This window comes from Pontibacter beigongshangensis, assembly GCF_014332515.1.
In the GTDB taxonomy this organism is placed as follows: domain Bacteria; phylum Bacteroidota; class Bacteroidia; order Cytophagales; family Hymenobacteraceae; genus Pontibacter; species Pontibacter beigongshangensis.
In genome coordinates this window covers 1-57,671 of record NZ_VFSD01000029.1, presented here as the reverse complement: position 1 = coordinate 57,671, position 57,671 = coordinate 1, and the positions used below count along the sequence as shown (strand labels likewise).

Annotated in this window: 31 protein-coding genes (1 of these 31 running past the window's edge); 29 read left to right on the top strand and 2 right to left on the bottom strand. The window is 49.7% G+C overall.

All coding sequences use genetic code 11. The annotated features are described in order from the left end of the window. From FJM74_RS20020 to purL, 8 genes are all read left to right on the top strand, one after another. Positions 1-275 carry the end of a glycoside hydrolase family 32 protein gene (locus FJM74_RS20020; RefSeq protein ID WP_187264416.1) on the top strand. It extends 1,390 nt beyond the left edge of the window, so the window shows 275 of its 1,665 coding nt (coding positions 1,391-1,665); its start codon lies beyond the left edge, outside the window; its stop codon occupies positions 273-275. Between the two features lie 1,087 nt (positions 276-1,362). Continuing rightward, entirely contained in the window at positions 1,363-2,493 is a 1,131-nt protein-coding gene (locus FJM74_RS20015) for an enolase C-terminal domain-like protein (RefSeq protein ID WP_187264415.1), read from the top strand. Between the two features lie 99 nt (positions 2,494-2,592). Further along, positions 2,593-3,285, top strand: a complete 693-nt coding sequence (locus FJM74_RS20010; protein WP_187264414.1) for an RraA family protein — start codon at positions 2,593-2,595, stop codon at positions 3,283-3,285. A gap of 14 nt (positions 3,286-3,299) precedes the next feature. Further along, positions 3,300-4,058 carry an SDR family NAD(P)-dependent oxidoreductase gene (locus tag FJM74_RS20005; protein WP_187264413.1) on the top strand — a complete coding sequence of 253 codons (759 nt, stop codon included), beginning with the start codon at positions 3,300-3,302 and terminating at the stop codon, positions 4,056-4,058. Positions 4,059-4,068: 10 nt separating this feature from the next. After that, entirely contained in the window at positions 4,069-5,388 is a 1,320-nt protein-coding gene (locus FJM74_RS20000) for an MFS transporter (RefSeq protein WP_187264412.1), read from the top strand. Between the two features lie 86 nt (positions 5,389-5,474). Continuing rightward, positions 5,475-5,702 (top strand): UxaA family hydrolase, encoded by a 228-nt coding sequence (locus tag FJM74_RS19995; RefSeq protein ID WP_206684071.1) that lies wholly within the window; start codon positions 5,475-5,477, stop codon positions 5,700-5,702. A 66-nt stretch (positions 5,703-5,768) separates the two neighbouring features. Beyond that, complete coding sequence (locus tag FJM74_RS19990) at positions 5,769-6,956, top strand: UxaA family hydrolase (RefSeq protein ID WP_187264410.1); 1,188 nt, start codon at positions 5,769-5,771, stop codon at positions 6,954-6,956. 804 nt (positions 6,957-7,760) lie between these two features. Next, positions 7,761-11,444, top strand: a complete 3,684-nt coding sequence (gene purL / locus FJM74_RS19985; protein WP_187264409.1) for a phosphoribosylformylglycinamidine synthase — start codon at positions 7,761-7,763, stop codon at positions 11,442-11,444. Positions 11,445-11,572: 128 nt separating this feature from the next. Here the strand turns inward: purL and FJM74_RS19980 are convergent, their stop codons facing one another. Beyond that, entirely contained in the window at positions 11,573-15,685 is a 4,113-nt protein-coding gene (locus tag FJM74_RS19980) for a hybrid sensor histidine kinase/response regulator transcription factor (protein WP_187264408.1), read from the bottom strand. A 1,345-nt stretch (positions 15,686-17,030) separates the two neighbouring features. Here FJM74_RS19980 and FJM74_RS19975 point away from each other — a divergent pair. The 21 genes from FJM74_RS19975 to FJM74_RS19875 all read left to right on the top strand — a co-directional run bounded on the left by FJM74_RS19975 (position 17,031) and on the right by FJM74_RS19875 (position 55,982). Next, positions 17,031-20,264, top strand: coding sequence for a SusC/RagA family TonB-linked outer membrane protein (locus tag FJM74_RS19975; protein WP_206684070.1), 3,234 nt, complete (start codon positions 17,031-17,033; stop codon positions 20,262-20,264). Between the two features lie 11 nt (positions 20,265-20,275). Beyond that, positions 20,276-22,171, top strand: a complete 1,896-nt coding sequence (locus tag FJM74_RS19970; protein ID WP_187264407.1) for a RagB/SusD family nutrient uptake outer membrane protein — start codon at positions 20,276-20,278, stop codon at positions 22,169-22,171. A gap of 42 nt (positions 22,172-22,213) precedes the next feature. Next, a complete protein-coding gene (locus tag FJM74_RS19965) occupies positions 22,214-25,243 on the top strand; it encodes a SusC/RagA family TonB-linked outer membrane protein (protein ID WP_187264406.1) in 3,030 nt (1,009 codons plus the stop codon). A gap of 23 nt (positions 25,244-25,266) precedes the next feature. Next, positions 25,267-27,027: a RagB/SusD family nutrient uptake outer membrane protein gene (locus tag FJM74_RS19960; protein WP_187264405.1), complete on the top strand. Its 1,761-nt coding sequence runs from the start codon at positions 25,267-25,269 to the stop codon at positions 27,025-27,027. Positions 27,028-27,082: 55 nt separating this feature from the next. Next, positions 27,083-28,111 (top strand): DUF5627 domain-containing protein, encoded by a 1,029-nt coding sequence (locus FJM74_RS19955; RefSeq protein ID WP_187264404.1) that lies wholly within the window; start codon positions 27,083-27,085, stop codon positions 28,109-28,111. 26 nt (positions 28,112-28,137) lie between these two features. Next, positions 28,138-30,246 (top strand): endo-1,4-beta-xylanase, encoded by a 2,109-nt coding sequence (locus FJM74_RS19950; protein ID WP_187264403.1) that lies wholly within the window; start codon positions 28,138-28,140, stop codon positions 30,244-30,246. 726 nt (positions 30,247-30,972) lie between these two features. Further along, positions 30,973-31,806: an alpha/beta hydrolase gene (locus tag FJM74_RS19945; RefSeq protein WP_317175590.1), complete on the top strand. Its 834-nt coding sequence runs from the start codon at positions 30,973-30,975 to the stop codon at positions 31,804-31,806. Positions 31,807-32,077: 271 nt separating this feature from the next. Further along, complete coding sequence (locus FJM74_RS19940) at positions 32,078-33,556, top strand: cellulase family glycosylhydrolase (protein ID WP_206684069.1); 1,479 nt, start codon at positions 32,078-32,080, stop codon at positions 33,554-33,556. Between the two features lie 413 nt (positions 33,557-33,969). Next, positions 33,970-35,151: an endo-1,4-beta-xylanase gene (locus FJM74_RS19935; protein WP_187264401.1), complete on the top strand. Its 1,182-nt coding sequence runs from the start codon at positions 33,970-33,972 to the stop codon at positions 35,149-35,151. Beyond that, the gene (locus FJM74_RS19930) at positions 35,120-37,090 is read left to right on the top strand and encodes a glycoside hydrolase family 97 protein (RefSeq protein WP_187264400.1); all 1,971 of its coding nucleotides are present in this window, start codon (positions 35,120-35,122) and stop codon (positions 37,088-37,090) included. Before FJM74_RS19935 ends, FJM74_RS19930 begins: the two co-directional genes overlap by 32 nt. 246 nt (positions 37,091-37,336) lie before the next feature. Continuing rightward, positions 37,337-38,188 carry a sialate O-acetylesterase gene (locus FJM74_RS19925; RefSeq protein WP_187264399.1) on the top strand — a complete coding sequence of 284 codons (852 nt, stop codon included), beginning with the start codon at positions 37,337-37,339 and terminating at the stop codon, positions 38,186-38,188. A 22-nt stretch (positions 38,189-38,210) separates the two neighbouring features. Next, on the top strand, positions 38,211-39,533 hold the full coding sequence (locus FJM74_RS19920; protein WP_187264398.1) for a glycosyl hydrolase family 8: 1,323 nt from the start codon (positions 38,211-38,213) through the stop codon (positions 39,531-39,533). A gap of 8 nt (positions 39,534-39,541) precedes the next feature. Beyond that, complete coding sequence (locus FJM74_RS19915) at positions 39,542-41,119, top strand: glycoside hydrolase family 43 protein (protein WP_394353903.1); 1,578 nt, start codon at positions 39,542-39,544, stop codon at positions 41,117-41,119. Between the two features lie 72 nt (positions 41,120-41,191). Further along, entirely contained in the window at positions 41,192-42,568 is a 1,377-nt protein-coding gene (locus FJM74_RS19910; protein WP_187264397.1) for a glycoside hydrolase family 43 protein, read from the top strand. Between the two features lie 244 nt (positions 42,569-42,812). Then, positions 42,813-44,498, top strand: a complete 1,686-nt coding sequence (locus FJM74_RS19905; protein WP_241739267.1) for a glycoside hydrolase family 43 protein — start codon at positions 42,813-42,815, stop codon at positions 44,496-44,498. Positions 44,499-45,169: 671 nt separating this feature from the next. Further along, on the top strand, positions 45,170-47,773 hold the full coding sequence (locus FJM74_RS19900; protein WP_206684068.1) for a glycoside hydrolase family 3 C-terminal domain-containing protein: 2,604 nt from the start codon (positions 45,170-45,172) through the stop codon (positions 47,771-47,773). A 497-nt stretch (positions 47,774-48,270) separates the two neighbouring features. Further along, entirely contained in the window at positions 48,271-50,043 is a 1,773-nt protein-coding gene (locus tag FJM74_RS19895) for a glycoside hydrolase family 43 protein (RefSeq protein WP_187264394.1), read from the top strand. A 376-nt stretch (positions 50,044-50,419) separates the two neighbouring features. Further along, positions 50,420-52,369 carry a sialate O-acetylesterase gene (locus FJM74_RS19890; RefSeq protein ID WP_187264393.1) on the top strand — a complete coding sequence of 650 codons (1,950 nt, stop codon included), beginning with the start codon at positions 50,420-50,422 and terminating at the stop codon, positions 52,367-52,369. 540 nt (positions 52,370-52,909) lie between these two features. Further along, positions 52,910-55,045 carry a hypothetical protein gene (locus tag FJM74_RS19885; protein ID WP_187264392.1) on the top strand — a complete coding sequence of 712 codons (2,136 nt, stop codon included), beginning with the start codon at positions 52,910-52,912 and terminating at the stop codon, positions 55,043-55,045. A gap of 206 nt (positions 55,046-55,251) precedes the next feature. Further along, on the top strand, positions 55,252-55,746 hold the full coding sequence (locus FJM74_RS19880; RefSeq protein ID WP_187264391.1) for a DinB family protein: 495 nt from the start codon (positions 55,252-55,254) through the stop codon (positions 55,744-55,746). A gap of 14 nt (positions 55,747-55,760) precedes the next feature. Next, a complete protein-coding gene (locus FJM74_RS19875; protein ID WP_187264390.1) occupies positions 55,761-55,982 on the top strand; it encodes a hypothetical protein in 222 nt (73 codons plus the stop codon). Here FJM74_RS19875 and FJM74_RS19870 read toward each other — a convergent pair. Next, entirely contained in the window at positions 55,979-56,962 is a 984-nt protein-coding gene (locus FJM74_RS19870; RefSeq protein WP_187264389.1) for a helix-turn-helix transcriptional regulator, read from the bottom strand. The genes FJM74_RS19875 and FJM74_RS19870 overlap by 4 nt on opposite strands. Positions 56,963-57,671 lie beyond the last annotated feature (709 nt).

Here is a 57,671-nt window from a genome sequence, read left to right as displayed (position 1 = left end):
ATGCAGGCGATCAGGGTTTCTCCGACAAGTTTGGCGGAGTACAGTATGGTCCCCGAATAGCTGCTGATAAGTCTTTTGACTTGCGTTTAGTGGTGGATGTGGCCTCAGTGGAATTATTTGCTGATGGCGGCAAAACAGTCATGACGGCTATTTACTTTCCGGAAAGTCCTTTTACTAAAATAAAGCTGCTTTCTAAAGAAGGGCAGTATGTCCTTAAATCTGGCAAATTATCTGAGTTGACATCTATTCCGGGTGGAACCTCAACCAAGAGCTGACTAATACAAAGTGCATCGTGAAGTAAATCGCAGCGATACTCCTCCCTCATTTAGGCTGCGACTAAACTTTCCGGAACCATGAATGGCATCACCATGATAAAAACGACACACATGTCACGACATTTTGTTATTTGTACAAAAGGTGAAGCAAATTCCGATACCCGAGCGAATATATTTTAAAATAAACGATTTATGGATGAGGATAAAACTCCTCCCGTTTTATAGTTAGACACCAAAAGCCGCCAATACGTTTTGTAGAGGCGGCTTTTGGGTTAAATATCTGTTCAGAAACCCTCAGATGCCAGTTCTGATAAGGCACCCTGCAAAATAAAAGCTTGCAGTCTTTTTTGTCTTTGCCCCCATAGATCATTCCCTTTTTCTCCATTCTCAGCCGATCAATCCGGAAACAGCGCGCCTGGAGGTTGCTGCCAAACCAGATTATTTGAATAAAAGTACCCCTCCGGACCGGCTGCTCTTTAAAAAGGGCACACGGTGCAGGACATAAGACACTGGACTTTTTAAGAGTTTAGAATTATGAGTGTTTAGAGCGCGCTCTGGTCATTCATCTTCAAATTTTCTTATCTCCAAACCGAATAATTAGCACATCGGCACATTAATCCATCAGCACATTAAACAAATTATTCCAATCAAAAAGGCCCTCCAGAGGCTCTGCTGCCGTTGCTCCTTGGTGGCCACACAGGTTGCTTTAATGCTGCTGTGGCCAGTAGGCGCCGGTAGTAGTGTCGGTAGCCTGCCTTTACCTGTTGCCAAGCTAGTTGTGCTGCCAGGTGCATGAGCTTTGCCAATCCAAACCATTTTGCATCCTCTGCACGCATAAAACAAAGACGCTTGTAAAGAGTCAAGGCACGGGAACGCCAATTGTAGGCGGGCTAATGCACAGGGAAAATCAGGAAAAAGGCTGAAACCTTTTGGATTCAGCGATAAGTTTTATTTATATTGTTTAACAATTGTTAGTTAGTCTAACGGGCTTTGGGGCATGTTCTGCTGAACGGGCTGCTGTTGGCAGCCCCCCCTTGTAACCTGACTGATAGCTGATGATGCTGACCCACAACCTGATACTTATTAGATGACGGATCATATTATTGTAAAGGCAGAAACCTGGCTGGTAGAACGGAATATCCCCTTATTCGACCGCAGCAGGACAGGCCGCAGCCCCATGCCCTGGGATATTGTTGTTCTGAAAATAACCACCGATACCGGCCTGGTAAGCGAGGTAAGTGCCGTGGCGGCCCGATCGGGGAGGGTTACCGAAAGCTATCTGCACGACAATATTTTCCCGGTCATACTGGGCAGGAGCATCTATGAGCGGGAGGCGATCTGGCACGAGTTCTGGACCATCGACCGGCATATCACCTTCTTCCCGGTTTACCTGCCTGGCCCCATCGATGTAGCCCTGTGGGAACTGGCCGCTAAAGCCGCCAACCTGCCCCTGTATAAATATCTGGGCGCTTACCGCACTTCTTTGCCCGTGTATGCCAGTGGCCTGTTTCATAACGAGGTAGCAGATTATATTTCAGAAGCAAAGGCCTATGCAAATCGTGGCATCAACGCTTATAAAGCGCACCCGCCCGGCCCCTGGAGAACGGATATGGAAGTACACCAGGCCCTGCGGGATGAACTGGGCAAAGATGCCATCCTGCTGACTGATCCGGTGGGGGAGTATTCCCTGGAAGAAGCCATTAGGGTGGGGCGCCACCTGGAGAAGCTGGATTATCTGTGGTTCGAAGAGCCTTTCCGCGACTTCGAGCTCCACAAATATGCCCAGCTTACGGCCGCACTCGACATTCCCATCGCCGGCACCGAAACTACCCGGGGCTGCCATTGGGGCGTAGCCCAGGCCATTCAGCAAAAGGCCGTCGATATTGTGCGTGCCGATGTGTCGTGGAAGCACGGCATCACGGGCACCCTGAAAATCGCGCACCTGGCGGAAGCGTTTGGAATGCGCTGCGAGATCCATACCACCACCACCGGCCCCCTGGAAATGGCGAATTTACATGTGAGCTGTGCCATTAAAAACTGTGAGTATTTTGAATACTTTATTCCCGAAACCGTCTTTCAGTTTCCTATGAAAGACCCGCTGCCAGTCGATAGCCTCGGCTATATTCATGTGCCGGATAAGCCCGGGCTTGGCGTTGAATTGGATTGGGATGAAATAGACAGGAACTGCACCGCTTACCAGCAGAAAGAAGCAAAATAGCCAACCAAAAGTGCTAAGATCCCGGATTTTGAAAACGGAAGGATCTGGCTGAACACTACAGAATTAAACACACTATCTATCTTTTAACACGCTCTTATTATGTCTCTTTGGAAAAATGATGAGGAACTATTCGCTATAGCCCGAAAAGAATTGTTTACGGCGCTGGTGGGCGATATTTTAGATAAACTCGGATACCTGCATCAATTTGTTGCACCGGCAATAAAACCTTTGCACAGCAGCATGGTGGTCATAGGCCGGGCTATGCCGGTGCTGGAGGCAGATGTTTTTGAGGAAGTTGCCTCCGGATCTAACAACCCCCTGATGAAAAAGCCTTTCGGGCTCATGTTCGAGGCCCTCGATAGCCTGCAGCCGCAGGAGGTGTACATCTGCTCCGGGTCTTCGCCGCGCTATGCCCTGTGGGGCGGCCTGATGAGTACCCGCGCCCTTAAACTAGGCGCTGCCGGAGCCGTGGTAGACGGTTATTCGCGCGATACTTCGGAAATACTGCGCTTAAATTTCCCTTGCTTTTCGCTTGGCAGTTATGCCCAGGACCAGGGGCCACGCGGCAAGGTACTGGACTACAGAATCCCGATTGAGTTTAATGGCGTCCGGGTGAGCCCCGGCGATGTTGTTTTTGGCGACATAGATGGCGTGCTGATTGTGCCGCAGGAGGTAGTGGAGGAGGTCTTCAGCGGGGCAATCGAAAAAGCACGTGGCGAAAAGCTGGTGCAGCAGGCGCTGGAGGAGGGGATGAGTACGGTAGATGCCTTCAGAAAATTCGGGATCATGTAAAACAAATCGTTACCATGAACAATCTTTTATCATTGAAAAACGAACTGGCGCTGATAACTGGTGGTGGAACAGGTATAGGTTTCGGGATTGCCGCTGCTTTTGTGCAGGCAGGAGCCCGGGTGGTTATCTCCGGCAGAAAAGAAGAGGTGCTCCAAAAAGCCGTGGCTGAACTAGGAGAAAATGCCACGTATCTGGTGAATGATATCTCAGAGCAGAAAGGTATCCCCGACTTTGTACAGCAGGTAGAAACGCAATGGGGGCCTGTTAGCATCCTGGTAAACAATGCCGGGCGCCACCTCAAAAAGCCAATGAGCGAAACCACCGATGAGGAGTACCTGGCGGTGTTGCAGACCAACCTGCTGAGCGTTTTTTCCTTGTCGAGGGAGGTGGCCAACCGGATGAGCCAACGGAACAAAGGCTCCATTCTCCTGATAAGCTCCATGTCGGCCTTTATGGCCATGGATCGGGTAGTGGCTTATACAACAGCCAAAACAGCCCTCACCGGTTTAATGCGGGGCATGGTAGCCGACTATAGTAAATACGGCATCCGGATAAATGCTATAGCTCCCGGCTGGATAGAGTCGGATATGCTGCACAAGGCCATTGAGGCCGACCCGGAGCGGAAAGCAAAGATTATGGGCCGTATTCCTTTTAAACAATTCGGAAAACCAGCTGATATCGGGCATGCCGCCCTTTTCCTTTCTTCCGGTGCTGCCAGCTACATAAATGGCGTGCTGATGCCTGTAGACGGCGGCGCGGCTTACGCCTTCTAACCCGGCAGGTATGAAAGAAAAAGCAGGAGAAACAGAGGAAAAAGAGGTAGCAGGTTTTAAGTCAGCAACCTCTGCCATAAAAGAAAAGGTGGGCAGGCACAGGTGGTGGGTGGTGGCGTTGCTGTTCGCGGCTACCACTATCAATTACATCGACCGGCAGGTGATGGGCATTCTGGCTCCTGAACTGCAGGCCACTTTTAACTGGTCGGAGGCAGACTATGGTTTTATCATCATGTCGTTTCAGGCTGCTTATGCTATCGGGCTTATTTCGATGGGTGGTTTATTAGACAAAATAGGCACGAAACTGGGGTACATAGTGGCCGTTATTGTCTGGAGTATTGCCTGTATGTTTCATGCGGCTGCCAGCAGTGTTTCTACTTTTTCGCTGGCCCGCTTTGCTCTCGGAATAGGAGAGTCTGCCAATTTTCCGGCGGCTGTGAAAACCGTGGCGGAGTGGTTCCCCAAACGCGAGAGAGCCCTGGCGACGGGTGTCTTTAACTCGGGTGCTAACATTGGGGCTATTGTGGCACCGCTCATCGTGCCCTTTATTGCGCTGAAGTGGGGGTGGCAATGGGCCTTTATCATTACAGGGACTTTTGGCTTTGTATGGCTGCTCTTCTGGATTCCCTTTTACCAGCGCCCTGAGAAGAGCACCAGGTTAAAGCACGCCGAGAGAAGCTATATTTTGCAGGACAAGGAGGAGACTACGCAGCATCTGCCCTGGCGAAAAATGCTGGCGCACCGCCAGACGCTGGGCATTTGCCTGGCCCGTTTCGTAACCGACCCGATCTGGTGGTTTTTTCTGTACTGGCTTCCTAAGTTCCTGTATTCAAACCACGGCATCGATTTAACCAACATAGGTTTGCCTATCGTGATCATCTATCTTGTGTCCGATGGCGGTTCTATTATAGGCGGATGGGTATCGTCTTATTACGTCAGAAAAGGAAAGGACCCTGTTGCTGCCCGTAAGCTGACCATATTTATGATGGCGCTGCTGGTGGTGCCTGTCTTTTTTACCTCCTTTACCTCAAACCTCTGGGTAGCTGTCGCCTTAATTGCCATGGCCACCTTTGCGCACCAGGGCTATGCCGCCAACATCTATACCATCGTATCGGATATATACCCTAAAAATGCGGTTGGCTCTATGGTGGGGCTTGCCGGTTTTGCAGGGGCTTTAGGCGGTGTGGTTTTCTCTGCAGCAGTCGGCCTGATTCTGGAGGCAACGGGTAGCTATTACATCATATTTGGTATTGCCAGCGGATCTTACCTGGTATGCTGGCTGTCCTTAAAATTGTTTGTGCCAGATAATAAATCCATTCAGATAACCTGATTCGTGGCTGGTATCGTATTTTTGTCTTTTCCAGTGAGACCTGTTTAATGAAGGCTACAATTTTACAAATCAATAGAAACGATAATGTGGCAGTAGCTTTGCAGCCGCTTGTAAGAGGCGCTGCCTGCCAGTTGGCGGAAGGGCATCCTCCCGTGGTGGTGTTAAACGATATTCCCTTTACCCACAAAGTGGCCCTTACAGCCATAGGCCGGGGTGAGCCAATCATTAAATATGGCAGCCCAATCGGTTCAGCCCTGGTAGATATTCAGGCAGGAGAACATGTACATGTGCATAATATCGGGAGCAATTATTAGCAACAAGTGGCAATAGGCTCTCAGGCAAAGCAACAGAAAGTTCAGTACAGGTAAGATTTGAGAAACATGTTGGGATACTTACGAAATAACGGTGAAAAGGGCATCCGGAATGTGCTGCTGGTGGTTTACACAGTAGAATGTTCCCACCATGTCGCCCGCGAAATTGCTTCTGAATTTAAGGACAAGGAGGTACATGTGATCGGCTTTGGAGGCTGTGCTCCTAACGAATACGCTAACAATATGCTCAAAACTTTATGTACGCATGCTAATGTAGGAGCCGTGCTGTTTGTTTCGCTGGGGTGCGAGAACCTGGATATCAGCGGCATTTCAGCAGCCGTAAAAAGCTCTGGCCGGCCGGTAACCACGCTCACCATCCAAAGCACGGGCGGCACCCTGAAAACAATAGATAAAGGAGTGGCGTGGGTAAAAGAGGCCTACGCCGCCATGCAGGCAGTGCCCCGGGTAGAGCTGCAGCTGCAGGAGCTGATCGTTGGCACCATCTGTGGCGGTTCAGATGCGACCAGTGGCATAAGTGCCAACCCGGCTATTGGTAAGGCCTTCGACAAACTTATTGCAGATGGGGCAACGGCTATTTTCGAGGAAACCGGGGAGCTCATCGGGTGCGAATACATTATGGCAGGCAGGGCTGCCAGTAAGGCCCTGGCCGAGCAACTTATTCAGGTGGTTGATAAAGCAGATATATACTATAAAAAAATGGGGCACGACAGCTTTTCTGCCGGCAATGCCACAGGCGGGCTATCCACTATCGAAGAAAAATCTATGGGGGCGTATTCAAAAAGCGGAGATGCGGTTATTTCGGGCATCATTAAACCCACAGAGCGGCCACCACAGCCAGGCCTCTTCCTTTTGGATGTCGTACCTGACGGGGAGCCCCTTTTCGGCTTTCCGAATATCAACGACAATGCCGAGATAGCGGAGCTTATTTCCTGCGGAGCGCATATTATTCTCTTTTCTACCGGCAGAGGCTCGGTAGTAGGGTCGGCTATTTCTCCGGTCATTAAAATCTGTGGGAACCCGAAAACCTTCCGGATGCTGCAGGAGGACATGGATGTGGATGCGGGCAAAATAATTTCCGGCGAAGCAACTTTAGACGAGGTAGGAGAAGAGATCCTGGACTGTATCAGAAATACAGCCAATGGCGAGCCTACCCGTTCAGAAGCCTTGAGGCACCGTGAGTTTGTGCTCACCTACAAGCAGTTCGACAAGCAGCAACCGGGGTGCTTTCCGGGGTAAAGGCAAGCAAGCTAACGCGTTGTTTATTGGGTTACATGAATTATTCTAATGAAAATGCCCCTCCGGAGCCTGCTGCTGCTTAAAAGGACAGAAGATGCAGGACACAAGACTCTCCTTTACATAATAAGACCTGCGCGTGAGGACTTGTGCTCGGCCTGCACTGATAATCTATCTCCTCATCCTCAAATCAACCCCTTGATAAATCAATCATTTAACAACCAGCCATCAAAAAATCAGCACATCAGCACATTAACCAAATTATGCTAATGAATTTGCCCCTCCGGAGCACATCTTGCAGGGATAAACAAGGCTTCTGTTTCCTGAATTTTGCGCTGGTGCGCGCTTGCCGCTCGTACTTTCCTATCCCTGCCTTTCCAGAAGGGGCCAAAGCAGCTTGTTATTGATCCATTCTTTTATGCTGTAGCCGTAAGGAACATTTGGTACGAGCGGCAAGCTCGCACCAGCGACTTGCTTTTCCCTACATGATGAGCTCCGGAGACTTTTTTAAGCCACAAGACGTAGGACATAAGACATAAGACTTCCTTTGCCCGGATCTTTTTATCGGTCCCCAATCCCAACTATAGAGCCCCTGCCCCAGAGATTTACCAGATTTCAGGATGCTCGCAGCATTAGAGGTGCAGCCTTCTTTAATTTCTGATTTTGGATTCGCCTCAACCCCCAGGCTCACAGCAGATCTGGGTCCGGCCGGGTCTGCTGAGCCTGCAGCAGGTCCTAAAGATATTCCCTTCCGGAGTAAGCCTGTTTTTAAATTAAACGTTAACTTTGTAGCTTAAATACTTAAGCATGCTTCATTTCTTTTTTAGTCAGCCTGAAACAGTTTTCGCAGTCCAAACTGAGCTGGAACTAAGCCCGATAGATATTACTAAACTTGAATGGCTTTTTGGCGATGCCAGATTATTGCAGGAAACCACGCTAAGCGGTTCTTTTGTTGGCCCCCGTGCTGCCATGATTACCCCCTGGAGTACCAACGCGGTGGAAATTACGCAGAATATGGCCATTGAGGGAATTATCCGGATAGAGGAATTTAAGACAGTAACAGAAGATTTTACCGATTTCGACCCCATGCTTTCTCAGAAGTATCAGGGGCTCGATCAGGATATTTACACCATTCATATTCAGCCGGAGCCTGTGCTGCCCGTTACAGATATTGCAGCCTACAACAAGCAGGAAGGACTTTCGCTGAGCGATGAAGAAGTGGATTATTTGAATAACCTGGCCGAAAGATTGGGCAGGCCGCTTACCGACTCTGAAGTGTTCGGGTTTTCGCAGGTTAACTCGGAGCACTGCCGCCACAAAATCTTTAACGGCAAATTTGTGATAGATGGCGAAGAGAAACCAAGTTCGCTGTTCAAGCTAATCCGCAAAACATCAGAAACAAACCCGAACGATATCGTATCGGCCTACAAAGACAACGTGGCCTTTATTAAGGGGCCGGTGGTGCAGCAGTTCGCTCCAAAGCGTGCCGATGAACCAGATTTCTATCAGGTAAGCGATTTTGAATCGGTTATTTCCATCAAAGCCGAGACCCATAACTTCCCGACTACGGTGGAGCCCTTTAATGGGGCCGCCACCGGATCGGGAGGCGAGATCAGAGACCGGTTGGCAGGAGGCCAGGGCGCGCTTCCGCTTGCCGGCACAGCTGTTTACATGACGGCTCTATCTCGCCTGGCAAAAGACCGCCCTTGGGAAAAGGCTACCCAGGAGAGAGAGTGGCTGTACCAAACACCCATGGATATCCTGATAAAGGCTTCTAACGGCGCCACTGATTTTGGCAACAAGTTCGGGCAACCACTTATTACCGGATCGGTTTTGACATTTGAGCACGACGAAAAATCTGATAACCTGGAAGCCCCCCGGAAACTGGGCTACGACAAGGTAATTATGCTGGCCGGCGGGGTAGGCTACGGCAAAGCCAGCCAGGCCAAAAAGCATCAACCAAAAAAAGGCGATAAAATTGTAATACTGGGCGGCGAAAACTACCGCATAGGCATGGGTGGTGCGGCGGTATCTTCTGCCGACACAGGCCAGCATGGCACAGGCATAGAACTGAATGCCATTCAGCGCTCCAACCCCGAAATGCAGAAACGCGCCGCCAACGCTATTCGGGGTATGGTGGAGAGCGAGCATAATGCCATTGTTTCTATCCACGACCATGGCGCCGGCGGTCACCTGAACTGCCTCTCAGAACTGGTGGAAGAAACCGGCGGGAAAATAGACCTCGATAAACTGCCTGTTGGCGATCCTACACTTTCTGCCAAAGAAATTATAGGCAACGAATCGCAGGAGCGGATGGGATTAGTAATAGGCGAGGCGGATATTGCTACGCTGCAAAAAATAGCTGACCGCGAGCGTTCCCCGATGTATACCGTTGGAGACGTTACCGGCGATCACCGCTTTACGTTTGAATCAGCCTCATCAGGGGAGAAGCCTATGGATCTTGAGCTGTCCGATATGTTTGGCAGCTCTCCTAAAGTGGTCATGGCCGACAAGTCTGTGGCAAGGACTTACCAGGCGGTAACGTATGATAAAGATCAGCTTCATGCCTACCTGGAGCAGGTGCTACAGTTAGAGGCCGTAGCCTGCAAAGACTGGCTCACCAATAAAGTAGACCGTTGTGTGGGTGGCCGGGTGGCTAAGCAGCAATGCGCCGGGCCGCTGCAATTGCCGCTTAACAATTGCGGTGTAATGGCGCTGGATTTTCAGGGGAAAGAGGGCGTTGCCACTTCGGTAGGTCATGCACCTGTTTCGGCCTTAATTGATCCGGCAGCAGGTAGTCGCAACGCCATCGGCGAGTCTTTGTCCAACATCGTTTGGGCTCCTCTGAAAGATGGCCTTAAAAGCGTGTCGCTTTCTGCCAACTGGATGTGGGCCTGTAAGAACGAAGGAGAAGACGCCCGTTTATACGAAGCCGTTCAGGCCTGCTCTGATTTTGCCATCGACCTCGGGATAAACATCCCGACCGGCAAGGACTCACTTTCTATGAAGCAAAAATATAAAGGCGAGGACGTGATCGCACCCGGTACGGTAATAATCTCGGCAGGAGGAAACTGCAGCGACATACGCAAAGTAGTGGAGCCCGTGTTGCAGAAAGAGGGAGGCAATATTTATTATATCAACCTATCAAACGATAAATTTAAGCTGGGCGGCTCGTCTTTTGCGCAGGTGGTAAATAAGATCGGCAACGAAACGCCTGATATTACTGACGCTTCCCTGTTTAAGAACGCCTTTAACACGCTGCAGGGATTAATTAAAGAGGGCAGGATTGCCGCAGGCCACGATATTGGCAGCGGTGGTCTGATCACGACCCTACTGGAGATGTGCTTTGCTGACAACAACCTGGGCGCTTCGATCGACCTGACTTCTCTGGGCGAGGAAGACAGCGTTAAAGTGCTATTTGCTGAAAACATTGGCGTGGTGTTCCAGGCACCGGCAGACGTGGAAGCAACATTAGAAGCCAGCAAGGTACCATTCCACAAAATAGGCAGCAGCACCGGCACAGCCACCCTCGAACTTAAAAATGGATCAGAGGCTTACAGCTTCGACATTGCCCGACTACGCGATACCTGGTTTAAAACTTCGTACCTGCTGGATATAAAACAAAGTGGTCCGGTAAGTGCAAAAGAACGCTTCGACAATTACAAGAAGCACGAACTGATCTACAAATTCCCTGAAGGATTTGATGGCAGGAAGCCGGTAATCGATACCTCCAAACCAAAAATAAAGGCGGCCATTATTCGCGAGAAAGGAAGTAACTCTGAACGTGAAATGGCCAACGCAATGTACCTGGCAGGCTTCGACGTGAAAGACGTGCACATGACAGATTTGATCTCCGGAAGAGAAACCCTGGAAGATATTCAGTTCATTGGCGCAGTAGGTGGCTTCTCTAATTCAGATGTACTGGGTTCAGCCAAAGGATGGGCCGGCGCTTTTATGTACAACGAAAAAGCAAAAACTGCCATTGAGAACTTCTTCAAGCGCGAAGATACTTTGTCGGTAGGTATCTGCAATGGTTGCCAGCTGTTTGTGGAGCTAGGCCTGATCAACATGGATCACGATAAAAAGCCGAAAATGCTTCATAACGCGAGCCACAAACACGAAAGCATCTTCACCTCTTTAACCATCCAGGAAAACAAATCGGTTATGCTTTCCAGCTTAGCCGGATGCACGCTGGGTGTTTGGGTGTCGCATGGGGAAGGTCGCTTCAGCATGCCACAGTTGGAGGATAAATACCAGATCGTTTCGAAGTACGCGTACGACACGTATCCTGCCTGCCCCAACGGCTCAGACTACAATACGGCCATGATATGCGATGAGACAGGCCGACATTTGGTAATGATGCCACACATAGAACGCTCGCTTTTGCAATGGCAGTGGGCCAATTATCCGAAGGGCCGACAGGATGAAGTGTCGCCCTGGATGGAAGCCTTTGTGAATGCCAGAAAATGGCTTGAAACGAAAGTGAAATAACAGCAGCAAAATCAGGCACAAAAAGGCGGATTATAACTTAATCCGCCTTTTTTGTGCCTGATTTTTAAGTTTTGTTAAGGTGCCGCTGTTGGTCCTGACAGCTTATGAAATCTGGTATCTAAGGAACGCTAACCAGCGATAGTCGTCTTTTCAACCTGATTCAACTGCGATTCCATATAGGCTGTCGGGGGCACACCGTAAAGCTCCTTGAAGGCGGTTGAGAAAGAGGCGAGGTTTGTAAACCCTACCGCAAAGGCTACCTCCGAAATATTGAGATGTTTGCTAGAAAGCAGGTTTGCCGCCTGCTGCAGTCTGATATTCCGGATAAAATCCCGGGTAGACTGGTTTGTCAGTTCTTTCATTTTCCGATGTAAGTGTACCCTGCTTATACCGATCTCATTGGCAATCATTTCAACACTTAAAGCAGGATTGCCGATGTTCTGATTGATAATATCAAGAAGCTTGAGCAACAGTTTTTCATCAGCCGACTTGAGGGCAACTTTCTGAACCTTATCCTGCTGCTGCTGATTGCCGCTAAAGTTGTTTTTTAGCATTTCACGGTTCTTAATAATGTTCTGGACCGTCTTTCTCAGAATCTCAATGTTGAAAGGCTTCACTATGTAGGCATCCGCTCCAATACCCAGGCCTTCCAGGTTGTCTTCCTCCTCCGACCGGGCGGTCAGCAGCACGATGGGGATATGGTTGATATTGACATTCTGTTTAATTTTCCGGCAAAGGGTAATGCCATCCATCTCAGGCATCATCACATCACTGATAATCAAATCAGGGGTTTTATTCAATAAAATGGCCAGGGCCTCTTTCCCATTGGCACACTCCGTCATGTGATAGTCAGTTGCAAATTCCTGGCAGATATACTTTCGTATTTCATCATCGTCATCTACCACCAGCACATGGTTCCTGGTTCTCGATTTCACCTTAGTTTTTTCTGAATCTATTGCCGGTGCTGGCAGAGCATGCACGGCAGGTTCTGCTTTTGGCACAGGAGGCTGCGTTTCTACCAGCTCTTCGGCTTTCAGGTGGTTCTTTCCTAAGGGCAACCGCATCACAAAGCGGCATCCCGGCCCTTCGGTATTGCTTTCGGCCCTGATGCTGCCATAGTGGAGATCTACTATGGATCGGGTCAGGTGAAGGCCAATGCCCGTGCCTCCTACAAAATGATTTTGGGTTGACCGGACCTGGTAGAAGCATTCGAAAACTTTTTCCTGCTCTGTTTCTTCTATGCCAATGCCACTATCCGCGATTATTATCTCAAAATACCGGCATAGCCCACTTGCAGTGGTTTTGTTTTCGCCAGTGTACAGGTATACATCAATTTTGCCGTTTTCAGGAGTGAATTTGATGGCATTGGACAGCACATTCAGGATCACCTTATCGAAATGATCAGGATCTACCCACACGGGCAGCTGCTCCATGTTGTGGTGGAAAAGGAGTTTGATATTCTTGACCTGGGTTTGTTCGGCAAATATGGCACAGAGCTCTTGTACGAACCCTACCATCTCGGTTTCCTGGAATTTCAGCTGCATTTGCCCCTTGTCTATCTTCCGGATGTCCATCAGCTGGTTAATCAGGTGCAGGATCCGTTCAGAATTGCGCTGCATGGTGGTGTAAGTCCTCTGGCGGCCTGGGTCTTTGTCTATTGCCATCAACTTTTTTAAGGGGCTGATGATCAGGGTCATGGGTGTTCTGATCTCGTGGGAGATATTGATAAAGAACTGCAACTTGGCATCATTGATCTGTTTTGCCTGCATATGCTCCTGTATCTTCCGGCGTGTGCGCTGCCGGTGGCGTATCTGCTGCACCACCAGCAAAACGACGGTGGCCAGCAGGAGCCCGTAAACTAATTTCGCCCAGTCAGAAAAATACCAGGCCGGCGATATGATAATAGAGACCTCTTTTGCATCGGCGTAATGGCTGTAATCTTTGGCTCTGAATCGGAAGCGATAAGTGCCGGGAGCCAGATCGGTAAAGTTAACGGTGTTAGTGCCCGGCCGAAGGCTAACCCAGTCTCCATTCTGCAGCGAGTACTGGTAGGTTATCCGCTCCGGATTGGCAAAATCCATGGTAGCTAGCTCTATACTAAAGGAGTTGTCGTTGTGGGAGAGGTGAAAGCTTTCAGCATCCATCACAGCGGCGTCCACAATGTTGTACCTGCCGGATTTCGTGCCTTTCTTCACGGCCTGGTTGTGCACATAAAAGCCTGTGATGCGGGCTGCCAGTTTCTTGCCGGGAGCGGAAATTACGGCAGGGATTTCGGCAGGGTGGAAGTAACTGATGCCGTTGATTCCTCCAAAGAAAATCTGCCCTTTGCCGTTTACGAACGCCGCCCCTCTGCTGAACTCGTTCCCTTGCAGGCCGTCGCTGGCAAAATAATTAATAAAGCTGCCGCCCTCGGGGTTCAGCTTGGTGATGCCAAAGTTGGTGCTGATCCAGATATGGCCGGCCGTGTCTCCTTTCACTGCCGTTACAACATTGCTGGGCAGCCCGTCGTCCATGGTGTAGGCCTTTATTTCTTTGGTCCTGCCATCCAGATACATCAGACCCTCGGAGGTGCCAATCCAGATATTCCCTTTTTTGTCTTCATATAAGGAATAAACAATAAGGCCATGCAGCAAACGGTTGGTGCCGTGTGTAGAAGCAAAGTTCCTGGTTTTCAAGTCCAGGCAGCCCAGGCCATCGTAGGTGCCGATGTATAGTTTATCATTGCTTGTCAGCAGCAGGCAGTTAATCCAGCGGTTGTGCACAAACTTGTCGATGCTCGCCCCGGCCGAACCTGGTTCGGCAACATATTGGGTAATTTGCTCTGATTGCAGGTCCATAGAAAACAGGCCGGCTCCCATCGTGGCGATCCAAAGTGTCTTCTGCCTGTCTTCCACCATGCTGAAGATACGCTCCACCTGGTGGGAGTTCCTGTCGCGGATGGTCGTGATGTAGTCGCACTTTCCTGTTTTGCGGTTCAGCTTGGCCAGGCCGTGCAGGTATGAGCCCAGCCAAAGGGTCTGGTTCGAGTCTTCGTAAATGCTCATGATGGAGGAGGAGACGGAGGCGGGGTCTGATGTGCGGCTGAAATGTGCTTTTTGTTCTCCATCCGGGTCTATTGCATAAAGGCCGTCGCTATCGGTACCGACCCAGAGCGTGCCCTCATGGTCTTCTAGGATAGAAAGGACAGCATTGGAGCCGATAACATTGTTGTGGCTTGATTTATACCCGATGTACTTGAAATTGCTGACGCTGGCCGGGAGCAGCATAACGCCTTTCTGGTAAATGCCTAGCCAGAGGTTGCCGGCCTTGTCTTCCAGAATAGAATGTACCTTCGATTTTTCGAAATTGAAGGTCGCCACATTGAAATTTCCTTCCGCAATAATTTTTTTCTTCAGGTCATAGATTTTTATGCCTTCGCCATCGGTGCCCAGGTACATTTCGTCCTTGTTGCCCAGGTGCATTGTAGTAATAGGTAAGTTGGGAGAGGGTGAAAAGGGAACCTGTTTAAATTCGTCGGTGGCTTTGGTATGGATAAAAAGTCCGTGGCTCAGGCTGCTGACATAGATGGTGCCCTTCTTATCCTGGCAAATACCGGTAATGGAGTTCTTCGGTAAGTCTTTGGAGTTGAGGAAGTCTTTGATGCTGCCATCCTTACCCACCCTGAAAAGTCCTTTGTCCTGAGACGATACCCAAAGGTTCTGATCCCTGTCTTCAAACAGGTAGTTGACAAGGTTAGCCGGGATCTGTTGCGGAATCTGCTGTACGATAGGTTCATCGCCCTCAAACCGTAGCGAAAAGGCGCCGAATCCTGCCGTCCCGATGAGGATTTCCCCGTTTTTGCGCTGGGTCATGTGCAGGATGTGGGCATCGTGCTCGTCGGCGCCTTCTTTTAACAGGCGGATTTGCTTAAATGTATCTGTCGCATGATCGTATACCTGCAGGCCGCTAAAGTATCCTGCCAGCAGGTGCCCTTTTCTGTCTTCGAACAGGAGGCGCACATAATTGTTAAGGATCGATTGCGGGTTCTGCCGGTCATGTTTGTAGATGGTAAATTTGGAGCCATCGTACCGGTTCAGCCCATCTTCCGTGGCAATCCAGATAATGCCTTTGCTATCCTGAAAAACCTGGTAGATGAGGCTGTTGGACAGTTCCACATCCACGGAGAACATTTTCCCGGACTGCGCATATGCCAAATGAGAGGTCCAGCATAACAGCAGTAAAAGCTTGTATATTTTTTTCAATGTAAAAAAGGTATGGGGTGTACAGCAGGCTTAACCGGCCATGAAATTCTGCTCAGGATAAGTTAATCCTGCCAACATGCTGTTAGCAGGATTAGTTTATTGACAGTGCTACAAAGTATATTTCGTTGCTCCTTTAATTAAGTAAATTGTTGAGATAGTATAAGGTGTAGCCAGGCCTTTATTAAAATTAGTTTTCGCCTAACAAATAACCAAGATAAAATAAGCTGGCAATATTTTCAATATACATAACTAATGTTAGTTAAAATATTCTTTGGGTGCCTCCCATCAAATTATTCCAATGAAAATGCCTCTCCGGAGGTGCTGCTGCTGATAATAGCACACAAGGCTATTTGTAAAACTTTATGTGGCATATGCAGCCTTTTAAACTGATCTTCTGATAACCTGAGCCTTTTTGCTCAACCAAACCTGCACTCTTCCTCAGGCCATTTTACAGAGGTTCGGCCGCGTCTTTATTCGGCAGACATAGGTACGGCACAGATTCCTGCACCAGCGCCAGCATACTTCATCGGCTCCGTAACACCAGGTAGCATCAAGGCAGCGGCGCCTCCGGAGGGGCATTTTCATTCGAATAATTCGGAATGAATGCTTAAACCGACCTTTGTGTCCGGCACCAGAGGCGGCTATCAATTCAGAACTCCCACCTTGCTTCTGACCTACTTTGTAACAGCCGGCGAAAAACGGCCTCCCATGTAAATTTGGCCATAATGTTACAGCGGCACAAGTACGTGTAACACCAAATTCTGCAAATGTAACATGGCGAATAATCTGTGTAACATGATCGTGTTCGCTATCAGCTCCAATGAAATATATTTGCTCATGGCTATAGAAACTAATGTTTGTTAAGTGGCGGCCTGTTAAGTCTTTTGTTGTAAGACCGATGCAGGGGCTGCTGTCTGATAATGGCGGTGATCAGGAGTAATTAGAATGGTTTGGGAAGATGAACAAAACTAAGGTTTCGGGGTGGGCGTGAGCAGCCTGTTGCTGATACTCAGAAAGAAGGCAAAAGGCCTTTGGCAGGCAAGGTTTCCTACAGACGTGTAGTTGGGGCAGCGCCTTACGGACACCTCTCTTTTCAAATTTTCCTGAGACGCCTGCATAACAGTACTGCCAGAGCTACAGCCTGCACGACAGCCGGGAAGTGAGGTGCAGAAAAATCAATAAAACTTAATACCTGTCAATATGGGAATAGACACCAGTTAGAAATTAGCGGGAAGGCTGTTTTTGCGCTGCTTTAGATGATTGTGTTGGTTAACCAGCTGATTATCAGTTGGTGGTATTGGTTGATTATAAGAGCCATTCAAATAGTTTAAATTAAAATGATTATATGAAAAAAATGCTACGACAAAACCTGCATATGGTCAAATATGCATTTATAGGGGTTTCTGTTCAATGTTTTTTGGTTGGCGTATCATGGGCATCTGAAAACAGTTTCCATCCAAAAAACCATGACGAAATTTTTATCCTGGCTGAACGGGCTGCCTCATCAGCCAGTGTACCGGCCACCCCGCCGCAAACCAGAACAATTACCGGCAAGGTTATATTAAACGACGAGAAACAAGGTGCGCCGGGTGTAAGCGTATATGTGAAAGGTGCAAGTATCGGTACGGCTACGGATATTGACGGCAGCTTTACGTTAAATGTACCTTCCTCCGAATCGATCCTGGTTTTTAGTTATATAGGCTACCTAACACAGGAAGTAGCCGTTGGCGCTCAGCGCGTGATCAACATTACCTTAATGCCAGATTCCAGGACGTTGAGTGAGGTTGTAGTGGTGGGATACGGGGAACAGAAGAAAGAAAGCGTTATTGCCGCCATTACGCAAACCAAAGGGGAGGTGCTGGAACGGTCTGGCGGTGTGCAAAGTATTGGGGCAGCCCTAACAGGTAACGTGCCCGGTGTGGTAACGATGGCTAGCAGCGGCATGCCTGGTGAGGAAGACCCACAGATACTGATTCGTGGAAGCAGTACCTGGAACAGAGCAGATCCATTGGTTTTAGTAGATGGCATTGAACGGCCCATGAACAGTGTGGACATCAGCTCGGTTGAGTCTGTGTCTGTACTTAAAGATGCCTCGGCTACTGCGGTGTATGGCGTAAGGGGAGCCAATGGCGTTATCCTGATCACTACCAAGAGAGGAAAAGAAGGAAAAGCCCTGATCAGGGCCAGGGTGCAGAGCACTTTAAAATCACCTTCCAGAATGCCAGGCAAAGCCGATGCCTATGACACGTACCAGGTTCGGAACCGTGTAATCGAAAACGAGCTATCGCTGGAGCCCGAAGCCTGGGCAAATTATGTTCCGCAGGCAGTTATTGAAAGGTACCGGAATCCGGCCAACGCTGAGGAACTGGAGCGCTATCCTAACATCGACTGGCAGAAAGAGCTGTTTAAGGATTACGCCATGTCTTATAACGCCAGTCTCAACGTAAGTGGCGGAACCGAACTTGTAAAATACTTTACCAGTGTAGACTTTCTGCAGGAAAACGACCTTTTTAAGGTGAACGACAATAACAGAGGCTATCAGGGCGGTTACGGCTTTAACCGCATGAACGTACGGAGCAACCTGGATTTCAGGCTAACACCTACCACCGTTTTAAAAAGTAACCTTTCCGGTTCTTACGGCGTGCAGCAAAGGCCCCGGATAGATGTAAATGAATACAACTCCTGGATTGCTGCCTACAACAATGCCCCCGATGTATTTTATCCGCGGTATGCTGATGGCTCATGGGGCTATTATGCACCAATCGCCAGCAGGGCAGAAAACTCTATGCGGCTAATGGCTACCACTGGTACCAGAATTACCACAACCGCGCGCCTGAACACAGATTTTACGCTGGAGCAGAACCTGGATATCATCACCAAAGGCCTCAGGTTTGCCGGTACCCTCGCCTTCGATAACACCTTTGTAGAAGCCCAAAGAGGCATTAACGACTCGAACAACCCTACCCAGCAGAAGTGGATCGACCCGGCCACCGGCCAGGTGTACTACCGGGAGGCTTTCGACACCAACAACAGGTTTGATTTTCAGGAGCCGGTAGCCTGGACTACCACTGCCGGGGCCGTGAATAACGACGTCTCGCAACGCCGCCTGTTCTACCAGGCACAGCTTAACTATGCCACCACCATTGGGCAGAAGCACAACATTACTTCTATGGGCCTGGTGAACCGCAACGAGTATGCTACCGGAAGTGAAGTGCCGCGCGTTCGGGAGGACTGGGTGTACCGTGCCACCTACAACTACGACGGCAGGTACATGTTTGAGTACAACGGGGCCTACACCGGTTCAGAAAAATTCAGCAAAGAAAACCGTTTCGCCTTCTTCCAGTCTGGCGGCATCGGCTGGATGATCTCCAATGAGAATTTCATGAAAAACATCACCTTCCTGGATTACCTCAAGATCAGGGCCAACTACGGGCAGATCGGGGATGATCATGTGCAAGGGCGATGGCTCTTTATGACGAACTGGGCCTATGCAGGACGCGCTCAGCTGGGTGTGCTGGGAGAGGGCGGTGAGCAAAGCCCCTATACCTGGTACAGAGAAACCGATGTAGGAAACCCGGACGTGCATTGGGAAACGGTGACAAAAGGAAACGTAGGTTTAGAATTTGAGTTTTTGAAAGGCTTTGTAAAAGGTAGCATTGATTATTTCAACGACAGGCGCAAGGAGATTCTGTTACCAGGTGGCAGCCGTGCCATTCCTTCCTATTACGGTACACAGGCTCCCACAGCCAACCTGGGCGAAGTGCAGAACCAGGGTTTCGAATATGAACTGAACCTGAATTACCAGTTTGGCAATGGCTTACGCCTGTGGTCTAACATGAACATGACGCATGCCAGAAACAAAGTGATTTACGCCGACGACCCGCAATTGCTTCCTGATTATTTAAAGAGAGCAGAAAAAAGGATAGGCCAGGCTTTTTCGCATGTAAGCCATAGTTATTATAACACCTGGGATGAACTGTACGGCAGCACTATCCACAACCAAAACGACGGCGAAAAGATACCAGGGAATTACCACATCATAGACTTTGATGGCAATGGTGTGATCGATGCCCAGGACAACATTCCTTACGGGTATTCCGGCAATCCGGAAAACACCTACAACACTACCCTAGGGTTTGAGTGGAAAGGCTTTAGCGGCTTTGTGCAGTTTTACGGCGTGAATAACGTAACGCGGCAGGTGGTGTTCAATAGCTTCGGTTCCCAGAACAATGTGGTGTACGACGAAGGCAGCTACTGGTCTAAAGACAACATGAACGCCGATACCCCACTGCCGCGCTGGATCTCTACGCCAGCCGGTTACTACAGAGGCAATCAATACATGTTTGATGGTTCCTACATCCGTCTGAAAAACCTGGAAATCGCTTACAACCTGGAGGCTAAATTTATAAAGAGCCTGGGGATAAACAACATGAGGATTTTCATAAATGGTAACAACCTGCTTTTATGGACGAAGATGCCTGACGACAGAGAATCGAATTTTGCAGGTACCGGATGGGCTTCTCAGGGAGCTTACCCTACTGTAAAAAGATATAACCTGGGCGCAAACATCACTTTCTAATTTAAACTATCATGAAAAAGTTGTTGAAATATATTGTAAGAGGAAGTTTTGCTCTGAGTTTAATCTTGTTTGCCTCTTGCGAAGAATACCTGGAAAGAACACCTGATTCTGTTGTGTCTCAGGATGATGCCTTTCGAAACTTTGTTAATTTTCAGGGCTTTACGGAAGAGCTTTACCACTGCGTGCCAGACTTTACCAATGCCTACTGGACCAACTCCTGGAACTGGGGAGACGACGAAATTCAGTCTACCTCCCAGACTTTCCACTTTATAGTTAAAATAGAGAACGGAGATTTTTGGGGATGGCAGCGGCAGCATGACGGCTGGGGCGCCGGCTGGATGGATGGCGGCGGCAATCCAAGCACCATCTCTAACGACCGGATGCAGAAAAGGCTATGGCCACTGGGCTGGTATGGCATACGCAAAGCCAACATCGGACTTGAGAACCTGGATAAAATGACAGATGCCACCGAAGAAGAGAAAAAACTCATAAAAGGGCAACTCCTTTTCTTCAGAGCCTGGTTTCATTTCCAGTTTATGCAATACTTCGGAGGCCTCCCCTACATCGATTATGTGCTTCCTTCTGATCAGCCCTTACGGCTGCCCCGGCTTAGTTACCAGGAATGCGCAGAACGTGCGGCGCAGGATTTCAGGGCAGCGGCGGACTTACTCCCCATAAACTGGGACAACACCACTGCAGGCAGAAGAACACTTGGCAAGAATGACCTGCGCATCAACAAGATCATGGCGCTGGGTTATTTAGGGAAAAATCAGCTTTGGGCCGCAAGCCCCCTGATGAACCAGGTGTCCAAAGGAACCAAGACATATGACCAGGAATTGAGCAAAAAAGCCGCTGAAACGTTTGGTGAGTTATTGAACCTGGTAGAGAGCGGGCAAACCCAATATGCCCTGCTTCCTTTTGCCCAGTATTCAAGTAACTTTTATACCACAGGGCAGAACTGGCGGATGCCGGGAGGCACGGAGGCCATTTTCCGTTCGCCCACATGGGGAGCAAACGGATCGAACTGGAATACAAGCAAGCAGTACCAGCCATCCCCACTGCTGACAGATGAGACGATCAGCTTTCTGCCAACATCCAATTATGTAAACTACTATGGTATGGCAAACGGGCTGCCTATCACAGATATAACAAAGGCTGATCCGGAGTCTGGTTACGATCCTGAGTACCCCTGGCGTGGCCGCGACCCACGGTTTTACCATGACATTGTGTATGATGGTGTGAAAACAGTGCAGGGAAGCCTTCCTGCAGGCACGGATCCTACTATCCGGTATGCGAACCTATACACCGGCGGTAATTACAGAAACGTGGCTACTGGCAGCCGCACGGGGTACCTGCTGTACAAATTCATTCCAAGAACGGCTAACAGGTACGACGGTGGCTTCGATTATGGTAACAGCCTGCACATAAAAATCCCCTACATGCGATTAGCCGACATCTATCTGATGTATGCTGAGGCAGCTGCACAGGCCTACGGCTCTCCTACCGGCAAAGCTCCTGGCTACAGTAAGAATGCAGTGGAGGCTATCAATGTTCTTCGCGACAGAGCCGGAGTAGGGCAGGTGGCTGGCAAGTTTCAGGGCTCCATGGATGCGTTTATGGCTGAGCTAAGACGCGAGCGCGCAGTGGAGCTTGCCTTTGAGGGACACCGCTTTAATGATCTTCGCCGCTGGTTACAGTTAATAGAAAGCCCTTATACACTCAAGAAATCGATTGAATTTGACCGGGTAGGGGAGTTTAACACCCAGGATCCTAAACAAAACAAGGTAGCGAATATAAGAGAGGCGGTCATTTTGGAACGCAAGTTCAGTGAAAAGCACTACTGGTTACCACTTAAGAACAGCGAGGTGAACATGTATCCGGAATTTGGTCAGAATCCAGGTTGGTAATACCAGTCATTATATGAAGTTATGAAGTTTAAAACTGAACATATGAAATACTTATATAAAAAAGTGGTGCTTGGTGCTCTGATCACGGTATTGCCCGTAATGCTGCATGCCCAGACCTCTGATAGAATTAATGTGAAGGCGATCGTTCGGGATGCAAAAGGAAAGCCGCTTAGTGGTGTCCTGGTTAAAAATGGACAGGACAATACCAGTAATGCCGTTACAGACTCCTTAGGCGCGTTTACCATCAGCACCTCCCCCAATGCTATCCTGACGGTAGATGCCGCCGGGTACAAATCAGCGTCTGTTGTGGCGACTTCGGACTTAACCGACATTACCATAGACCTGGACCGGAATTCCAGACCAGTACAGGTAGCACATCGGCAGGTAGCCAGAAACGACCTGCACGGAGACGTATCCGTTATCAACGTGGCCGACATGCTGGAAAAAAACTATACCATCTCCAGCATGGAGAATATGGAGGGTCTGGTAAATGGCTTCCATGGCAACATCTGGGGCATGGATAGTTACCTGGTATTGGTAGACGGAGTACCCCGTGATGCGGGAAGCGTGATGCCCACCGAAATCGAACAGATTACTTTTCTGAAGGGTGTGTCAGCGGTTGCACTTTATGGTAGCCGTGGCGCCAAGGGGGTTGTATACATCACTACAAAAAGAGGCGAGGCTAAACCTCTCCGGATTAGGGCCAGGGTAAACAGCGGGGTACATGTGCCCAAAAGCTACCCAAATTACCTCGGTTCAGCAGAATACATGACGCTCTTTAATGAGGCGCTACGGAATGATGGGTTGACAGAAAGGTATAGTGAAGATGAAATCTACAATCATGCTTCCGGAACAAACCCTTACCGATACCACGATGTGAATTATTTCTCATCGGAATACCTGAAGAAGTCCTATAACCGGCACGACGGTACGGTAGAAATAACCGGAGGTAATAATAAAGCCCGCTACTATACAAACATCGGGTTTAATACGGAGGGGTCCTTACTGAACTTCGGCGAAGCTGTTGACAACAATAATTCCGATCGCTTCAATGTGCGCGGAAATGTTGATGTGGATATAACCGATTATATTTATGCGAAAGTAGATGCTTCTGCTATCTACTATAACGGGCGGGGAGTGAATACAGACTACTGGCAGAGCGCTGCCACGCTTCGTCCCAACAGATTCGCTCCACTAGTTCCACTCAGCATGATCGAAGAAAACGATGAGGCTTCGTGGCAGATGGTGAACAATACCAGGAATATCATAGATGGCAAATACGTACTGGGCGGTACGCAGTTAGACCAGACAAACCCGTTTGCAGCCATCTATGCCGGAGGAAGCAATCAGTATACCAGCCGTCAGTTTCAGTTTAATACGGCAGTTGGTGCAAATCTAAGCAGAGTGCTAAAGGGGTTAAGCTTTGAATCTACTTTTGGTGTTGATTATGCCACTTCATATAACCAATCCTTTAATAACCAATACACAGTATTCGAAGCCAAGTGGAATAGGTATGCAGGATACGACCAAATAAGTAAACTAGAAAGTTGGGGCCCTGCTGATGCCAGGCCGGGTGTCCAGAATATTACTGGTAGCGCCTACCGGCAGACATTAGCTTTAACGGGGCAGCTAAACTACCTGAACACAGTAAACGACCACCACAACATTTCGGCCATGCTGGTGGCCAACGGTTTCCAGCGGTCAAACTCCGGAGAGTATCATAAAACGAGCAATGCCAACCTGGGGCTTCACCTGGGTTACAATTTCAGGAACAGGTACTATGCCGATTTCAACGGAGCGGTTATTCATTCTGCCAGGCTGCCGGAGGCTAATCGTCAGGCTTTTTCACCTACTGTTTCTTTTGGCTGGCGCATCAGTGAAGAGGATTTTCTGCAAGGTTCCTCTGTTGTGGATAACCTGAAACTGTCGGTGTCGGCGGGCAGGTTGCATACCGACCTGAATATCCCGGACTATTACCTGTATACAGCGGCCTATACCCAGACAGACGGGGCATGGTACAGCTGGCGGGACGGCTCCCTTAACAGGACCACCGACTCAAGACGCGGATCGAACCCGGATCTGACTTTTGCCAGGAGGGATGAAGTGAATGTAGGGGCCGAAGTGTCTTTGTTCAAAGGTTTTCTGACCATGGAAGGGGCATTCTTTGCCAACGAAATCACCGGAAATGTGGTGCAGGCATCTGCCTTATATCCGAGTTACTTCACAACAGGCTGGCCCAACTCGTCCTTTATCCCCTATGTGAACTATAACAACGACCGTAGGGTAGGTTACGATTTTAACATGAACCTGAACAAACAGCTCGGGAACGTAGGCTGGACGTTAGGGTTTGTAGGAAGTTACTATAAGACCAAAGCCACCAGACGGGCAGAGCTGTACGAAGATGAATTCCAGAACAGACAAGGCAGACCGCTGGATGCCATCTGGGGCTTACAAAGCGAAGGCTTTTTTATGGATGATGAAGACATAGCCAACTCCCCAATACAGACTTTCGGTCAGGTAAGACCAGGCGACCTGAAATACAAGGATCAGAACGGCGACGGGCAGATTAATGCGCAGGATGAAATTTTTCTGGGAAGGGGTGGATGGTATGGAGCGCCGCTCACATTGGGCCTCAACCTGACAGCTAAGTGGAAAAACTTTACCTTTTTTGCCTTAGGACTTGGCCGCTTTGGTGCGCATGCCATGAAGAACAGCTCCTATTTCTGGATGGCTGGCGAAGACAAGTATTCTGAGATAGCACGTGAGCGCTGGACCGAAGATACCAAGGCCACGGCCACCTATCCGCGCCTGACCACCTTAGGCAGAAACAACAATTTCCGAAATTCGGACTTCTGGCTATATAAGAGTAACAGATTTGACTTGCCTAAGGTGCAGATTTCATATGATCTGCCTCAGAGCGTTTTAGGAAACTCCTTTATCCGAGAATTGGGTGTATACGCCAGTGGCTTCAACCTACTCACGCTCTCTAAAGAACGTGAATTAATGGAGATGAATGTGGGTAGTGCTCCTCAAACCCGCTTCTATAATGTAGGTGTGAAAGCATTATTCTAACAAGAATTTAAAATTTAGAAAATATGAAAAGGAAGTTAATATTCTTTTTAGCAGTGGCCTTTACCTTTAGTAGCTGTGAGGATATGTTCGAACCTGCCAACCAGAACATACGGGAGATTGATGCCATGCATGGAGAGCCCATATTTGCGCAGGGAATTCTGCTGAACGGATACGCACGTATCCCCACCAACGGATACTCCTTTAACGATGTGGCAACGGATGATGCGGTAAGTAATGACGTTAACAACAACTACCTGAGAGCCGCTACCGGGCAATGGGCAGCTAACATGGACCCGTTTAACCAGTGGACAAACGCGAAAGCAGCCATTCAGTACCTGAACATTATGCTGCGGGAGGTTGACAAAGTGCAGTGGGCCAACGATCCGAATGTGAGTATGCTGTTCAGAGACCGGATGAAAGGGGAAGCCTACGGGCTCCGGGCACTGTTCATGTATCATTTGCTGCAGAACCATGCCGGCTGGAGCGGAGGTACCCTGCTGGGGGTTCCGATTGTACTGGAGCCCGAGGATAAGGATTCTGACTTTAACAAACCGCGCGATACGTTTGAGGCTTGTATGCAACAAATCTACAGCGATCTGAAGCAGGCAGAGGAACTCCTTCCGCTAGACTACACTAAAATAGCCAGCATCTCTCAGGTTCCTGAAAAATACCGCAATGGTCCGGAGGTAGATGTGGTAGACAGGTACGATCGTGTGTTTGGAGAATATGCCCGGCAGCGCATGACAGCCCGTATTGCAAAAGCCATTAAAGCGCAGGCGGCTCTGTTGGCTGCAAGCCCTGCCTATAGTGCCGGCAACACCACCACCTGGGAGGATGCGGCCCGATATGCCGGCGAAGTGCTGCAGCTGAATGGAGGTATAAACGGGCTGGACCCTAAAGGTGGGACCTGGTATGCCGAAACAGCAGAGATCGCCGCGTTGGCATCGGGTGCTAATCCTCGGGAGATTCTTTGGAGGACGGACCTTGGCCAGAGCAATGACCTTGAACGACTGCATTTCCCCCCTACACTTTTTGGCAGTGGCCGGATTAATCCTACACAGAACCTGGTAGACGCCTTCCCGATGAGCAACGGGTTTCCGATCTCGCATGCCTCCAGCAATTTTAACCCTGCTGCTCCTTATGCCGACCGCGACCCGCGTTTAACACGCTACATCCTGGTAAACGGAGGCACAGCCGGCGTTAACAATTCTACAGTGGTAACGGCAGCAGATGGTACAACCAACGATGCCCTGAGAAAGGTAGAAACTTCTACACGCACTGGTTACTATTTAAAGAAACTGCTCCGTCAGGATGTGAACCTCAACCCGCAGTCTACCAACACGCAGCCACGTTATCAGCCCCGTATCCGGTATACAGAACTTTACCTGGCTTATGCCGAAGCTGCTAACGAAGCCTGGGGCCCTTCAGGAACCGGCGCTTACGGGTTCTCTGCTTATGATGTAATCTCTAATATCAGAAGACGTGCCGGCATTACCCAGCCAGACAATTACCTGGAGTCGATCCGATCTGATCAGAATGCCATGCGTGAGTTAATTAAGAATGAGCGTCGTTTGGAGCTGAGTTTTGAAGGCTTCCGTTTCTGGGATTTACGCCGGTGGAAGTCCAATATTAACGAGCCGGCCCGTGGTGTTGAGATTGTAGGAGGAAACCATCAGACTATACTGGTGGAGGATAGAATCTTTAATGAGCATATGATGCATGGCCCTGTTCCTTACAGCGAAATATTAAAGTTTAATGCTTTAACACAAAACAATGGCTGGTAAGAGCAGACAAAATCTGTCGCTTTCACCGAAAATTCACCTAACAAAATGTAAGAAAATGAAAAATATATGTTTTAAGCTGGTAGCCTTACTTGCCATCCTGACTTCATGCGAGAATCAGGAATGGGTGTATCCGGATTACGAATACCAGACCACCTATTTTGCCTATCAGTACCCTGTCAGGACCATTACCCTGGGAGAAGATATCTTTGATACCTCCCTTGATAACCAGCGCAAGTTTCAGATAATGGCTACTACGGGAGGCGTTTATGATAATAAAAAGGAGGTTACAATCGGGGTAACAATAGATAACACCCTTAGCAACAACCTGCTGTTTAACCCGAATGGCGCCGACATAAAGACTATGCCCGCCAGTTACTATAAACTAACATCAGACAAGATTGTGATTCCGAGTGGCAAGTTAATTGGTGGGTTAGAAATAGAGCTGACGCCGGAGTTCTTTGCAGACCCGCAGGCCTTAAAAAATACCTATGTTATCCCGATGCGCATGACCAGCGTGGAGAATGCCGACTCTATTTTATCCGGTACGCCATTGGTTGCCCATCCAAACAGGGTAGTAGCCGGAGACTGGAGTGTGGCTCCCAAAGATTTCGTGCTGTACGCTGTAAAGTACATTAACCCATGGCACGGATTTTACCTGCGCCGGGGCAAGGATGTGATAGTAGGCAAAAACGGCAATACGTCGCTTAACCAGACCATTGTACGGGAAAAGCAATATGTGGAGAACGACGAAGTAGTTAAACTAACCACCCAGTCGCTGACCCAGCTAGAGTACCCGGTTATTTACAAAGACCCCGAAGGCAGCAATATCAATGTTAAGTTAACGCTGACTTTTGATGAGCAGGGCAACTGCGTGGTTTCTTCCACTTCTACTGATTACAGCGTTACCGGTAGCGGGAAGTTCGTGAAAAAGGGAGAAAAGAACAGCTGGGGCAATACAGACCGCGATGCGCTCTACTTAGATTATAAAGTGGACTTTAATCATATGCAGATTACCTCTACCGATATCCTGGTTATGAGGAACCGAGGGGTTACCATGGAAACATTTTCTCCGGTGCTCAAATAATATTTATAACTGTTATTTAGAAGGATATGAAACATTTATATAGAACATGGCTTTGCGTTACGGGTCTGGTAATGGCAACTGCCTGTGAGCACGAGCCTCTCGAGTACCATGTGGAGAAACCGTTGAGTTTTGAGGCACAGGAGGCGATAGATGCCTATGGTGACCTGAAAACTTACGTCAACAGGGAAGCCAATCCTGAGTTTAAGCTAGGAGCGGGTATTGCCTCCGCCGACTACCTGGCGAAAGGAGTCATGTACAGGCTGGTTAACAGAAATTTTGATGAAGTTACGCCACGGACCGAGCTGAACCATGGTGCCATCGTGCAATCAAACGGAAGTCTTAGCCTGGGCAATGCCGAACTGTTGGTTTCTACAGTAAAAACGGCCGGTGCCAGTGTTTACGGGCAGTCGCTTACCTGGCACCTGAACCAGAATGCCGCTTACCTGAAGGGCTTGCTGACACCTCTGATCGTAGAGTCGCCTGCCTTCATAAATTCTCTGAACCTTACCGGGCTAACGTCCGGAACGCTGCAGGGGTGGAGCACAACCACCGGTGTTTCTGTAGTGGAGAATGAAGGAATGGGCAGAGGAAAAGCAGTGAAACTGGTTTCCGGCAACGGCGCTTCGCAACCGCAGGACCTGCAACTGGTGAGCCCGGAAATTACCGTAGCGCCCGGAAAAGAATATGAAGTGATCCTGTACATAAAGTCCGACAAGCCTGGAGAAGGACGGGTAGCGTTTGAAGGACTGAACAACAATACACCTGAAGTAGACTGGATGAAAACCGGCAAGGCCACGGCAACATTTGCCACCACCCCCGGCTGGAAGGAAATAAAGTTCAGAATCCGCGATTTTCAGGGCGATAAAATCAGACTTCATTTCGATTTAGGGTATCAGCCTGGTGTGACCTATTTGCTGGATGCCAAAAACTTTTATGTGTACGATACCCAGGGCGAGCGCATTGTGAACAACCTGGTGCCCGCCGGTGATTTTGAGACAGGATCAGGATTTGGAGGATGGGGTAACGGCTCCACCAGAGGAGTTACTGAAGCAGGTATGGGAGTACAGGGTGGAAAGGCCTTCTGGGTAACAAACCCATCCAAAACAGGTGGCTTCTGGGAGGTGCAAACGCTTTATGAATTACCCGGCGGGCCGTTGCAGAATGGCAAGGTCTATAACCTGAGTTTTTGGGTAAAAGGCACGGCAGAAGGTGTTATCAGGCCGGAAATGCAAAGCTCCGATTTTAGCTCGAACGGATTTGGGCAGGTGAGTGTCACGACCGAGTGGAAGCATGTGCAGCTTGCCACCACTATTAACGCAGAAACCAGAAACCGCTTTGTGATCAGCTATGGCGAATTTGCCGGAACCGTGTACATCGATAAAGTGGTACTGACCATGGAAGGTGCCACCTCCGGTGGCGAAACTACCGTGGTCGAGAAAACGCCTGAAGAGAAAAAGGCCATTCTTTTGGACCACATGGAGCACTGGATTTCTGGCATGGTGAAAACTTTGTCGCCCTACGTGAATGCCTGGAATGTGGTGAAAGAGCCGTTAGACGATGCTAACCCTGCTGAACTCAAAACCGGAGCGGGTAAAGCAAATCTGGCCGGCGACGAATTTTACTGGCAGGACTACATGGGCCGCGACTATGCCGCGCAAGCATTTAAGCTGGCCAGGGAACAAGGCAAAGCCAGCGATCTGCTCTTTATAAGCGACAACAACCTGCATAGCAACCTGAATAAATGCAGAGAACTTATAAAATACGTGGAGTACCTGGAAAGCCAGGGCGCCACCGTAGACGGTATAGACACACAAATGCGCATCGGCATCGACACGAACAAAGACGGCATCAGAGAGATGTTGGAATTGCTTGCCGCTACCGGCAAACAAATAAGAATATCCGAATTTGAAGTCACCTTGGGTGTTGCCAACGGAGCCACCGAAGCTCACTATGCCGCTCAGAAAGAAATGTATCAGTATGTGGTGGAAACATACATGCAGATAATTCCTGCCGGCAAACGCTACGGCATTACCACCTGGAGCCCAACCGCAGACCCAACCGGCCTCTGGACATCAGGCCTGAACCGGAAGCCCGCTTACTCAGGCTTCGCAGATGGATTGAAGGGAGCCAGATAACCTGTTATGAATGGATATGTTAGCAATAAGATGATGTTGCTGTAAAGCAGCAGATTCTTATTGCTAACACTTAGCAGGGTAGGAGTTAGGCGGAAAAAGTAAGTATTAACGATGTTACACAAGAAGTTTTTGTCCCCCTTGGGGTAGGGGGATGACTTACACCTGAGATCAAAATTTCTGAATTATTATCTTTAGTGGCAGTGTAAATTGGGTTTTCTGTTGCCCGTGAAACATCCCCCTTACCCCCTTCAAAGGGGGACTTTCCCTCACATAGTAATTTAGGCGTAACATCAGTCTGTAAGCGTAAAGGATGCGGGGAACTTACTGGGGCGAAAGATTGAGTAGCAGCCATAGAGCAAGTCTTGCCAGAGGCATCAGGAGCAGATAAGATGCCTGGCTCTAAATTATTCTAATGAAAAAGGTCCTCCGGAATGTTCTACTGCTGCTGCTGCTCCAGGCCTGCCTTGGCTTCGCAATATAACATAAGATGCGTTGATGTGACTGAAATTGTTTATAGCAGCAGCAGCAGAAAAGCAGGCTGCGGAGGGTCGTTTTTATTTAAATAATTGCGCATGACTATGACGACAGAAGTCATGCAATTGAAGAATGGTTTAAAGACTGAATTTAAATGAGAAGTTAACAACTGAGACTATGAAAAAACCTGCACTTACAGTTCTCTATGTATTTTTATGTACATGTTTGACATGGGCACAATCCATAGAAAAAATGGCCCCACAGGGGTTCGATCAGCTACAGGCAAATATTCCGCAAGGGAAAATTGATACGGTAACCTATGATTCAAAATCAGTAGGCGTAAAACGCACATCACTGGTTTATACCCCGCCCGGTTATTCCACAAAAAAGAAATATCCCGTCTTATACCTGTTGCACGGGATTGGCGGTGATCAGTATGAGTGGCTACGGAATGGCCAGCCACAAATTATCCTGGATAACCTGTATGCCCAGGGCAAACTTGAGCCCATGATCGTGGTGCTGCCCAATGGCCGGGCCATGGCAGATGATCGGCCGGTGGGAAATATCTTCGACAGCACCAAAGTACAGGCCTTTGCCAATTTTGAGAAGGATCTGCTCCACGACCTGATCCCTTTCATCGAAAAGAATTATCCTGTCCATAAAGATCAGAAGCGTCGTGCTATTGCGGGCTTGTCGATGGGGGGCGGCCAGTCGTTGAACTTCGGCTTAGGCAACCTGGATAAGTTCGCCTGGGTAGGCGGGTTTTCGTCAGCACCCAATACCAAAGCCCCTCAGGAATTGCTTCCTGATCTGGCAGAAGCCAAAAAGAAGCTGCAGCTGCTCTGGATTTCGTGTGGGACAGACGATAATCTGATGCGAATCAGCACACGCACGCACGAGTATCTTACGGGTAACCAGGTACCACACATCTTTTACGTAGAGCCAGGCGGCCACGATTTTAAGGTCTGGAAAAACGACCTGTATGTGTTTTCACAGCTGCTGTTCAAGCCAGTAGATGCCTCCCGATTCTCTGAATACACCATCTCGGAAATTCCCGCTTCCACTCAGGGCGGGTCTGCTGAATAATTACTGAAGTTGTGTTAGGTACATGCAGGCGAAACCTGTCGCTCTCCGGAGCTGCCGCCGCAGCAGCTCCGGAGGTCAGTTTTGATTGGAATAATTTGGAAATGAATTACGGCGCACCTCTTAACATAATCATCCTTTCGCACATAAGCCTTGCTGTTAAAAAAGTCTGGTATCCTGGCATTTATGCCCTGTTTCCCGGGGCGCTAAAATTTAGACTTCCGGGAAGCTATAAGGGCATCCATCTCTGGGAATTACCTTAAAACCCGAATCCTTGAAAAAGCTTCACTTTTTACTTCTGGTAGCAGCATGGGGGCTGCTCCCTTTTCAGGTGATGGCCTGGCCGGGCATGCCCTTGCCTCCGCTGCATGTGGAAGGCCGGAACCTGAAAGATAATTGCGGCAATAATGTAGTGCTGCATGGTGTGGCCATAACGGCAAGCCCCTGGTTTAATGGCTGTCAGTATGGGTTTAGCTCCAGGTACTGCACCTGGGATAATTACAATGTGCCAGGTGCGCTGGCCTATAATAAGGCTATTATGGACAGGCTCACCAATACAGAAGACGGCTGGCACCTCAATTACATCAGGCTTCACATAGACCCTTACTGGACCAACACGCCCGGGCCTCCCATTCCGGAGAACAATATCTCCAGGTTCAGTTACGACAGGCTGGTGACCTATACCGACCAGGTCATCATCCCGTTGATTAACCATGCCAGGGAAAGAGGCATGTATGTCATCCTTCGCCCACCGGGCGTATGTCCGGAGCGAATTGCCGTAAATGATGCGTATCACAGTTATCTGAAAACAATCTGGACGTTTTTGTCTCAGCACCCGGGGCTCAGGAATGCAGACCATGTCATGTTTGAGTTAGCAAACGAGCCTGTAGAGATTCTGGGTACAAACGGTGTTTGGGGAAAGACTTCACAAGCTCATTTCGACGCTCTGAAAAACTATTTCCAACCACTCGTGGATATCATCCGGAATAATGGTGCCAGTAACATTTGCTGGATACCAGGTACGGGCTGGCAATCGCATTATGCAGGCTATGCAAACAACAGAATTACCGGAGGTAACATAGGCTACGCTGTGCATATTTACCCCGGCTACTGGGGAGGCATTCGGAACTACCAGGCTTTTCAGAAAGGGTGGGACGAGCATGTAAAGCCTGTGGCCGATTTTGCCCCGATCGCTGTTACCGAAACAGACTGGGCACCCGAAGGATATGGCGCCTGGGGCAAGGCCACCACCGGTATAGCTCAAGGCGATGGATTTGGTGCGAACCTGAACTATATTCTGAACCAATCCGGCAATGTAAGCTGGAACGTGCTTGCCCCCGACAACCTGCTGGATCGGGGTGACCCGAATGGGGAAGTGGCCTATTACAATAATTGGGAAGCCTGTGCAGCACCGGTTAAACGCTGGTTTGCGCAATACGCCGGCACCAATGTTCCGGTAGCCAGCTGCAATGCGTTGGCCTCAGTTCCTGAATTAGAGAATAAAGACCTGGGCGATGTATTGGAGACTTACCCCAATCCCGTGAACAAGGGTACTTTTACGGTTCTCCTGAATTCTCCTTTTATTAATAATTACCAGATTGCAATTTATACCCTAAGCGGAAAACAGGTGTTTAGGCAGCAGAACCTTCGCTATGGAGAAAGTCTGATCAGGACGGGCCTCGGCCAGGGCATGTATGTATTGGAGATAAGTGGTGAGAATTTTCGTACGACAAGAAAGCTCCTAATAAAGTAGCTAAGTACATTCCAGTAAAGGCTGTCTTTTGGAATTATTCTAATCAAAACGGCCCTTCGGAGACCTCTTCTGCTCCTGATGCTGCTGGTCCGGATTACATATGACATATTTTACTTGAATGTACTAAGTGTATTGAGATTTGGCCATAATGTTACATCAGGTTAAATGTATGTTACAGCCAGATGCGTGTATGTAACATAGCGGAAAAGACCTGTAATGTAAAGTTGCTCCCGTTACGGTTGAGTTAAATAGATTTGTATATCGGTAACTGAACGAATGTTCGTATTGATGAATGCATGGGAGTTCCAGTGGAAAACAAACATCAGGTAGAAGAACCGTACGTCAGATCACAGATATTCTCTCCTGCTTCCGAAAGCATTTGCCTGTAATATTGAGTTGAAAAAAATATAAAAATGGAAAATAAAAGATATTGGTTAGGTACAGTAGTAACGATGCTTTTATTAAGCATTTTGAGCGTTGCCTGTAAGGTAGTAACACCAGAAACCAGCGAACTGACGCTGAAGGATGCCTATAAAGACAAGTTTTACATCGGTACCGCTCTTAATGAGCGGCAGATAATGGGGAACGATGCTGCTGCTGTGCAAGTAGTGAAAGAGAATTTCAATGCCGTGGTAGCCGAAAATTGTATGAAAAGCGGCATGCTTCAACCCGTAGAGGGTGAATTTCGCTTTGAACTGGCTGACCAGTTTGTGGCGTTTGGCGAACAAAACAACATGCATATCAATGGCCACACCCTGATCTGGCACTCGCAGGCACCACGCTGGTTTTTTACAGATAGCCAGGGCAACGATGTGTCCCGGGAGGTGCTGGTGCAGCGCATGAAGGACCACATCTACACAGTGGTTGGCCGGTACAAGGGCCGCATCCATACCTGGGATGTCGTAAATGAAGCGATTCTGGATGATGGCTCCTGGAGGAAGAGTAAATTTTACGAGATCATTGGCGAAGACTTTGTAAGACTGGCATTTCAGTTTGCCCATGATGCCGACCCTGATGCCAAGCTGATGTACAACGACTACTCTATGGCCCTGCCGGGAAAAAGAAGTGGGGTGGTAGCTATGGTAAAGAAGCTTCAGGAGCAGGGGGTGCAGATAGACGGCATCGGGATGCAGGGACACATTGGCCTGAAACATCCGGCCATCGATGAGTTTGAAAAAAGCATACTGGCATACTCAGACCTGGGGGTGAAAGTAATGATCACAGAACTGGACCTCTCGGTGCTCCCATCTCCCTGGGAAAACGCAGGCGCTGAAGTGTCTGCTACCTACGAATATCAGCAGAAAATGAACCCCTATGCCAACGGCCTGCCCGATTCAGTGAGCCAGGCTTTTACAGAGCGCTACCTGGGCTTCTTTAATCTGTTTATAAAGCACCAGGACAAGATCGACAGAGTAACGCTCTGGGGAGTAAATGACGGACAGTCCTGGAAAAATAACTGGCCGGTCAGGGGGCGGACAGATTACACCTTGCTTTTCGACAGAGAAAACCAGGCGAAACCAGTTGTAAAATCACTTATCCAAGCAGCACAACCACCACATGCTAATGAAAAGAAAAAGCGGAAACAGAGCATTTAACTACATCCTTTATTTAGTGGTACTCCTTCCTGTGCTGGCTCAGGCCCAACAGGCAAAAGTTAGCAGTCCTGACAATAAGTTACAGGTAGAAGTATTTACGCAAAATGGCAGGCCGCAATATCGGGTAACATTTTCAGGCGAAACGATTCTGGAGGATTCACCTTTAGGGTTGGAGACTAACTTGATTGATTATTCCAATGAAATGACCCTTCTGGGCAGTAAGCAGAATGCGATTGACCACAAGTATAGCCAGGATAAAATAAAGCAGTCTGAAATCCACTACCTCGCCAATGAGTTGGTATGTTCGTTTGCCAACAAAGACAAGAAGGTGTTGAATGTGGTTTTCAGGGTGAGTAATAATGACATTGCCTTTAGATACCATATTCCGGAATCAGGAGACCCGCGAGCGCTTGTAGTAGAAAAAGAGGCTACCGGATTTAACTTTCCTCAGCATGCCAAAGGGTTTTTAACCCCGCAGTCCAAATCCATGGTGGGTTTTGCCAGAACGAAGCCAAGTTATGAAGAAGGCTACCAGGTGGAGAAAGACATTGCTGCCCGGTCGGCAAATGGGCTAGGCTATACGTTCCCGTGTCTTTTTCGGCTAGGGGAAAAATGGGCGCTTGTTTCAGAAACCGGCGTTAGAGGCCTTTACTGTGGCTCTCACTTAAGTGACCCGACGCCTGACGGAACGTACACGATAGCTTTTCCGGACCAGACGGAGAATAACGGCTTCGGAAGCACCGGAGCAGCCATAGGCTTATCGGCAACCACCCCCTGGCGAACCATCACAGTGGGCCAGGGCCTGAAGCCAATCGTAGAGACCACCATTGCGTACGATGTGGTGGAGCCACTCTACGAGCCATCTGCAAAATATGAATACGGCAAAGGAACCTGGAGCTGGATCATGTGGCAGGACAATAGCATGACCTATGACGACCAGGTAAAGTACATAGACCTGGCGCACCAGCTAGGCTACCAGTTTATTTTAATAGATGCTTTGTGGGACCAGCGCATCGGCTACAAGCGCATGGAGGAATTGATTAAATATGCCGCTTCGAAAGGCGTTGGCGTATTCCTGTGGTACAATTCCAACGGTTCTTTTAATGATGCCCCTCAAACGCCCATCAACAAAATGAACACGGCCATTGCCCGAAAAAAGGAAATGCAGTGGATGAAGCAGCATGGGGTTAAAGGAATTAAAGTGGATTTTTTTGGAGGAGACAAGCAGGAAACCATGCGCCTGTATGAAGACCTTTTATCGGATGCCAATGATTACGGGTTGATGGTTGTGTTCCATGGTGCAACGCTGCCAAGAGGCTGGGAGCGGATGTTCCCGAATTTTGTAGGCAGTGAGGCCGTGCTGGCATCCGAGAATCTGATGTTCAGCCAGCACGCCAATGATATGGAGGCCTTTCATGCAGCCTTGCATCCTTTTATCAGAAATGCTGTGGCCAGCATGGAGTTTGGTGGTGTGGTATTGAACAAGCGGTACAACCGGAACAATGATGGCGGGAACCACAGGAAAACAACGGATGTATTTCAGTTGGCTACGGCGGTGCTGTTTCAGAACCCGGTGCAGTTTTTTGCCCTCACCCCTAATAACCTAACCGATGCACCTGCTTTTACAATTGATTTTATGAAGGAGGTCCCCACCACCTGGAATGAGACAAAGTTCCTGGAGGGGTATCCCGGAAAGTACTGCGTACTGGCGCGGCAGCATCAGGGGGAGTGGTACGTGGCCGGCATTAACGCACAGGCTGAGGCGGTAAATCTAAAAATTAAGGCGCCGATGTTATCCGGGCAAGAGGTGAAATTCTACGGAGACAATAAAGACGGGACCAGCTACATGAAAACTGTAAAAGTGAATAAAAAAGGCGAATTGAATATTACCATACAGCCAAACAGCGGAGTGGTTTTAGTGCAGCAATCATACCTCTAAGAGCCGCATTTGAGATAGGGAATTACCGCTCAGAGGACCAGTTTTCAATACTAAGCAAACCTGCCTGTTTAGAAATTAGGTTGATCATGTACTCAGTACATCCAACTAAAATCTATCGCATAAAAGCAGGGTCAGCAACAGAAATATGCTCAGGAGGGGCATTTTGATTAGAATAATTGCCTCCGATAGCCATAAACTCTCTTTTATCAGCTACGATTAGATTTGCTTTATTTAAATGGTAGAAATATGAAACGCATCATGTGGTCTTTTTTAGTTGCTGTACTGGTTTTGCAATGTACAGCTGCGTTTTCGCAGGACCCGAACTTCCACGTTTATCTGTGCTTCGGGCAATCCAATATGGAGGGGCATACTAAATTTGAGCCGCAGGATACAACCGTGGATAAGCGGTTTAAAGTGCTGGAAGCGGTCGATTGCCCTAACCTGGGCCGGAAGAAAGGGGAGTGGTATACGGCAGTTCCACCGTTAAGCAGATGTGCCACCGGCCTCACACCCGCCGACTACTTTGGCAGAACCTTAACAGCCAACCTTCCGGACAGCATTACCGTGGGGATAATAAATGTGGCTGTAGGAGGCTGTAAAATAGAGCTGTTCGATAAAAATAATGTCCAGTCATATGTTGCCACAGCCCCTGGCTGGATGATGAGCGCCCTCCATGCTTATGATATGGATCCGTACGGTCGCCTGGTGGAGATGGCGAAGCTGGCCCAGAAGGACGGAGTCATCAAGGGAATTCTGCTGCACCAGGGCGAATCAAACACTGGTGATGCGGAGTGGCCCTTAAAAGTAAAAGGTATTTACGATAACCTGCTCCATGACTTAAATCTCAAACCTGATTCCGTTCCCCTGTTAGCCGGGGAAGTAGTAGGTGAAAAGGAGAATGGAGCCTGCGCCAGCATGAATGCCATCATCGCGAAACTTCCTGCCGTTATTCCGAATGCACATGTAGTCTCTTCGGATGGCTGTGCCGGCCTGCCGGACCGCCTGCATTTTACGGCAGAAGGTTACAGGGAATTGGGCAGAAGGTACGGCACCAAAATGCTGTCCTTAGCCACTTATAAAAAGGCGCAGGCAAAATAACTTATCGTTTGAAAAAGGAGAAATGAAAAAAGAGATTAATTCATCCGTTCTGGTAGTTGCACTCCTGGTGGTGTTGCTCACAGCATGCACTACTTCTAAGCAGGAGGGAGAGCAAGTGAGCGACCCGCGCGGGAAAATGAAGCCGTGGGAAGCGGGAGCCTGGGAAACCGGCAAGTACCGAAACGTATTCCTGGAGGCAGGCTACCCGCAGGCTGAGATCGATGCAAAACTGGCAAAAGCCTACCACGACCTCTTCGAGGGACCTGACAGAGTCTATTTTGAAGTAGGAGACTCAATGGCCTATGTGTCGGACATAAAGAACAAGGACGCGCGCACTGAGGGCCTTTCTTATGGCCTGATGGTGGCCGTGCAGCTAGACAAAAAAGAGGTGTTCGACCGGCTCTGGCGCTGGACCAAAAAATACATGCAACACCAGGGCGGCCCCCGCGATGCGTACTTTGCCTGGAGCGTGGATCCGAAAACAGGCAAACGCAATTCGGATGGCTCGGCCTCAGATGGGGAGTTGTATTTTGTGACCTCCCTGATATTTGCTTCAAACAGGTGGGGCAACGATACAGGTATAGATTACTATGCTGAAGGAAGAAGAATTCTGGATGCCATGTGGAGCAAAGACGGCACCATGGGAATCAAGAATGTAATCAATGTACAACACAAGCAAATCAACTTTGTGCCTGAAGGCGATATGTATGACTGGACCGACCCATCTTATCATGTACCCGCCTTTTTCGAGGTATGGGCCGAATATGCCAAAGATGGCAAAGAACAGTTCTACAGAGATTGCGCTGACACGGCACGTGTGTTTCTGCACCGGGCCACACATCCGGAAACAGGCCTGACACCGGATTACTCCGAGTTCAGCGGTGCCCCACACAGCAGAGGCAAAGACCAAATAGGCGAGGCATTCCGCTACGACTCCTGGCGCGTGCCTATGAACATAGCAATGGATTACAGCTGGTATGCCAAAGACAAAAAGTGGCAACAAGAGTACGCAAACCGTATTCAAAACTTCCTGTATAGCCAGGGACTCGAAACCTACAACGACCAGTTCAACATCGATGGATCGCGGCCGGAATGGATTCTTCAGGCAGGAGGATTTCAGAAACTACGCCATTCGTTAGGACTTGTGTCTACTGCCGGGGCGGCTTCGATCATGGGTACCCAGGCCAAAAGCTGGAAATTTGTGGACGAGGTTTGGAAGGCTAAACTGGAGCCTTACGAAGACGGATATTTTGACCCTTACTACGACGGTTTGCTGTACCTGTTCAGCCTGATGCACCTGAGTGGAAATTACCGTATTATTACTCCTGACCTGAACAAATCATGATGAAATACATGTATCGGCGCAGTTTCATTCTTCTGCTATATCTTCTTATAACCCTGCCTTCCGTTGGTCAGGGCGCAAAAAATCCCATCATTCATGCTGATGTGCCTGATATCGCTATTATCCGGGTAGGGGACACTTACTATATGAGCAGCACCACCATGCACATGAGTCCGGGCCTGCCGATTATGAAGTCGAAGGACCTGGTGAACTGGGAGATGGTGGGCTATGCCTACGATGTGCTCGAGGAGGTGGACGAGCTGAATCTGAACAACGGGAAAAGCACCTACGGCAGAGGCTCCTGGGCCAGTAGCCTGCGCTTTCATAAGGGCACCTATTATGTTACCACCTTTGCCCAGACAACCGGAAAAACGCATGTGTACACCACAAAGGACATTGAGAAAGGTCCCTGGAAAGCTTCTTCCTTTAAGCCCTCGCTCCACGACCACACCCTGTTTTTCGACGATGACGGCCGTGTGTACATGATCTGGGGTGCTGGCAAACTGAGCATGGTTGAGCTGAAGGAAGATTTGTCGGGCATAAAGCCAGGTACGGAACATGTGCTCATCGAAAATGCAACCCAACCTGCCGGTCCTAATGTGGGGCTCCCGGCCGAAGGCTCGCAACTATTTAAAGTAAACGGGAAATATTACCTGTTCAATATTGCCTGGCCCAAAGGCGGCATGCGCACCGTTATCGTGCATCGCGCCGACAACATATCAGGTCCCTACGAAGGCCGTGTGGTTTTGCAGGACAAAGGCGTAGCGCAGGGCGGACTCATCGACACACCTAATGGCGATTGGTACGCCTACCTGTTCCGTGATTTCGGAGCAGTCGGCCGCATTCCGTATCTGGTGCCGGTAAAATGGGAGGCGGGCTGGCCGGTATTGGGTGTGGATGGCAAGGTGCCGGAGGAGTTAAACCTTCCGGCCAGCAAAGGCCTGATCCCGAATATTGTTGCCTCCGACGAATTTACCAGAAAGAAAGAGGACCCTGCGCTGCCGCTGGTATGGCAGTGGAACCACAATCCTGTAAATGAGCTTTGGTCGCTTTCGCAGCGGAATGGCCACTTGCGCCTAACCACTGGCCGCGTAGACAACGACTTCTTACTCGCCAGAAATACCCTGACACAACGCACCATAGGCCCGGAATGCACCGGATCCACCGCCATCGATATTTCTAAAATGAAAGAAGGCGATTTTGCCGGTCTTGCCCTGTTGCAGCAAAAGTACGGGCTGGTGGGGGTCAAATTCGAGAATGGCGCCAAATCCATTGTCATGGTAGATGCCCAATCAGGCACGGCGGTTGAAGAGGAGCGGGTGCCGCTAAATCAGAAAAAAGTGTATCTCAAAGCGGAGGCTGATTTCAACGATCGCAGGGATGTGGCTTCGTTCTATTACAGCCTCGATGGCAGGCGCTGGACTAAAATAGGCTCACAACTCAAAATGGCCTACACCATCCCGCACTTCATGGGCTACCGCTTCGGGCTGTTTAACTATGCCACCAAAACACCGGGCGGCTACGTGGATTTCGACTTTTTCCATATAGAAGACCGCCTTACCGGCAACGGCGCAGCCGGGATAAAATAAAGAACGATTCAAGGAAACAGCCAGGGCTGCTTGCCATAGGTGCTGTTCCTTTATTTGCCAAAAAAGACTGAAATGAAATACCTGTTCAAAAACTTAATTGGATGCTGGATATGCTGCCTGATTTCCTTTTTTGCCAATGCCCAAAACCCGATTATTCAAACCATTTACACCGCCGACCCGGCACCCATGGTCCATAACGACACGATGTTTCTCTACACCACCCACGACGAGGATAACGCGACCTGGTTTGCGATGAAAGAATGGCGCGTGTATTCCTCGGCCGACATGGTAAACTGGACCGATCATCCTGTTCCGCTTTCGCTGGAGTCGTTTAGCTGGGCCGATAAGGATGCCTGGGCCGCACAGTGTATCTACCGCAACGGGAAGTTCTACTTCTATATCTGCGCCCACCACAAGGAGCTCAACAAAATGGCCGTGGGCGTGGCCGTTTCGGATAAGCCGACCGGCCCTTTTAAAGATGCGTTGGGCAAGCCATTAGTCTCGGCCAACTGGGGCGATATAGACCCAACTGTTTTTATAGACGATGACGGACAGGCCTACCTGTACTGGGGAAATCCTAATCTCTATTACGTGAAGCTGAACGACGATATGATTTCTTACAACCAGGAGGTGGGGGTGGTGCAGGTGCCGCTGACCAAGGAAGGGTTTCATGTGCGGGAAAAAGACACCGACAAAAGACCCTCCGCCTACGAAGAGGGCCCCTGGTTGTACAAGCGGAATAGCCTGTACTACCTCTTATATCCTGCAGGAGGCGTGCCCGAGCATCTGGCTTACTCTACCAGCACCAGCCCAACCGGTCCCTGGACTTACCAGGACACCATTATGCATGTAATTGAGAAAGGTGGTGCTTTTACCAATCATCCCGCCCTGATCGATTTCAAAGGCAAGACTTACCTCTTTTACCACAACGGGGCGCTTCCGGGTGGGGGAGGGTTTAACCGTTCTGTAGCCGTTGAGGAAATTCAGTTCAACCCGGACGGGACCATCCCGCTCATTACACCAACCAAAGCGGGAGTGGTAAACAGTATTAGCAACCTGAACCCTTACGTACGGCAGCAAGCAGAGACCATTGCCTGGACCGAGGGAGTAGAAACAGCAGCAGATGCCAAAACAGGAGTCTATGTAACCGATATCCAGGATGGCGACTACATCAAAGTAAGAGCGGTGGACTTTGCAAAAGGTGCCCGAAACTTCCAGGCTAGTGTGGCCTCCGGCGGCAAGGGCGGCAGGATTGAGTTGCGTTTAGGTAGTCTGTCGGGGCAATTGATAGGAACCTGCCAGGTAAAAAATACTGGCGGCGCAACGAAGTGGAAAACGGTAAAAAGCAAAGTAAACGGAGCGCAGGGGGTGCACGATCTATTCTTAGTGTTCAGAGGAGAGGAGGATGTCCTCTTCCATTTTGACTGGTGGAAATTTACCGGCAAGTGATACGCCTGCTTGTAATGCCTCAACCCGTACGGAACTCTAGGATGGTTTTCGGGTTAAGGCTTTCAAATTATTCCAATAAAAAGTGCCCTCCTGAGGCTTTTGCTGCTCCTGCTGCTGTTGCACAAACGAAACTAAAAAATTTAACAGTTAATTTTTATACATGATGCGAATGAAATCTGGATTTACGTCACTGGAAAACAAGCGAGTAGCTTTACTATGTGTTTTCGTGGCCTTGTTTTCCTTAATGGGACTAAGCGGAAACAGCCAGCATGTAAAAGTGGCCAAAAATGCCCCCGTGTTCTCTAACTCGGTGTATGTAGGCAGCGACAAGATCTACAACGACCATCCGCTACAGGAAGGCGAGTTTTATACCCCTATTTTGCAAGGTGCCTACCCGGATCCGGCTATCACCCGCAAAGGCGAAGATTACTATATGGTGCACTCCTCCTTTGCCATTTTCCCGGGTGTTCCCATTTTCCATTCGAAAGACCTGGTAAACTGGACGCAGATAGGCCATGTGCTGGACAGAACTTCGCAGTTGAAAGTGCATGATACCGGCATAAGTGCCGGCGTTTATGCACCGGCTATAAAATACAATGCCAACAACGATACATTTTACATGATAACCACCCAGTTTGCAGGAGGCTTCGGCAATATGGTGGTGAAGACAAAGGACCCCTTAAAAGGCTGGAGCGATCCGCATAAGCTAAAATTCGACGGAATTGATCCCTCCCTCTTCTTCGACGACAACGGGAAAGCCTATGTGGTACACAACGACGCTCCCGACAAAGGACAGGAACTTTACCAGGGACACCGGGTGATCAAGATTTGGGACTATGATCTTGAAAAAGACCAGGTAGTTGCCGGAACCGATAAAATTATTGTGAACGGCGGCGTTGACCTTTCTAAAAAGCCAATCTGGATTGAGGCTCCCCATATCTACAAAAAGAACGGGCGGTATTATTTAATGTGCGCCGAGGGCGGTACAGGAGGCTGGCATAGCGAGGTGATCTTTGTGAGCGATAATCCCAGAGGCCCGTATACTCCTGCGCCCAACAACCCTATCCTGTCGCAAAGATACCTGAGCCCGAACAGGGCCAACAAGGTAGATTGGGCCGGTCATGCCGATTTAGTGGAAGGACCCGATGGCAAATACTACGGCGTGTTCCTGGGTATCCGTCCAAATGAAATGGGCCGGGTCAACATCGGCCGCGAAACCTTTATCCTGCCTGTCGATTGGTCTGGTGAGTTCCCTGTTTTCACGAACGGGCTTGTGCCCATGGAACCGAAGCTGAAAATGCCTGCGGGCGTAAAAAACAAAACCGGCCAGGAAGGTTTCTTCCCCAACGGCAATTTTACGTTCACCGATAACTTCACGTCTGATAAACTGGATTACCGCTGGGTAGGTTTAAGAGGACCCCGCGAAGCGTTTGTTGCCACCACGAAAAAAGGCTTGCAGATAAATCCTTTACCGGTCAATATTAAGGAGGTGAAGCCTACTTCAACGCTCTTTCACCGGCAACAGCACAATAGCTTCACCTACACCATCACACTCGATTTTAAACCTGCCTCCGAAAAAGAACTGGCCGGTATCACCTTGCTGCAAAGCGAGAAATTCAACTATGTGTACGGCCTTACCAGAAAAGACAAAGACTTGTATTTAGTTCTGGAAAGAACAGAGAAAGGCGTATCCAGGATTATAGCCAGCACCAAAATTGAGGTGAAGAAGCCGATACAACTTCGGGTAAAAGCAGACGGAGACAACTACCAGTTTAGTTACGCCACCAACGGCACCGACTTTGTGAAGGTAGGTGAAACCGTTTCGGGCGATATTCTCTCCACCAACGTAGCAGGAGGCTTCACGGGTGCCATGATTGGCTTGTACGCCACCTCTGCCAACGATGCGCATCCCCAGAAACTGATCCAGTAAAATCTGTGCCCTGCATTCGCCACACCTTATAAAGGGGGCAGGTTGTCTGCGGAAGCCGTCATAATAAATCAGTCAGGCTACTTCATGAAGCGGCTGAACTCTACTTTCTTGATTTTTCTGGAAGCAGAGTTCAGCCGCTTCATGAAGTAGAATTTTTTACTTGCCACGAATCCTGAACTGAACAAGCCAGCATTAAAAAATTGTAAGCCTGAGTTTTACGAAATGTGAACAAATGCTTGTAAATAAAGGCAGAAATAAGTAATTATGCCAACGTTGGCATTGTAAGTAAAACCGTATGATTTGCGCTACTTCCTGTGTCGCCTCCGGCAAATTAGAAAACCTGTTATTTTTCTTTTTTTAGGATAGCCTGCTAAATTAAAGTAAGTAAAGCAGCTTAACAGTTAGTATGCTGCCGTGTTGTATGTTACGAATTTTTACAGCAAGGTAATTATGTCCGCTTATTTATCAGAATAGACGCCAGCATCTCATGAATTGTACCTGGTTAAGAAATGACCTGCTAACCGTTTGCAGAGCAGATTTACCATAGTTGCTACTATTGAATTTCTAAATTTTAATTTTTAATGAGGCGAGGTCTCTAAAGCAGCAATCTCCCCCTATCTGAGAAACAAATTTTTGAATCAACCATGAGAGCTATCCTGTTATTTTTAGTAATGGCTGTACTGCTGGGAACGGTATCGTTCACCCTCAGGCAGGAAGAAGAGTACGACTATCCTTTCCAGAACCCCTCGCTCTCGTTCGAGGCCCGGGTCAATGACCTGGTGTCGCGCCTGACGCTGGAAGAAAAAGTGGCGCAGATGCTGAACGCGGCTCCAGCCATTGAGCGGTTGGGCATTCCGTCTTACGACTGGTGGAACGAGGTGCTGCACGGGGTTGCCCGTACGCCCTATAAGGTAACGGTGTATCCGCAGGCCATTGGTATGGCCGCCACTTTCGATACCACTTCGCTTCACCAGATGGCAGATTTCTCGGCCCTGGAAGGCAGGGCGATCTATAACAAAGCCATTGAAGAAGGAAAATCAGGGCAGCGCTACGTGGGCCTTACCTACTGGACTCCGAATATCAACATCTTCCGGGACCCGCGCTGGGGACGCGGGCAGGAAACCTATGGCGAAGACCCCTTCCTGACGGCCATGCTGGGCAAAGCCTTTGTGCGCGGGTTGCAGGGCGAAGATCCGAAGTATATGAAAGCGGCTGCCTGTGCCAAGCATTACGCCGTGCACAGTGGCCCCGAGCCTGAGCGACATGTCTTTAACGCCACCGCCTCCAATTACGACCTCTGGGATACTTACCTGCCTGCTTTCGAAGAGCTGGTGGTGAACGCCAAGGTTGCCGGCGTGATGTGTGCCTACAACGCGTTCCGGGGGCAGCCCTGCTGCGGTTCCGATATCCTGATGAACGACATTCTGCGCAACCAGTGGCAGTTTACCGGCTATGTGACCTCCGACTGCTGGGCCATCGACGACTTCTTCAAAAACCACAAAACCCACCCCGATGCTGCCAGCGCCTCTGCCGATGCCGTGATGCATGGCACCGACATCGACTGCGGCACCGACGCCTACAAATCGCTGGTGCAGGCTGTAAAAGAGGGTAAGATAACAGAGCGGCAAATAGACCTGTCGGTGAAGCGTCTCTTTACCATCCGCTTCAAGCTCGGCATGTTCGATCCGGTGGCCATGGTGAAATATGCCCAGACACCAGCCAGCGTGCTGGAAAGCGCCCCACACAAAGCGCACTCCCTGAAGATGGCACAACAATCGATGGTGCTCCTGAAAAATGAAAAAAACACGCTGCCGCTACGTAAAAACCTGAAAAAGATTGCCGTGGTTGGTCCTAACGCCGATAACCCGATCGCTGTGCTGGGCAACTACAACGGCACACCCTCCGAGATCGTGACGGCGCTGCAGGGCATCCGGAACAAAGTAGGCACTAACACCGAGGTAGTGTATGAACGGGCCTCCACCTTCACCAAAGACACGCTGCTGGCGTATACTGATATCAGCAAGCAACTCAGCTTTGAGGGTAAGCCAGGCGTAAAGGCAGAGTATTTCAACAACATAGAGTTGAAAGGCCAACCTGTGGCGGTGCGGCAGGAACCTGGCATATCGCACAACTGGCAGGAAGGCGAGACAGTGGTTGGCAGCATGAAAGCCTACAACTTTTCGGCCCGCTATACCACCGACTTCACCGCTACCAGCAACGGCTCCATTACCTTAGAGGTGGAAGGCGACGATGGGTACCGCCTGCTCGTAGATGGAAAGGAGCAACTCAACGCCTGGACCCGCAACCGGTGGGGAGCCAGGAGCTATAAACTGCCTACTCAGCAAAATAAAACCTACCGGCTGGTGCTGGAATATTACCAGGCCGAGGGCAAGGCATCGGTGCACCTGCGGGCCGGCAACTTTGCCAGAACCGACTTCAAAGCGCTGGCAAACCGTGTGAAAGACGCGGACGCCATCATTTATGTAGGCGGCATATCTCCGCAGCTCGAAGGCGAAGAAATGAAAGTGGACGAACCAGGCTTTGCCGGCGGCGACCGCACCACCATCCTGCTGCCAAAGGTGCAAACCGACCTGATGAAGGCCCTGAAAGCAACTGGCAAACCAGTAGTGTTTGTGATGATGACCGGTAGCGCCATCGCCATTCCGTGGGAAGCGGAGAACGTGCCTGCTATCGTGAATGCCTGGTATGCCGGCCAGTCGGCAGGTACGGCCATAGCCGATGTGCTGTTCGGAGATTATAACCCGGCGGGCCGCCTGCCGGTTACCTTTTATAAAAGCGATCAGGACTTGCCGCCTTTTGGAGATTATACCATGGAGGGGCGTACCTACAAGTACTTTAAAGGCCAGCCTTTGTACGGTTTTGGACACGGCCTGAGCTACACCACCTTCACCTACGACCAGCTGAAAGTGCCGGCCACCGCTAAAGTGAACAGCCCGGTAACAGTAAGCGTGCGGGTAACGAACTCTGGTAAGATGGATGGCGAAGAAGTCGTACAACTCTATACCAGCCGCCAGGCAGCAGGTTACAGAACACCGATCAGAGCCCTCAAAGGTTTCCAGCGCATCGCACTCAAAAAGGGTGAAAGCAAAGTGGTTACTTTTACGCTGCGGCCGCAGGACCTGACGGTTATTGATGAAAACGGCAATGCCAGGCACGTGCCAGGTACACTCCAGGTTAGTGTAGGCGGCAGCCAGCCCGATGCCATCACCAAAAAGAATAAAAAGACAATAGAAGGTACCTTGGCATTGCAATAAGGAGATTGTCTCAACGCTGATATAAAGTGCCGCTGCCGCGAGCTTTCAGCGCGTGGTTTTAATTGGCGCGAGTTTTCAACTCGCATAGAGCAAACTTTTAAATTGAAAAATCAGGATCAGGATTTCCGTCAGGCAGGTATCCGAATGGTTTAGCAGGAATAATTTTTTTAAAGGCATAGGAATGGGAAAATAGCACCGTTATACTCGATTCCGCGAGTTGAAAACTCGCTATCATGAATAACCACGCGCTGAAAGCTCGCGGCAGGGGTGCTTTTTATCTGTCTGAATTGAGAGAAGCCTTCAATTGTGCTGCGCTCAAATTATTCTAATAAAAACAGGCCCCTGGCCCTAAACGCTACTGCTGCTGCTGATCCGGTTTGGCGGCAACGCCCACTGGCAATTATTTAAATAAAAATGCCCCTGCAGAGCTTGTAACACCTGCTGCTGCTGCCCGATAAAACGATATGGCAAGATTCACTGGTTTAGTTAAATGTACTATGAAGCGTAAAAAAAACTTTCTGAAAAAGGCCTTGCTGCTACTAGCCTGTAGTTATTGCCTGTTCCGTGCAGAAATTTTTGCCCAGGATAATCAAAAGTTCCTGAACCCAATTATGGCCGGCTTCTACCCGGACCCCTCCATTTGCCGCGTAGGCGATGACTATTATGTTATCCTCTCTTCCTTTGCCTACTTCCCTGGGGTGCCTGTTTTTCATAGCAAGGACCTCGTGAACTGGAACCAGATAGGTAACATACTGGACAGGCCGGAGCAACTGAATCTGGACAGGCATGGCGTGTCGAGAGGTATTTTTGCACCGACGCTTTCCTACCATGAGGGCGTTTTTTATATGGTAACCACGCTTATCGACAGAGGCGGAAACTTTGTGGTAACGGCCACCAATCCTGCCGGGCCATGGTCAGAGCCTGTATGGCTGCGGGATGTGCATGGCATTGATCCATCACTGTTTTTTGATGAAGACGGGAAAGCTTATATCATTTACAACAGCGACCCGCCCGATAACAAGCCGCTCTACGACGGGCACCGCACCATCAAAATGCAGGAATTCGACCATAAAAACCTGAAAACCACAACCGCCCCGGTTATTCTGGTGAACGGAGGGGTAGACATTTCTAAAAAGCCCGTCTGGATTGAAGGGCCGCACATCTACAAAAAAGACGGGTACTACTACCTGATGGCGGCAGAAGGCGGCACCAGCGTGAACCACTCGGAAGTGATCCTTCGCAGCAAAAAGGTGAACGGAGACTATGTGCCCTATCCCGGCAACCCCATCCTGACGCAGCGCCACCTGCCTGCCAACCGGCCGAACCCGGTTTCTGCCACCGGCCATGCCGACCTGGTTGAGACGCAGAACGGGGAGTGGTGGGCCGTGTTCCTGGCCACCCGCCCTTATACGCAGCAGGACCACTATAACATTGGCCGCGAAACGTTTCTGGCCCCGGTCACCTGGAAAGATGGCTGGCCCATCATCAATCCTGACTTTGAGGAGGTGCAGTACGCATACAAACGCCCAAACCTGCCGGCAGGGGAGACACCAAAACTTCCGCTGAACGGCAACTTTACCTACCGCGAAGATTTTAAGGAAAGTAAACTCCCTATGCATTGGCTCATGCTCCGCACGCCGCGCACGGAGTGGTATAGCCTCAGTAAACCAGCCGGAAGCCTGACCCTGGACGTACGGCCGGAGACCATCTCCGGTAATGCCAACCCTTCGTTTCTGGCCCGACGCCAGCAGCATATCCACGGAAATGCAAGCGCTAAAATGGATTTCAAACCAGCCTCTTCAGACGAGTTTGCCGGTATAGTTGCCTTCCAGAACGAAACACATTATTATGCACTGGGTAAAACACTCGTAAACGGCAAAGAAGTAGTGCAGCTGCGAAGATCAGAAAAAGCAACCGAGGCCGGTCCGGAGACCACGGTACTGGCAGAAGCGCCTTTAAAAAAGAAGGCCAGCAAAAAGCCGCTCTTCCTGAAAATAGACTTCAAAGCCGGCAAGTATGCCTTCTATTATGGGGCTAAAGAAGGAGACTGGACACTGCTGCAGGACAACGTAGACGGCACCTTCCTGAGCACGCGAACGGCAGGTGGTTTTGTAGGCGTAACGCTGGGTGTGTATGCTACCTCACAAGGCAAGCCCTCCACCGGAAAAGCTTCCTTCGATTGGTTCGACTACCAGGGGAATGACCCTGTGTATGAGACAAAGGCAGTAAAAGGCCCCATAGGAGCACGCAGCACAGAAAAAAAGCAGTAATCCTGCACCCCTGGCAGGCGCGAACACAGCGCCGGTGGCCAGCGACGAGGCCATGCTTCAGTAGAGCCCCCTGCCCAGCCATGAGCGCTAAAATTTTTGCTTATGGAACACTATGGCGTCAGGGCACTGGATAAAACTGCTGCTATAGGTGTTGGAGCCTCCTTTTAGGAAGTATTATAATAGGAATGCCCCTTTATGTGGTATGCACGCAAATTATTCGAATAAAAAAAGCCCTCCGGATGTATTTTCTGCTGCTGCTGCGCCTTTGCTACAGGCAGGAGCAAGCGGCAGTCTGCATGGTCATTTATTGAAGCCAGCTTTTAATGCTAATCAGGATGGAGTTAGAAGTAAACAAATTACCATAATTTAAATGTAGATGAATCGGATAAAAGTGTTTCCTGGGATTTTGCTGCTGCTGATGCTGTTGCTGCAGATTCCTGCTTTGGCTCAGATTACACTGCCCAGCCTGATCCAGGACGGCATGGTGCTGCAGCGCGATGCCAGACTGAAAATTTGGGGCTGGGCATCGCCCGGTGAAAAAATCAACATTACCTTTAATGGCAAACGTGCCAGCGCCACCACGGCTGCTGATGGGAAATGGCAGGCGACCCTGCCCGCTATGAAGGCTGGCGGCCCCTACACCATGGTACTCAAAGGCAGGAACACCCTTACCCTAAAAGATGTACTCGTAGGGGATGTGTGGTTCTGCTCAGGGCAGTCGAACATGGTGCATCAGCTATCGCGCCACCATATAGCATACGCCGAAGATATTGCCGCTGCGAACTACCCCCAGATAAGGCACTTCTGGATTCCGACTACCACCAACCTGCAGGGCCCGGCCAAAGATTTGTCCGCCGGCACCTGGAAAACAGCCAATCCGGAAGATGTAAATGAATTTTCGGCTGTAGCCTATTTTTTTGCCCGCAAACTGCACAAGCAATACCGGATCCCGATCGGGTTGATTAATGCCAGTGTGGGAGGAACGCCCATAGAAGCCTGGATGAGTGAAGATGGGCTGCAGGATTTTCCTGATGCCATTACCGCCATCGGCAGGAACCGAGATACAAGCTACGTGAACGGCCTGAACCGAAAAGCTGCTGCCGCTGCCGCCAGCAATAGGCAAAAACCGGAGCAGGACAAAGGCCTTACAGGCGCCGTAACGTGGTTCGATACGGCCTATGTACCGAAGGGCTGGCAAAACATCAATGTACCCGGCTATTGGGAAGACCAGGGTATCAGGGACCTGAACGGCTCTGTGTGGTACCGCCGTGAAATAGAGGTGCCTGCCGCCATGGCGGGCGTACCGGCCATGGTGCATCTGGGCAGAATCGTAGATGCTGATTTTTTGTACATCAATGGGAAACAAGTCGGCCATACGTCTTATCAGTACCCGCAGCGGCGGTACAGCCTGCCTGCCAGTGTGCTGAAGCCTGGAAAAAATGTGCTGGTGGTACGGGTGCTGAACACAGCAGGAAAAGGGGGCTTTATTCCGGATAAACCCTATTATATAGAAGCCAATGGGCAAACACTCGACCTGAAAGGAACCTGGCAATATAAGGTAGGAGAGGTGTGCCCGCCTGCTGCCGGTGGAGGAGGTGGCGGCCTGAATGCCCAGAACCAGCCAACCGCCTTGTACAATGCCATGGTGGCACCTGCGGTCAATTATGCGATTAAAGGAGTGCTCTGGTACCAGGGCGAGAGCAATGCCGGAAATCCTGGGGCCTACAAAAAACTGCTTCCGGCCCTCATAAGCGATTGGCGCGGCAAGTGGCAGCAAGAGAACCTACCCTTCCTGTACGTGCAGCTGCCCAATTTTATGGACGTGAACTACCTGCCCTCCGAAAGTAACTGGGCCCTGATGCGGGAAGCTGCCTTAGAGACGTTAAAAGTACCTAACACTGCCATGGCCGTCACCATCGACCTGGGCGAGTGGAATGATATCCATCCGGGCAATAAAAAGGACGTTGGCCTGCGATTGGCGCTGGCTGCCCAAAAGCTGGTGTATGGCGAAAAGAAACTGGTGTCCTCCGGGCCTCTTTACCAATCTGCTCAGGTAGAGGGAGATAAAATCAGGATCAGCTTTACAGATACAGGCAGCGGACTGATAGCCATAGATGACGAAGAGCTTGCCTGGTTCGCCATAGCAGGGGAGGATAAGAAATTTGTCTGGGCCAAAGCCAGAATTGAGGGCGATACCGTGGTAGTGTGGAGCGAGGAGGTGCCGCAGCCGAAGTATGTGCGCTACGCCTGGACCGACAATCCGTTTGGTGCCAACCTCTATAACAAAGAGCAGCTGCCTGCCTCTCCTTTCAGAACCGACAGGTAAGCGATAATGCTGGAGGTGGAACAGGGCTTACTAATCAGGCTAGCCTAAGCCGGGGGCCACCGCAGGTTGCACTTACTGCTGCCACTTGCCCACAAAATTTCTATCGGAAGACAGCATAAAAAAAGGATGGCAAAACGATGGATGAGCCTGAGTATGTGGCGGTTCTAAAAAAACTAAATTTACCGACCTGCTGGATTACTGACGAACAATGTTATATTTGATAGTCCTTTAAAAGTAATGATAAGATTAAACTTGACGGAAAGAGAACTGTGTCGAAAATGGAATTGCGCTTCTGTAAAGCACTTTTAGGCTTATAAAGCAAGTGCCATTTCACCTCCCATCCTTACTTTTACAGGACTATGTACATGCAAGTAAATCCAGTCGGGTCAGTTTGAGGAGAGAAAGAGATCTGTCTCTCGAAATTATGCTAATAAAAACAGCCCTTCGGAGACCTCTGCTGCTCCTGCTGCTGATCCGGTTCGCATACGACAGGTTTTACTTGGATGTACTTAGCAGGTATGTCAACATAAATCAGGAACGATGAGGTACTCTTCTCTTTGTGTTTTAATGGCGGCTATATTAGCAGGCTTGGCAGGGGCTTGTTATGGCCAGGACCCGATAGACCGGTTTAAACTGGTGAACAGGCATCATGTCATTCTACAGGAAATTGACGCACTGTCTCCCATGTCTGTCGGCAATGGCGATTTCGCTTACACGGCCGATGTAACCGGCCTGCAGACATTCGAGAAGCATTATCATGAAAAAGGAATACCGCTGGAGACGCGCACCACCTGGGCCTGGCACTCCTTCCCGAACACGGAGAACCTGAAGCTGGAAGAGGCCATGCAGGAGAGCGATTTCCATGGCCGCAAAATCTCTTACGCCAGCCTCCAGCACAGCCCTGCCGGCGATTATTTCAGGAAAAATCCGCACCCGATCCCCATGGGCCAGATCGGCCTGGTGAGGCAGGACGGCAGCCCGCTCGGCCTTAACGCCATCAGCAATATCCATCAGAAGCTGGATGTGTGGCAGGGGATCATCACCAGCCGGTACGAAATTGATGGCCAGCCGGTAACGGTCGAAACAGTTAGCCATCCGGAACTGGCCCTGGTTGCTTTCAGAATTAAATCGCCTCTTTTAAAATCCGGGAAGCTGAAGCCGGCCTTCCGTTTCCCGTACGCCTACGACCTTGCCATCAAGAACAAACCTCCTTTCGACTGGGCGCAGCCGGCGCGGCATCAGACAGCCATCGTTCGCCGCGCCCGCCAGCAGGTGCTCCTGAAGCGGACGCTGGACGACAGCATGTACCATATCGGTATACAATGGCAGGGGGCAGCGAAGCTGGTACAGAAAGGGGCGCACCAGTTCCTGCTGGAAAGCGGCAGCACTGACAGCCTGGTTTTTGTCTGCAGTTTTTCCCCTGATCAGCAAAAGCAAGCCTTGCCATCTTTTAAAGGCACGAAAACGGCCAGCGCCTCCTCCTGGGAGCAGTTCTGGACCAGGGGCGGAGCCATAGACCTCTCCGGAAGCAAAGACCCTCGTGCGGCAGAGTTGGAGCGGAGAATCATTCTCTCTCAATATTTAATGAAGGTGAACTATAGCGGTGCCTTCCCTCCACAGGAAACAGGATTGGCTCATATCAGCTGGTACGGCAAACATAATTCGGAGGTATACTGGCTGCATGCGGCCCAGTTTTACCAATGGAACCGCACCGAACTGCTCGAGAAGGGGCTGCAATGGTATAAGCGAATCCTGCCTTTAGCAAAGGCCGATGCCGAAAGCAGTGGCTTTCAGGGCGCCAGGTGGCCTAAAATGGCTGGCCCGGATGGCCGCCCGACGCCGGGCACCATCAATCCGTTCATCATCTGGAACCATCCGAACCCTATCTACCTCTCCGAGCTAGTATACAGGGCACATCCCAATAAGGCCACCCTCCACCAATACAAAGACCTGGTTTTTGAGTCGGCTGCTTTCCTGGCTTCTTATGCGTTTTATGATGCCGCCACCGACCGGTACATCCTAGGGCCACCCATAAAAAGTGTGAATGAAAGCACCGAGGAGAACAACACCCAGAACCCGAGCTTTGAGCTGGCCCAATGGTACCATGGCCTGCAGGTGGCGCAGCAGTGGCGGGAGCGCCTGGGCATGGCACGGGAGCCGCTCTGGGATGATATTATGAGCAAACTGGCACGGCTGACTGTACGCGACGGGAAATATGTGGAGATCGAAACGGACCCGGACATGTACAAACGTAGTGGCAGCTTCTCGTCTGCCATGCTCATGGCGCTGGGTTACCTGCCGGAGACTCCCATGGTAGACAAGGAAGTAATGAAGCGGACCTTTGAGGCGATCCTGCAAAGAAATGGCCTCAACAGCTTTGTGAGCTGGAGTATGGGCAAGGGAGCCTTAACGGCCGCCAGGCTTGGCAATCAGCAAACGGCCGTTGACATTCTGTGCAATGATTCCAGGCAGGCCCATTTCCACAGGAGCGGCTATGTGCAGCGGCCAAAAGAGCCGATGGCCTGCCCGGCGTACCTTCCGGTGAACAGTTCCTTTCTGGCTGCCGTTGCCCTGATGGCAGCTGGCTGGGATGGTGCGCCGGCACAGCACGCTCCGGGCTTTCCGCAGGACGGCAGCTGGCAGGTGCGCACAGAAGGCCTGAACAGGCTTCCTTAAGGGGCGGTGTTAGGCTGCTATTGATTTATTTGCTCGCCTTTTCTCCCCGGGGCTGTCACCTGACAGCCCCTTTTTCAAAGCATAGCAAATACTGACTTTCCCAAAAATAATTTCTGAAAACTTTTCTGAATACTGCTGACAGACTGTTGTCATAAGGAAATCTTACCTTTGTTTTATACAATATACTTCACACAAAACGTAAGATCATGAACACAACAATCACAGACAAGCAAGCCGCTTCCGTTATCACTTCAAAAGAGCTGCTGGAGCACTGGAAGGGGCACAGAGGGCTCACACGCAGGGTAATCGAGGCCTTTCCGGAGAAAGAGCTTTTTGAGTATTCTGTTGGTGGCATGCGTCCTTTTGCTGCCATGGCAAAGGAGTTGCTGGCTATTGCGGCGCCAGGCATCCGGCAGATCGTAAATGGAAATGAGGAGGAGCTTAACGAGAACCTTGACCAGGCGACGACGAAGGCCGATATCCTGAAGTTATGGGATGAAACGACAGCTGAAATTGACCGCTATTGGCCGCAGATTCCGGTAGAACGGTTCAGCGAGAACATTCTGGCTTTCGGGCAGTATGAAGGCACCGTGTGGTCTACCATCTTCTACTTTATCGATAATGAAATTCATCACCGGGCGCAGGGGTATGTGTATTTGCGTTCGCTTGGCATAGAGCCTCCTTTTTTCTGGGAAAGATAAGAAAGACGCCTGCCATGAAAACAGTGCTGGTATTCAAAACATCGGTCACAACTAACCGCGAGGCAAGAAAGGTGGAGCCGATACTGAATAAGCTGATGGATGCCTGTGAGAAATGGAACTTCGACCTGGAGGATTGCGACCACATCCTCCGGGTTGAGGCTGTTTCTGTGGAGGCCTCTGTTGTGATTGAGAAACTGAACAGAGCCGGTTTTGCCTGCGAGGAGCTGGCAGATTAAGTAACGACGGCCTCGGCCTTGTGCAGCAGGTTATGACTGGCTTTTTGGAGGAGCCCGCTTACCCGCTCCCTGAAACTCTCTGGCTCCACAATTTCGGCACAGTCGCAGAACATCAGGTACCAGCGCGGTAAGCTGTCGTGCGGGTCGCAGGTCATAAAGGTCATCTCCACCTGGTCGCCTACTGCTTCTTCCGATACAAAGCCATAATACTGGCGGCCGGTGCTGATGTACTTTACAACCTCCTTTTTTACCCGGATCACCACCTTCGTTTTAGGGCTGCTAACTTCGGTTCTTCTGTAGCTGTCCAGGCTTTCATGCTCTCTTGTGAAAGGGGCATCCGTTCGTTTTATCCGTAGCATTCTGTCGGTCCGGAACTGGCGGTAATCCTTGCGCAGGTGGCAGAAAGCCATAACGTACCAATAGTTGTGCTCATGAAAGAGCCCGATAGGTTCAATCAGGCGGTCGGTCGATTTTTCGGCAGACATGGCCTGATACTGCAGGGCCACCTGCTTTTTTTCGGCAATGCTGTCGAGTAGCACGTCCAGGGCATTGGGGGTGCTCTTGTTAAAAAGCTCCTGGGCAGAGTTTACCCATATCTGCGATTCAAGGGCCGCCACCCTGTCTCTGGCACTGCCTTTCAAAACCGACTTCACCTTAAACATGGCCGATTCGTAATAGGCCCCCAGAGTTTTATCGCTGAACTTCTGCATCAGTTTTTCGGCTGCCACAAAACTGCCGGCCTCTTCGCGGGTAAACATAACCGGCGGCAGGCGGTACCCCTCCATAATACAATAGCCAACCCCGGCTTCGCCGCTTATGGGCACCCCAGCGGCTTCTAAAGACCGGACATCCCGGTAGATCGTGCGCAGGCTCACCTGGAAGCGGTCAGCCAAATCCTGTGCCTTTATCACCCTGCCCGATTGCAGGTGTATGAGTATGGCAACAATACGGTCGAAACGGTTCAGGTTATCAGTAGGCATGGCTCAGATAGTTGGTGCTTTTTACAATTGGTGGAACAAGGTATGCGCTACCTCTGGCTTTTCCGGGTCATTGGCGTGGCTCACAAGGGGTAAACAGGCCTGTTCTGCTGCTTATAACGCTCTTCTTCAGTCCTTTGTAGCTGCCCTGTTCTTCAAAATTGTTAATAATAGTCGGATTCCCCAAACACGCCGCACCAGAAATTCCTGCGCTCCGGCTGCTCAGGCCAACAAAAGACGTATACCGCCGTACCTGACTGAAGTGCAAAGCCTCTGGAAGGCTGTTTTCATTAGAATAATTTGATTGCTGCCGGTTGGTTATTGATGACTATAGATGGCTGACCCGGTCATGTAAGGGTTGGGGTATTTGAAGATTTGCATTAGAGATAGGCTGGAAATTGATAATTTGATAAGCTATCTTCTTTTTATGGTAAATTTTTACGTATTCCAGATCTCGTTTATTTAAATAATCCTATTCTTATTTTTTATCCCGAAGGACGTTTTTTGAGTAATTTTTTTTTCGGCTGCCGGATACCTACTTCCTTATGGTGTCATCTATTTTTTTTTTGAATCTGAAAATACTTGCACATTAGGGTGTTGTGAATCTGTGTTTGCGTTTCGGGGTGGCAATGCTGGGAATGAATTTTAAGTCTGGTTAAATTTAAAAATCTGCAAGTTCTGAAACTAGAATCCATTTTATTATATTTAATCA

Excerpts from the sequence above, each read along its gene's own strand:
- FJM74_RS20015 (WP_187264415.1), top strand. The coding sequence starts at position 1,363 with ATGACGGATCATATTATTGTAAAGGCAGAAACCTGGCTGGTAGAACGG.
- FJM74_RS20010 (WP_187264414.1), top strand. The coding sequence starts at position 2,593 with ATGTCTCTTTGGAAAAATGATGAGGAACTATTCGCTATAGCCCGAAAA.
- FJM74_RS20005 (WP_187264413.1), top strand. The coding sequence starts at position 3,300 with ATGAACAATCTTTTATCATTGAAAAACGAACTGGCGCTGATAACTGGT.
- FJM74_RS20000 (WP_187264412.1), top strand. The coding sequence starts at position 4,069 with ATGAAAGAAAAAGCAGGAGAAACAGAGGAAAAAGAGGTAGCAGGTTTT.
- FJM74_RS19990 (WP_187264410.1), top strand. The coding sequence starts at position 5,769 with ATGTTGGGATACTTACGAAATAACGGTGAAAAGGGCATCCGGAATGTG.
- purL (WP_187264409.1), top strand. The coding sequence starts at position 7,761 with ATGCTTCATTTCTTTTTTAGTCAGCCTGAAACAGTTTTCGCAGTCCAA.
- FJM74_RS19975 (WP_206684070.1), top strand. The coding sequence starts at position 17,031 with ATGAAAAAAATGCTACGACAAAACCTGCATATGGTCAAATATGCATTT.
- FJM74_RS19970 (WP_187264407.1), top strand. The coding sequence starts at position 20,276 with ATGAAAAAGTTGTTGAAATATATTGTAAGAGGAAGTTTTGCTCTGAGT.
- FJM74_RS19965 (WP_187264406.1), top strand. The coding sequence starts at position 22,214 with ATGAAATACTTATATAAAAAAGTGGTGCTTGGTGCTCTGATCACGGTA.
- FJM74_RS19960 (WP_187264405.1), top strand. The coding sequence starts at position 25,267 with ATGAAAAGGAAGTTAATATTCTTTTTAGCAGTGGCCTTTACCTTTAGT.
- FJM74_RS19955 (WP_187264404.1), top strand. The coding sequence starts at position 27,083 with ATGAAAAATATATGTTTTAAGCTGGTAGCCTTACTTGCCATCCTGACT.
- FJM74_RS19950 (WP_187264403.1), top strand. The coding sequence starts at position 28,138 with ATGAAACATTTATATAGAACATGGCTTTGCGTTACGGGTCTGGTAATG.
- FJM74_RS19945 (WP_317175590.1), top strand. The coding sequence starts at position 30,973 with ATGGCCCCACAGGGGTTCGATCAGCTACAGGCAAATATTCCGCAAGGG.
- FJM74_RS19935 (WP_187264401.1), top strand. The coding sequence starts at position 33,970 with ATGGAAAATAAAAGATATTGGTTAGGTACAGTAGTAACGATGCTTTTA.
- FJM74_RS19930 (WP_187264400.1), top strand. The coding sequence starts at position 35,120 with ATGAAAAGAAAAAGCGGAAACAGAGCATTTAACTACATCCTTTATTTA.
- FJM74_RS19925 (WP_187264399.1), top strand. The coding sequence starts at position 37,337 with ATGAAACGCATCATGTGGTCTTTTTTAGTTGCTGTACTGGTTTTGCAA.
- FJM74_RS19920 (WP_187264398.1), top strand. The coding sequence starts at position 38,211 with ATGAAAAAAGAGATTAATTCATCCGTTCTGGTAGTTGCACTCCTGGTG.
- FJM74_RS19915 (WP_394353903.1), top strand. The coding sequence starts at position 39,542 with ATGTATCGGCGCAGTTTCATTCTTCTGCTATATCTTCTTATAACCCTG.
- FJM74_RS19910 (WP_187264397.1), top strand. The coding sequence starts at position 41,192 with ATGAAATACCTGTTCAAAAACTTAATTGGATGCTGGATATGCTGCCTG.
- FJM74_RS19905 (WP_241739267.1), top strand. The coding sequence starts at position 42,813 with ATGGGACTAAGCGGAAACAGCCAGCATGTAAAAGTGGCCAAAAATGCC.
- FJM74_RS19900 (WP_206684068.1), top strand. The coding sequence starts at position 45,170 with ATGGCTGTACTGCTGGGAACGGTATCGTTCACCCTCAGGCAGGAAGAA.
- FJM74_RS19895 (WP_187264394.1), top strand. The coding sequence starts at position 48,271 with ATGAAGCGTAAAAAAAACTTTCTGAAAAAGGCCTTGCTGCTACTAGCC.
- FJM74_RS19890 (WP_187264393.1), top strand. The coding sequence starts at position 50,420 with ATGAATCGGATAAAAGTGTTTCCTGGGATTTTGCTGCTGCTGATGCTG.
- FJM74_RS19885 (WP_187264392.1), top strand. The coding sequence starts at position 52,910 with ATGAGGTACTCTTCTCTTTGTGTTTTAATGGCGGCTATATTAGCAGGC.
- FJM74_RS19880 (WP_187264391.1), top strand. The coding sequence starts at position 55,252 with ATGAACACAACAATCACAGACAAGCAAGCCGCTTCCGTTATCACTTCA.
- FJM74_RS19875 (WP_187264390.1), top strand. The coding sequence starts at position 55,761 with ATGAAAACAGTGCTGGTATTCAAAACATCGGTCACAACTAACCGCGAG.
- FJM74_RS19870 (WP_187264389.1), bottom strand. The coding sequence starts at position 56,962 with ATGCCTACTGATAACCTGAACCGTTTCGACCGTATTGTTGCCATACTC.